Origin of the sequence: Enterococcus sp. JM9B, from assembly GCF_009933265.1 — a bacterium.
GTDB lineage: Bacteria > Bacillota > Bacilli > Lactobacillales > Enterococcaceae > Enterococcus_C > Enterococcus_C songbeiensis.
The window spans coordinates 57,672-108,114 of sequence record NZ_MAEK01000013.1 but is presented as its reverse complement, the minus strand read 5'-3'; the positions used below and the strand labels follow the sequence as shown (position 1 = coordinate 108,114).

Annotated in this window: 55 protein-coding genes, 1 pseudogene and 1 riboswitch (1 of these 57 running past the window's edge); of the genes and pseudogenes, 40 read left to right on the top strand and 16 right to left on the bottom strand. The window is 37.9% G+C overall.

Annotation, left to right across the window (positions count from 1 at the left end; all coding sequences use genetic code 11):
• Positions 1-717: 717 nt before the first annotated feature.
• The 12 genes from BAU16_RS04455 to ytpR all read left to right on the top strand — a co-directional run bounded on the left by BAU16_RS04455 (position 718) and on the right by ytpR (position 8,128).
• Positions 718-1,092 carry a YxeA family protein gene (locus BAU16_RS04455; RefSeq protein WP_161526563.1) on the top strand — a complete coding sequence of 125 codons (375 nt, stop codon included), beginning with the start codon at positions 718-720 and terminating at the stop codon, positions 1,090-1,092.
• 102 nt (positions 1,093-1,194) lie between these two features.
• Positions 1,195-1,560, top strand: coding sequence for a YccF domain-containing protein (locus BAU16_RS04450; protein ID WP_048604334.1), 366 nt, complete (start codon positions 1,195-1,197; stop codon positions 1,558-1,560).
• A 227-nt stretch (positions 1,561-1,787) separates the two neighbouring features.
• Positions 1,788-2,105 (top strand): Crp/Fnr family transcriptional regulator, encoded by a 318-nt coding sequence (locus BAU16_RS04445; protein ID WP_161526562.1) that lies wholly within the window; start codon positions 1,788-1,790, stop codon positions 2,103-2,105.
• 8 nt (positions 2,106-2,113) lie between these two features.
• The gene (locus BAU16_RS04440; RefSeq protein ID WP_161526561.1) at positions 2,114-2,467 is read left to right on the top strand and encodes a Crp/Fnr family transcriptional regulator; all 354 of its coding nucleotides are present in this window, start codon (positions 2,114-2,116) and stop codon (positions 2,465-2,467) included.
• A gap of 167 nt (positions 2,468-2,634) precedes the next feature.
• Positions 2,635-3,759 (top strand): helix-turn-helix domain-containing protein, encoded by a 1,125-nt coding sequence (locus BAU16_RS04435; RefSeq protein WP_161526560.1) that lies wholly within the window; start codon positions 2,635-2,637, stop codon positions 3,757-3,759.
• A complete protein-coding gene (locus tag BAU16_RS04430; protein WP_048604331.1) occupies positions 3,756-3,968 on the top strand; it encodes a PLD nuclease N-terminal domain-containing protein in 213 nt (70 codons plus the stop codon). Before BAU16_RS04435 ends, BAU16_RS04430 begins: the two co-directional genes overlap by 4 nt.
• On the top strand, positions 3,965-4,888 hold the full coding sequence (locus tag BAU16_RS04425) for an ABC transporter ATP-binding protein (protein WP_137604744.1): 924 nt from the start codon (positions 3,965-3,967) through the stop codon (positions 4,886-4,888). Before BAU16_RS04430 ends, BAU16_RS04425 begins: the two co-directional genes overlap by 4 nt.
• A complete protein-coding gene (locus BAU16_RS04420) occupies positions 4,885-5,643 on the top strand; it encodes an ABC transporter permease (protein WP_048604329.1) in 759 nt (252 codons plus the stop codon). The genes BAU16_RS04425 and BAU16_RS04420 overlap by 4 nt, the downstream gene beginning before the upstream one ends.
• A gap of 148 nt (positions 5,644-5,791) precedes the next feature.
• The gene (locus BAU16_RS04415; protein ID WP_069959639.1) at positions 5,792-6,511 is read left to right on the top strand and encodes a hypothetical protein; all 720 of its coding nucleotides are present in this window, start codon (positions 5,792-5,794) and stop codon (positions 6,509-6,511) included.
• 62 nt (positions 6,512-6,573) lie between these two features.
• Entirely contained in the window at positions 6,574-6,891 is a 318-nt protein-coding gene (locus BAU16_RS04410; protein WP_048604328.1) for a thioredoxin family protein, read from the top strand.
• A 45-nt stretch (positions 6,892-6,936) separates the two neighbouring features.
• Complete coding sequence (locus BAU16_RS04405) at positions 6,937-7,392, top strand: universal stress protein (RefSeq protein WP_048604327.1); 456 nt, start codon at positions 6,937-6,939, stop codon at positions 7,390-7,392.
• 124 nt (positions 7,393-7,516) lie between these two features.
• Positions 7,517-8,128: a YtpR family tRNA-binding protein gene (gene ytpR / locus BAU16_RS04400; RefSeq protein ID WP_048604326.1), complete on the top strand. Its 612-nt coding sequence runs from the start codon at positions 7,517-7,519 to the stop codon at positions 8,126-8,128.
• Between the two features lie 194 nt (positions 8,129-8,322).
• Here ytpR and BAU16_RS13585 read toward each other — a convergent pair whose 3' ends face one another.
• From BAU16_RS13585 to BAU16_RS04390, 5 genes are all read right to left on the bottom strand, one after another.
• Positions 8,323-8,532 (bottom strand): IS3 family transposase, encoded by a 210-nt coding sequence (locus BAU16_RS13585; protein ID WP_202621244.1) that lies wholly within the window; start codon positions 8,530-8,532, stop codon positions 8,323-8,325.
• Positions 8,456-8,740, bottom strand: a complete 285-nt coding sequence (locus BAU16_RS13795) for a DDE-type integrase/transposase/recombinase (RefSeq protein ID WP_442896818.1) — start codon at positions 8,738-8,740, stop codon at positions 8,456-8,458. Before BAU16_RS13795 ends, BAU16_RS13585 begins: the two co-directional genes overlap by 77 nt.
• A gap of 66 nt (positions 8,741-8,806) precedes the next feature.
• Complete coding sequence (locus tag BAU16_RS13575; protein WP_197076049.1) at positions 8,807-9,232, bottom strand: IS3 family transposase; 426 nt, start codon at positions 9,230-9,232, stop codon at positions 8,807-8,809.
• Positions 9,223-9,906 carry a helix-turn-helix domain-containing protein gene (locus BAU16_RS13570; protein ID WP_048604325.1) on the bottom strand — a complete coding sequence of 228 codons (684 nt, stop codon included), beginning with the start codon at positions 9,904-9,906 and terminating at the stop codon, positions 9,223-9,225. The genes BAU16_RS13575 and BAU16_RS13570 overlap by 10 nt, the downstream gene beginning before the upstream one ends.
• Positions 9,907-9,993: 87 nt before the next feature.
• Positions 9,994-11,301 (bottom strand): S1C family serine protease, encoded by a 1,308-nt coding sequence (locus BAU16_RS04390; protein ID WP_048604324.1) that lies wholly within the window; start codon positions 11,299-11,301, stop codon positions 9,994-9,996.
• Positions 11,302-11,663: 362 nt separating this feature from the next.
• Here BAU16_RS04390 and rlmH point away from each other — a divergent pair, with 362 nt between their 5' ends.
• The gene (gene rlmH, locus BAU16_RS04385; protein ID WP_048604323.1) at positions 11,664-12,143 is read left to right on the top strand and encodes a 23S rRNA (pseudouridine(1915)-N(3))-methyltransferase RlmH; all 480 of its coding nucleotides are present in this window, start codon (positions 11,664-11,666) and stop codon (positions 12,141-12,143) included.
• A gap of 308 nt (positions 12,144-12,451) precedes the next feature.
• Here the strand turns inward: rlmH and BAU16_RS04380 are convergent.
• The 3 genes from BAU16_RS04380 to BAU16_RS04370 all read right to left on the bottom strand — a co-directional run bounded on the left by BAU16_RS04380 (position 12,452) and on the right by BAU16_RS04370 (position 16,237).
• A protein-coding gene (locus BAU16_RS04380; protein WP_161526559.1) for an IS3 family transposase occupies positions 12,452-13,614 on the bottom strand; the annotation gives its coding sequence in 2 pieces (ribosomal slippage) (positions 12,452-13,338 and positions 13,338-13,614; 1,164 coding nt in all).
• Positions 13,615-13,703: 89 nt separating this feature from the next.
• Positions 13,704-15,194, bottom strand: a complete 1,491-nt coding sequence (locus BAU16_RS04375; protein ID WP_161526558.1) for a hypothetical protein — start codon at positions 15,192-15,194, stop codon at positions 13,704-13,706.
• Positions 15,191-16,237: a hypothetical protein gene (locus BAU16_RS04370; RefSeq protein WP_161526557.1), complete on the bottom strand. Its 1,047-nt coding sequence runs from the start codon at positions 16,235-16,237 to the stop codon at positions 15,191-15,193. The genes BAU16_RS04375 and BAU16_RS04370 overlap by 4 nt, the downstream gene beginning before the upstream one ends.
• 428 nt (positions 16,238-16,665) lie before the next feature.
• On the opposite strand from BAU16_RS04370, the gene BAU16_RS04365 reads away from it, so the two are divergent.
• From BAU16_RS04365 to BAU16_RS04340, 6 genes are all read left to right on the top strand, one after another.
• The gene (locus BAU16_RS04365) at positions 16,666-18,000 is read left to right on the top strand and encodes a reverse transcriptase domain-containing protein (protein ID WP_161526556.1); all 1,335 of its coding nucleotides are present in this window, start codon (positions 16,666-16,668) and stop codon (positions 17,998-18,000) included.
• A gap of 143 nt (positions 18,001-18,143) precedes the next feature.
• Positions 18,144-18,548 (top strand): NUDIX domain-containing protein, encoded by a 405-nt coding sequence (locus tag BAU16_RS04360; RefSeq protein WP_161526555.1) that lies wholly within the window; start codon positions 18,144-18,146, stop codon positions 18,546-18,548.
• A 177-nt stretch (positions 18,549-18,725) separates the two neighbouring features.
• Positions 18,726-18,920 carry a hypothetical protein gene (locus BAU16_RS04355; RefSeq protein WP_082147264.1) on the top strand — a complete coding sequence of 65 codons (195 nt, stop codon included), beginning with the start codon at positions 18,726-18,728 and terminating at the stop codon, positions 18,918-18,920.
• A gap of 138 nt (positions 18,921-19,058) precedes the next feature.
• Entirely contained in the window at positions 19,059-19,883 is an 825-nt protein-coding gene (gene lgt, locus BAU16_RS04350; RefSeq protein WP_161526554.1) for a prolipoprotein diacylglyceryl transferase, read from the top strand.
• A gap of 369 nt (positions 19,884-20,252) precedes the next feature.
• Entirely contained in the window at positions 20,253-20,654 is a 402-nt protein-coding gene (locus BAU16_RS04345) for a hypothetical protein (RefSeq protein WP_137604729.1), read from the top strand.
• A gap of 68 nt (positions 20,655-20,722) precedes the next feature.
• Positions 20,723-21,232, top strand: coding sequence for a DinB family protein (locus BAU16_RS04340; protein ID WP_161526553.1), 510 nt, complete (start codon positions 20,723-20,725; stop codon positions 21,230-21,232).
• Between the two features lie 116 nt (positions 21,233-21,348).
• On the opposite strand, the gene BAU16_RS04335 is transcribed toward BAU16_RS04340, so the two are convergent.
• On the bottom strand, positions 21,349-22,020 hold the full coding sequence (locus tag BAU16_RS04335) for a hypothetical protein (RefSeq protein ID WP_161526552.1): 672 nt from the start codon (positions 22,018-22,020) through the stop codon (positions 21,349-21,351).
• A gap of 352 nt (positions 22,021-22,372) precedes the next feature.
• Between BAU16_RS04335 and msrA the strand changes: the two genes are divergently transcribed.
• Positions 22,373-23,206 (top strand): peptide-methionine (S)-S-oxide reductase MsrA, encoded by an 834-nt coding sequence (gene msrA, locus BAU16_RS04330; RefSeq protein ID WP_161526551.1) that lies wholly within the window; start codon positions 22,373-22,375, stop codon positions 23,204-23,206.
• Positions 23,207-23,236: 30 nt separating this feature from the next.
• Here the strand turns inward: msrA and BAU16_RS04325 are convergent, their stop codons facing one another.
• Positions 23,237-23,863 (bottom strand): HAD family hydrolase, encoded by a 627-nt coding sequence (locus BAU16_RS04325; protein ID WP_161526550.1) that lies wholly within the window; start codon positions 23,861-23,863, stop codon positions 23,237-23,239.
• Positions 23,864-24,130: 267 nt separating this feature from the next.
• On the opposite strand from BAU16_RS04325, the gene BAU16_RS04320 reads away from it, so the two are divergent.
• The 6 genes from BAU16_RS04320 to BAU16_RS04295 all read left to right on the top strand — a co-directional run bounded on the left by BAU16_RS04320 (position 24,131) and on the right by BAU16_RS04295 (position 30,031).
• Positions 24,131-24,499, top strand: a complete 369-nt coding sequence (locus tag BAU16_RS04320; RefSeq protein WP_048604314.1) for a pyridoxamine 5'-phosphate oxidase family protein — start codon at positions 24,131-24,133, stop codon at positions 24,497-24,499.
• Between the two features lie 329 nt (positions 24,500-24,828).
• Entirely contained in the window at positions 24,829-25,731 is a 903-nt protein-coding gene (locus tag BAU16_RS04315; RefSeq protein WP_137604728.1) for an FAD:protein FMN transferase, read from the top strand.
• Positions 25,732-25,793: 62 nt separating this feature from the next.
• A complete protein-coding gene (locus BAU16_RS04310; protein WP_048604312.1) occupies positions 25,794-26,402 on the top strand; it encodes an NADPH-dependent FMN reductase in 609 nt (202 codons plus the stop codon).
• A 14-nt stretch (positions 26,403-26,416) separates the two neighbouring features.
• Positions 26,417-27,688, top strand: a complete 1,272-nt coding sequence (locus tag BAU16_RS04305; RefSeq protein WP_048604311.1) for an NAD(P)H-dependent oxidoreductase — start codon at positions 26,417-26,419, stop codon at positions 27,686-27,688.
• 143 nt (positions 27,689-27,831) lie between these two features.
• Positions 27,832-28,542, top strand: a complete 711-nt coding sequence (locus tag BAU16_RS04300) for a serine hydrolase (RefSeq protein ID WP_161526549.1) — start codon at positions 27,832-27,834, stop codon at positions 28,540-28,542.
• Between the two features lie 178 nt (positions 28,543-28,720).
• Positions 28,721-30,031, top strand: a complete 1,311-nt coding sequence (locus tag BAU16_RS04295; protein ID WP_048604310.1) for an NCS2 family permease — start codon at positions 28,721-28,723, stop codon at positions 30,029-30,031.
• 325 nt (positions 30,032-30,356) lie between these two features.
• Here the strand turns inward: BAU16_RS04295 and BAU16_RS04290 are convergent, their stop codons facing one another.
• Positions 30,357-31,139, bottom strand: a complete 783-nt coding sequence (locus tag BAU16_RS04290) for a helix-turn-helix domain-containing protein (RefSeq protein WP_161526548.1) — start codon at positions 31,137-31,139, stop codon at positions 30,357-30,359.
• Between the two features lie 124 nt (positions 31,140-31,263).
• On the opposite strand from BAU16_RS04290, the gene BAU16_RS04285 reads away from it, so the two are divergent.
• The 4 genes from BAU16_RS04285 to BAU16_RS04270 are packed head-to-tail and all read left to right on the top strand — an operon-like array spanning position 31,264 to position 36,525.
• Positions 31,264-33,510 (top strand): FAD-dependent oxidoreductase, encoded by a 2,247-nt coding sequence (locus tag BAU16_RS04285; protein ID WP_161526547.1) that lies wholly within the window; start codon positions 31,264-31,266, stop codon positions 33,508-33,510.
• A gap of 2 nt (positions 33,511-33,512) precedes the next feature.
• Positions 33,513-34,391 (top strand): carbohydrate ABC transporter permease, encoded by an 879-nt coding sequence (locus BAU16_RS04280; RefSeq protein WP_161526546.1) that lies wholly within the window; start codon positions 33,513-33,515, stop codon positions 34,389-34,391.
• Positions 34,392-34,404: 13 nt separating this feature from the next.
• Entirely contained in the window at positions 34,405-35,235 is an 831-nt protein-coding gene (locus tag BAU16_RS04275) for a carbohydrate ABC transporter permease (RefSeq protein ID WP_161526545.1), read from the top strand.
• Between the two features lie 12 nt (positions 35,236-35,247).
• Positions 35,248-36,525: an ABC transporter substrate-binding protein gene (locus tag BAU16_RS04270; protein WP_161526544.1), complete on the top strand. Its 1,278-nt coding sequence runs from the start codon at positions 35,248-35,250 to the stop codon at positions 36,523-36,525.
• 123 nt (positions 36,526-36,648) lie between these two features.
• On the opposite strand, the gene BAU16_RS04265 is transcribed toward BAU16_RS04270, so the two are convergent.
• The 5 genes and pseudogenes from BAU16_RS04265 to BAU16_RS04245 form a co-directional block, all read right to left on the bottom strand.
• Complete coding sequence (locus tag BAU16_RS04265) at positions 36,649-36,861, bottom strand: hypothetical protein (RefSeq protein WP_161526543.1); 213 nt, start codon at positions 36,859-36,861, stop codon at positions 36,649-36,651.
• 28 nt (positions 36,862-36,889) lie between these two features.
• Entirely contained in the window at positions 36,890-37,456 is a 567-nt protein-coding gene (locus BAU16_RS04260; RefSeq protein WP_048604299.1) for a hypothetical protein, read from the bottom strand.
• A 14-nt stretch (positions 37,457-37,470) separates the two neighbouring features.
• Positions 37,471-37,887 (bottom strand): MarR family winged helix-turn-helix transcriptional regulator, encoded by a 417-nt coding sequence (locus BAU16_RS04255; RefSeq protein ID WP_161526542.1) that lies wholly within the window; start codon positions 37,885-37,887, stop codon positions 37,471-37,473.
• Positions 37,888-38,251: 364 nt separating this feature from the next.
• Positions 38,252-39,085 (bottom strand): annotated as a pseudogene (locus tag BAU16_RS04250) (metallophosphoesterase); the annotation flags it as partial.
• A 196-nt stretch (positions 39,086-39,281) separates the two neighbouring features.
• On the bottom strand, positions 39,282-39,881 hold the full coding sequence (locus BAU16_RS04245) for a hypothetical protein (RefSeq protein WP_069959638.1): 600 nt from the start codon (positions 39,879-39,881) through the stop codon (positions 39,282-39,284).
• Positions 39,882-40,129: 248 nt separating this feature from the next.
• Here BAU16_RS04245 and BAU16_RS04240 point away from each other — a divergent pair, with 248 nt between their 5' ends.
• The 10 genes from BAU16_RS04240 to BAU16_RS04195 form a co-directional block, all read left to right on the top strand.
• Entirely contained in the window at positions 40,130-40,897 is a 768-nt protein-coding gene (locus BAU16_RS04240) for a TatD family hydrolase (protein ID WP_161526540.1), read from the top strand.
• Positions 40,897-41,475, top strand: a complete 579-nt coding sequence (gene rnmV / locus BAU16_RS04235; protein WP_161526539.1) for a ribonuclease M5 — start codon at positions 40,897-40,899, stop codon at positions 41,473-41,475. Before BAU16_RS04240 ends, rnmV begins: the two co-directional genes overlap by 1 nt.
• 25 nt (positions 41,476-41,500) lie before the next feature.
• A complete protein-coding gene (gene rsmA / locus BAU16_RS04230) occupies positions 41,501-42,385 on the top strand; it encodes a 16S rRNA (adenine(1518)-N(6)/adenine(1519)-N(6))-dimethyltransferase RsmA (protein WP_161526538.1) in 885 nt (294 codons plus the stop codon).
• A gap of 255 nt (positions 42,386-42,640) precedes the next feature.
• The gene (gene glpK / locus BAU16_RS04225) at positions 42,641-44,134 is read left to right on the top strand and encodes a glycerol kinase GlpK (RefSeq protein ID WP_048604286.1); all 1,494 of its coding nucleotides are present in this window, start codon (positions 42,641-42,643) and stop codon (positions 44,132-44,134) included.
• 172 nt (positions 44,135-44,306) lie between these two features.
• Positions 44,307-44,921: a hypothetical protein gene (locus BAU16_RS04220; RefSeq protein ID WP_048604285.1), complete on the top strand. Its 615-nt coding sequence runs from the start codon at positions 44,307-44,309 to the stop codon at positions 44,919-44,921.
• A gap of 122 nt (positions 44,922-45,043) precedes the next feature.
• Positions 45,044-45,778, top strand: a complete 735-nt coding sequence (locus BAU16_RS04215; RefSeq protein ID WP_161526537.1) for a C39 family peptidase — start codon at positions 45,044-45,046, stop codon at positions 45,776-45,778.
• A gap of 126 nt (positions 45,779-45,904) precedes the next feature.
• Positions 45,905-46,002, top strand: a riboswitch (THF riboswitch).
• 30 nt (positions 46,003-46,032) lie between these two features.
• Entirely contained in the window at positions 46,033-46,563 is a 531-nt protein-coding gene (locus BAU16_RS04210; RefSeq protein ID WP_171000760.1) for a folate family ECF transporter S component, read from the top strand.
• Between the two features lie 363 nt (positions 46,564-46,926).
• Positions 46,927-48,447 carry a helix-turn-helix domain-containing protein gene (locus BAU16_RS04205; RefSeq protein WP_161526536.1) on the top strand — a complete coding sequence of 507 codons (1,521 nt, stop codon included), beginning with the start codon at positions 46,927-46,929 and terminating at the stop codon, positions 48,445-48,447.
• On the top strand, positions 48,444-49,796 hold the full coding sequence (locus BAU16_RS04200) for an NAD(P)/FAD-dependent oxidoreductase (protein WP_161526535.1): 1,353 nt from the start codon (positions 48,444-48,446) through the stop codon (positions 49,794-49,796). The genes BAU16_RS04205 and BAU16_RS04200 overlap by 4 nt, the downstream gene beginning before the upstream one ends.
• 347 nt (positions 49,797-50,143) lie before the next feature.
• Positions 50,144-50,443 carry the beginning of a lectin-like domain-containing protein gene (locus tag BAU16_RS04195; protein WP_161526534.1) on the top strand. The gene runs 2,130 nt beyond the window's last position, so 300 of the gene's 2,430 nt are visible here — the first part of the coding sequence; it begins with the start codon at positions 50,144-50,146; the stop codon falls past the right edge of the window.

Below are 50,443 nucleotides of genomic sequence, written 5' to 3'. Positions count from 1 at the left end.
AAGATAGCTATAAACCAAACAGCGCTAACAAGGGTAGGAGAGGCTTTAGCAACAGGTAAAGAAATACAGAAAATAAAAAGTGTAAATTCTGAATCAGATATTGTACACGGGGTTAAAAAATCAGGGGAAAATTTGGAAGAATAGGGATATCAATATAATGTTTTGATTATTCTCATCAAAAGCACGCCACGCAACTTGAATACGTTTTTGAATACGATTAGAAAACCGATCAAGATGAATTATCATCAATAAAGCGATTAGCTCTATTCAAAAATCGTTGAAATATCAACTATCTTCAATTATCTTTAATGAACTTAACCTCATGACTGAAACAGAATAACTTGATTCCCCAAATAACTTCTCTACCTGCTATTTTGGCTACGGTATTGGCTAAGTTCCCGATGATAGTATCTACCGATATATACCGTCAGTCTATAGTAATTTGTTAAAACAAATATTTCTACAAAGCCTATTCCTTTCCTCTGATTCCCAAAAGAGTCATTGTAAGGGTCAGTAGGCTAACATAATATTATATCTAAGCTGGAAATACTGTTTCACAGGTATCTCCAGCTTTTTTACATAACTTAAAAAGCCCCGCAACAACTCACTTTCTCCTTACAAAAACCTTTCAATATTGTTACCGCAGTTTAGGTCTTAAGCCTGATTAGTTAAGAATCATATTTGTTAATATAGTTATATATTCGAAAGGAGAGAGAGATGAAAACAATCGTAAAAGTAATCGTATCAGTCGGGATTTTTCTTTTGCTTCTATGCGGAGGAAGTTTGTTCTACACCAAAAATTCATCAGGAGAGCTGGCTGCTTTTTTAGATCAATTAAATCCGCTTGTACCAGAGAGCGAAGTGTATGTTAAAACGCAGGATCCTGAATCGGTCAATGGATATGGGACCGCAGCTTATAAACAAACAGCTGCTGCTTCTGATGGCACAACGAGAACGTTGGAATTTAATGGGCTCCAAGTATTGAAGAAGGACCGGTATTTAAAATTGATCAATAAAGGTGCTCACGTGGAGACTTATGAAGAGATACCAGAAAAAGAGGTTCCGCAAAAAGCATTAGAAAAAATCAAGTAAAAAATGGTATTAGAGATTTCCTTTCACTCGGTCAAAAGAAGGATGTCTTTCATTTAAAGATATGGTATCTTTAGCATAATCAAAAGAAAAGAGGTTCACGAAATGAGTTGTTTGGGAAATATTATTTGGTTGATTTTTGGTGGCTTGGGAGGCGCAATCAGCTGGTTTTTGGCTGGATGTTTATGGTCAATCACGATTATTGGGATTCCCATAGGAAAGCAATGTTTTAAATTGGCTTCGATGTCCTTGGCGCCTTTTGGTAAAACAGTTGTTTATGAAGGAAATGGCGTTTCCTTTATTTTAAATATCATTTGGTTGTTGGTATCCGGCATTCCATTAGCTTTGGCTCATGTGGCGAGTGCGATTTTATTGGCAATCACAATTATCGGGATTCCCTTTGCAAGTCAGTCATTAAAAATGGCTCGCTTGGCGTTAATGCCATTTGGTGCACGGATCGTTTCTGAATAAGGGTGAAAATTTAGTCTGGACCATGAAAAGTATGTTGCAAAATAGTAGAAATGGGAAAAAATTTGTACACAGTCAAGCTAGCTTTGGCTGTGTTTTTTTGTAAAAAATGGTCTGGCAACAATTAAAATACAAATGTGATTTTATCACCGATAGTTTTTTTAAAATTAGCTATTCTTAAACTAAGAATAGTTTTTTTTTTGAAAAATTATAAAGACGGGGGAGGCATTATGGAAGACATGAAAGTGCGTCAAAAGGAAGTTAGTGAGAAACTGCCAGTATTAAAAGAAATCAATGAAGCGTTCTTGACACTTGTTTGGGAAAATGCTCTTTGCATCAATGTTCCTAAAGGCGGGAAAGTTATTTACCAAGAAGATTCCTGTCAAGTCGTTCCGTTTTTGATTCGAGGAAATATCCGGAAGTATAAGATTTCTAATGACGGCAAAGAGTTTACTTTGTTTCATATTGAACCGGGGGAATTTTGTTTTTTTAGTGCGGCCTGCAGTATGTATCAAAAGGATTTTCCGAGATTGAAGAAGGAAGTCTGATCTTTTCGTTGCCTCGAGAAATATTTAAGAAATTACTGGCAGACGAAGCATGGCAAAAGTATGTAAGTCAGATTTTTTCGAAAAAAATCTTTGAGCTCATGACAACTGTGAGTGAAGTAGTTTTTGATTCTATGCCGCAACGAATCGCCAAGTATTTGCTGCATAATAACAAAAAGAATTTCGTTCAGACAACTCACGAGCGGATTGCTCTTGAACTTGGTTCTGCACGGGAGGTAGTAACTCGTATTTTACGGGATTTTCAGAAAATAGGTGTTTTAGCATTATCTAGAGGTAAAATTCAGGTTATTGAAGTTACTGGTCTGGAAAGAATTGCCCAAGGGGAAAAGCTTTCTTTGCACTAATTAAAAAATTCATCTCACGCATGGAAACCCTTCAAGAGAGTTTCTATGCGTTTTTTTGACTAAATAATTCCTTGTATCCCATTAGTTGATAAAAAATACTAAAAGTTAACAACTGCTCCATTGTACTACCGTAGAAAACAACGTAAAATTTACGTGAGGTGAGGGAAATGAAGATTAGTTTAGGTGCGGTGATTACAGAAAAGCGAAAAGAAAAAAAGGTAACACAACAGGAATTAGCAGATTTTGTCGGGGTATCTAAGGCGGCTGTTTCAAAATGGGAAACTGGGCAAACGTATCCGGACATCACGTTACTACCGCTGTTGGCTGCGTATTTTGATGTGTCCATCGATTCTTTATTGGATTATGAACCGGAATTGAATCAACTGGAGATTCAACGGATTTATCTTTCTTTACAGAAATCTTTTCAAACCAAATCAGCAGAAGAAGTATTGCAGTCAATCGAAAGCTTCATTCATCGGTATTATTCCTGTTACCCGTTTCTTTTGCAGATGGGCAATTTATTGTTGAATCACTATGATCTGCTTCCTGGAGAAAATCCATTAGAAAAACAGCAGCGCTATATTCCGAAAGCCTTAGATTTATTTATTCGGGTTCGCAGTAATAGTAAAGAGGTTGCGGTGATGGATGAAGCAATGAAAATGCAGGCCTATTGTCTGTTGATTTTGAATCGTTCAGACGATGTGCTGGCGATTTTGGGAGAGTATGTTCCGCCCTATTTGCCGTCAGACAGCTTGATTGCCGGTGCTTTTCAATTAAAAGGAGCGACAGATCAAGCGTTGGCGACAACCCAAAGCGGTATTTTTCAGAATCTTTTTGTTTTGTTGAGTGGCTTGACGAATTATCTGCCTTTATTAGTAAAGGAGCCAATTCGTTTCACCGAAACCTACCAGCGAGGAGCAGGACTGATTGCTCTTTTTCAAGCCGAAAAAATAAATCCGGCGGCGTTGCTGAATTTTTATTTGTCGGGGGCAGTAGGGTATGCGCAAATTGGGGACAAAGCGGCGTTGTTTGCGATTTTGGAAAAAGTCTGTCAGCTGCTAGAAATAAATCCAGTATTACAATTTATGCCGGATGATTATTTTGATCGCATTCAAGAGTGGCTAAACACGCAGGCATTGGCTGGACAAACGCCACGGGAAGCCAATACGGTCGTGGAGTCGGTGATTGCCTTTATTTTAACGAATCCATTATTGCTGCCTTATAGGGAAGAAGAAAAAATGCGTGAAATTTTTCAACGAATCGAAGAAATAAAGGAGGAAAGAAAAAAATGAACGGAAGTAAACTTTTTTTAGAAAATTTACCATTGTTGATTCCTGTCATCCTTTTAGAAGTAGGGTTGATGGTTACAGCTTTACTTCATGTGTTGAAGCATCCAACCTATCGTTTTGGGAACAAAACCATGTGGATTTTGATTGTGGTTTTTCTACAAATCATTGGACCAGTCGTCTATTTTGTTTTTGGAAAAGGAGAAAATGAATGAATCTGCTGGAAATCAAAAATGTCGGGAAAAAATTTGGCGGTAAAACGGTGTTAGATGGTTTGAATTTGTCCGTTCCAGAAGGCAGTATTTTCGGATTTGTCGGAGAAAATGGTGCGGGAAAAACAACGACCATGAAATTGATTTTAGGCTTAGAAGAAGTAACAACTGGTGAAATCACCATCAATAAGGAACCGGTGATTTTTGGGCATACAAAAACAAATCATTATACTGGTTATTTACCGGATGTTCCGGAATTTTATGGGTATATGCGAGGACGGGAATATTTGCAGTTATGTGGTGAAATCACAGGAATACCAAAACAAAAACTTGCTACTAAAATGGAAGAAATGCTGGAATTGGTCGGACTGGCTGCGGAAAAAAAGTTTATTCGCAGCTATTCCCGTGGTATGAAGCAGCGGCTGGGTATCGCGCAAGCCCTATTGAATGAGCCGCGGCTATTGATTTGCGATGAGCCGACTTCGGCACTAGATCCCAGTGGGCGCCAAGAATTTCTTGCGTTGTTGGCTTCCTTAAGAGGCAAAGTGACGATCCTTTTTTCTACCCATATTTTAAGTGATGTCGAACGAATCTGTGATTATGTCGGTATTTTGCATCAAGGGAAATTAGCGGTCAGTTCCCCTTTAGCTACACTCAAGGAACTTCATGCGCATCGGCAAATCGAAATTCTTGTAGAAAAACAGCAGGATAAACTGATTGAGCTTTTGCAAACTTTACAGCAGCAGCACCTGATTCAATCTTTTTCTCAAAAAGAGGAAGCAGTCGTTGTCCGTTACGAAGGCTCTTACGAGGAATTATTGCCTCATCTATTTCGTGGATTTATGGAAAAGAAAATTACTCCAGAAATGTTGCGAAAGGTTGAACCTTCATTGGAACAAATCTTTTTGGAGGTCATCAAATGAAAAAGTGTTATTTCTTTACGAAAAAAGAATTATTGGAAAGCTGGCGTACTAAACGAGTTCTGTTGCTTGTTATTATTTTTTTGATATTCGGCTTGATGAATCCTTTGCTGGCAAAGCTCACGCCTGAAATCATGAAATCCGCCTTTGGCTCAACGCTGGTTACGATCCCCGAGCCTACCTCGTTGGATTCATGGACACAATTTTATAAAAATATTACACAGATGGGTATTTATTTGGTGGCGGTTCTTTTCAGCGGCAGTGTCAGTCGAGAGGTTGCTAGTGGTAGTTTGGTGAATTTGGTGACGAAGGGGTTGGATCGCTGGCAAATCATTCTTAGCAAATATCTGGTGATGCTTGTGCAATGGATTGGTGCCCTTTTGTTATGTTTTAGCGTTACAGCCGGATATACCCACTATTATTTTCCAGATAATCAAAGCCCGCATATTTTCGCAGGTTTCTTCCCGTTGTTGCTTTTTGGTTGTTTTTTTGTCGCGGTGATTTTATTCGGTTCGACCCTTGCAAAATCCAGCTATGAAGGCTTGTTGTTTACGATTATCGTTACCGCTTTGCTGTATCTCTTACAGCTTTTTGACCGCTTCAAAGCCTACAATCCAATTTCTTTGATCAGTGAGAATATGGCGTGGCTCAAGGGGGACACACTTAGCGATTTTCGTGGTAGCATGATACTTAGTGTTTTGTTTGCCGGCGTGCTTTTAAGCCTGTCTATTCTAGTTTTTAATCGCAAAAAATTATGAAAAGAAACGCTGTTTGCTGCAAAGCAAGCCGCGTTTTTTTGTGGCGACTTTCTGCTCAATTCTTGCCAATATGGTACAATAAACTTTTAACATTGCTAATTTATGCGTAATCAGTTTAAAAAAATTTTAACACAAAAGGAGAAAACGGATGACTTTTCAAATTTCGGCAACGCTCCCTGTCTTTCCCGCAAAAGATTTTAAAGCTACAGTCCAATTTTTTAGAAATCTCGGCTTTAAGAATCAGTATGAAGAAAAACGATCTGGCGGGTATGCAGTCTTACGGTACCATGAATTGGTCTTTCATTTATTTGCTTATAAAAAATTACCCGTTCCTACACCAACGAATATATTATTAGTGATGGTGGAAAATGTGGATGCTTTGCACGATGCGCTGCAGGCGAATTTCAAAGAAAATACGGGGAAAAAGTTAAGCCGTTCGGGTCTTCCAAAAATGAGTTTACCACGAGATCTTAATTCGGATCGTCGTTTTACTCTGACAGATCCTAATGGCAATTATTTTATTTTTGCCCAGAGTTATGAGAAAAAGACAGCTGATGGAATGACGCGACTGGAAAAACTATACAGAGAAAGCAATACCTTGGCTTATTCTCACGAAAGTCCGCAAGAAGCAATCAAGATGATGACACGAGGATTAGAAAGAAGCAATCTGGCTGAAGAGAATGACTGGGTGATTTTTCAAGCCTACGTTTTGCTGGCGGACATGTACGCGTTAGAGGAAAATTTTCAAGAATCTCATGCTTACCTGCAAAAGGCGACAGAGCAGGCAGCAATACTTTCTACATTTGATGAAGCAAGTGACAGTTATCAGTACTACCAAAAATTGCTAAAAAATGCAGAAGAGCAATGAGTTTATCGGACCAAAGGAAAGGTGTATAATTTAACTAGAAAGTAAAGAAAGTAGGCAGATAAATGATTATTCCAAAAAATTTAGAAGAACTAGCAGGATATGTAGAAAAAGGGCAAAACGTCTTTTTCTTTACCGCCGGCTGGTGTGGAGATTGTAATTTTATTAAACCTTATATGCCGGAAATCGAACAAGATTTTCCGGAATGGCAATTTATTGAAGTCGATCGGGATCAATTCATCGATGTAGCGGCAGAATGGAATATCTTTGGCATTCCAAGTTTTGTCGTGATTAAAGATGGCAAAGAAGTTGGTCGTTTAGTAAATAAAGATCGTAAGACAAAAGCAGAAATCGAAACTTTTTTGAACAGTCTTCAAGCATAACCGTATTTCTTGAAAAATGTTTATCAGAATGAGGAGGGAATTGAAATGGAAACACAAGCGTATAAGAATATTTTAGTGGGGATCGACGGCTCGGAACAGGCAAAAGAGGCATTTCGGAAAGCGATCGAGGTGGCTCGCCGAAACGAGGGCAAGGTATATGTTGCAAACGTTATCGATCAACAGCTTTATACGATGATGGGTTATAGTTCTCTCAATCAAAATATTATCGATCAAGAAACAGAAGCAGCAAAAGAAATGATCGAAGAATACAAGGCATACGGTGCATCCGTTCATTTCAAAAATATCGAAGGTATTATTGCTTATGGATCCGCAAAAGAAGCAATGGCAAAGCAGCTGCCGGAAAAATATCAAATCGATTTAGTCATGGTGGGGCAATCTGGACTGAACGCAGTTGAACGATTTATGACAGGTAGTGTAGCAAGCCACGTCATTCGTGAAGCGCCCTGCGATGTGCTGGTGATAACAAACGAAAAAGAATAAAAAAGACTTCATTAATAAGAATTTGAATTTACTCATGCCTTTCTAAGAAGCTGCTGGAAATTTTCATGACGAGTAGTGAAAAGTTTGTTATGATAAGCAGAGAAAATTTTAGGAGGAACAACACGTGATTTTTGCATACAATAAAGAACATGTGGGAGATACTTTGTTGGTGATCACTGAAAACGATCATGGCTTGGAGCAAACAGTGACTCGTAAACTGAATGTTGCCCGCATCCAAACCACTGATGGGACAATCATCGGCTGGAATTTCTTTCATATTTCCAATCATTTAACAATCGACGGCAAGGGACAAGTCGAATTAACAGAAGAACAAGTGACCCGCTTGAATGAATTGATTAATGAAGCAGGTTTTGCTGAAACCTTAATTTATGATTCAGAACCAAAATTTGTTGTAGGTTATGTGAAAACCTGTGAAAAACATCCAGACAGTGACCATTTGTCAATTACAGAAACTCAAATTGATGGCGGAAAAACCTTACAAATTGTTTGCGGTGCGCCAAATATCAAAGCGGGGTTGAAAGTTGTAGTTGCCAAGCCAGGTGCAATGATGCCAGACGGGTTATTGATTTGGCCCGGTATGTTACGGGGAGTTGAAAGCTACGGAATGATCTGTTCCGCACGGGAATTGCACTTACCCAATGCGCCAGAAAAAAAAGGCATCTTAGAATTACCAGAAGATGCTGTTGTAGGTGAAGTTTTTCCAGTAAACAAATAAAAAAAGTTGCGGGCTATGGTTGGCTCCCCGTCAAGTGGACACGGAAATATAATAAAATTTTTAGAGAGCTGTTTGCTAATTTTGTGGCAAACAGTTCTTTTGTTTTTCTTTTTTTAAACCTCGGCTGCGCTCGGTTGCGTATCTCTTAGCTGTGCGAAACAAAGGACATTTCACACAGCTAAGAGATACGATTATTACGCTGCCATTAAAAGCTGTTGGTGAACTTGTAATGGAGTTTTGGATTTCAAGCATCGTTGGTAACGACCATTGTTATAGTAGTTGATGTAATCTTCGATCATCGATACGAGTTCTTCGCGTCTTGTAAATTTATGACGATAGTATTTTTCTCGTTTCAATGTTCCCCAGAACCCCTTCCATTGGCCCATTATCAATACAATGGGCAACACGAGACATGCTTTGTTTCATCCCTTGATTTTTGATTTTAGTTCTCATGTTTTTACTGGTGTACTGAAACCCTCGATCGCTATGAAATAGCGGATGAGCCTCAGGCTCAAGTCGAATCGCTTCGTCAAAGGTATCAAAAGCCAACTTATTATCATTTCTATCGCTAATGATGAATGAAACAATACGCCGATCTGCTAAGTCTAGAATGGCACTAAGGTAAATTTTCTTTACTTGGTTTTTTAGAGTGTACTTGAATTCACTGACATCAGTTAGCTATTTTTCATTTGGTTTATCTGCATGGAAATTTCTATTTAGATAGTTCTTGGCAATATGATAAGGATTATTGGAAGCTTTTGTAATTCCGTTTGGATGGTGTTTGACGGTAGATTTAATTTGAAGACTACGACAAATCCGCAATACTCTTTTGTCATTGACGTGCAAACCAAAGTCTTGGACCAAATCGTCGCGGATTCTCCGATACCCCTTGTCGTTATCTGCTTCATAGATATATCTTACTAGGTCTGCCAAGTGCTCGTTAAAGATAGTTTGAGCTGGTTTTGGTTGCTTTAACCAACGGTAATACGCTGATCTGGAGACGTGTAAAAAATCACACATTCGTTTTATCGAATAACTTTTGAGATCATGGAGTTCCTTAATTGCTTGGTATTCAAAGATATGACGGATGAGTTCTAGTCCCACTTCCTTTCTAACTCCCTGACTTTTTTTAAGAGATCATTTTCCATTTCTAACCGTTTGATTTTGCGTTCTTGTTCAGCCAGTCGATCACGCATTTCTTCTTCAGGTGTCCGACTGGGTTCTGTTCCAGCTCGATGTCCTCGGCGATCTTTTAGGCCGGCTTCGCCCATTTCCTCATATTTTAGTACCCAATTACGTACCTGTTGGTACGATACCTGATACTTGATAGCCGTTTTACCATAGTTATGATCATGCACAATACAATAGTGGACAATTTCCACTCGTTCTTTGAAGGTTGTTTTTCTTGATTGACTCATTTGACTTCCACCGCTTTCTGTTTTGAAGTTTCCATGAGTATTATATATCTTTATCCAATCTCGTAGTTGGTTAAGATGTCTTAGTCCATATTTCTTAGTAATTTCCGACAAACTCCCTAAACCATTTAGGTAATCATTTACAGCCTGAATCTTTGTTTCAATCGTATAGTGTGTATTCTTCCGTCTTGCTAATAAGCCAGTAGGTCCCCCATTCTCATAAAGCATAATCCAGTTACTTAAAGCAGCCCGACTAATGCCTGCAGTGCGAGCTAGGCTGGTCATACTGTCTTCACCATTCAAATAGCTCTCTACTAGTTCTACTCGTTTTTCTGGAGTGAGTTTCATCTTTCTTTGTGGCATACAAAATCCCCCCTATACAGGACTTTTATATTTCAGTGTCCTATATAGGGGGGAGCATATCACTAACCGCAACTTTTTTATTTGGTATCAATTGTTTCCTTCACTCTGAGAATTTTGTAACGTTGTTTGATCGATGGAAAGTTCGACATCTACGGTTTGTTTTTTGGATTCTCGATAGAAGGTAATTTTTACAGAATCTCCCACTTTTTTCTTGTACAGTGCAGATTGCAATTCTGTTGTTGAAGTCACTTCTTTACCATCAATTTCTGTGATTACATCGTATTGTTTCAAGCCGGCTTTTTCAGCAGGTGTTGCATTTACAACAGAGAGAACGACGACACCATTAGTCAATGAATTAGGAACTTTCAAGATTTGTTCTTGTTGTCCAGAAGAAATCGTTGAAAGGTCGCGCATCGTGATTCCTAGAGCGGGACGAGTTACTTTTCCGTCTTTTTCTAATTGATTGATGATTGTTACTACATCGTTACTTGGAATTGCAAAGCCCATTCCTTCCACACTGACATCAGAAGAAGAGCTGGCAGTGCTGGCGATTTTACTGGAGTTGATCCCGATAACTTGTCCTTCGACATTTACCAGAGGACCACCGGAATTTCCTGGGTTGATTGCCGCATCTGTTTGAATGGCATTGATATTGACTGTTTGTCCAGATTCGGTCGTGTTGGTTACTTGACGATTCATTGACGAAACAATACCGGAAGTCACAGAGTTTGCGTACTGGGAACCTAATGGTGAGCCAATTGCAATCGCAGGTTCGCCGACCTTCAGTTCGCTGGAATCACCAAATGTTGCGACTGTATCAACTTTGTCAGAAGCGATTTTTAAAACCGCCAAGTCTGTGTAAGCGTCGGTACCGACTAATTCAGCCGTTACTTTTGTGCCATCCTTTAAAACGACTTCTAATCCATCTTGTCCCTCTACTACGTGATTGTTCGTCACGACATAAGCATTTTTACCATCTTTTTTATAAATTACTCCACTGCCTTCACTGGTTTCTTCCAAATCTCCAGAAGAGTTGGAGTCAGAAGATTCTTCGGTCCCTTCTTCTTGTCCGAACATTCCGCCCCATGGACTCAATTCAGAGCTTTGGGATTGTTTTTGCAGATTAATTACGGAAACCACCGCATCTTGTACTTTATCCACGGCAGAAGTAATGTCGCTGTCCACATTGACCTTCACGTTGCTGACTACTGTTTCGCCGGCATTATTTGTTGTCCCAGAACTATTGGTGGGATTGCTTCCCGAACCGTTGAGTAGGTAAAAAGCACCAACGATGATCAAAGACCCGACGACACCACCTAACACACCAACGGCAAACCGTTTTAGAAAACCGCCGGAAGTTTTTTTGGATTCAGGATTTACTTCTTTTCTTTGCATCTGTATTCCTCCTAAGAAATTATTCTTATTAATAGTATAGTATCTATTGCTGATTTTAGTCTAATGAAAGAATTTGAAAAAATTATGAAAAAGGTTCGATGAAAAAAGTGTAAAAATGAGGAGATATTTTCCACAAATCATGTGGAAAAGGCTAAAATAAGTAAGAGGATAAGTTCACTAGTTTTATCCACAGGTCTGTGGATAAAGGGGATAAATCTAACCGAAACATACGTTTGCTTTAGAAATACTTAAATAATAGGCTTTTTTATGGTTATTTCTGTGGATAAACCTGTGACTAATGTGTATAACTTTGTGTGTATCTCAAAGAATAACAAGGCTCGATAAAAAATAAGGAGTAGATTATGAACATAAAAATTATTTCTGTTGGAAAATTGAAGGAAAAATATTTGGTACAAGGAATTGCCGAGTACGTCAAACGCTTGGGCGCCTATGCCAAAATCGAATTGGTAGAAGTCGCCGACGAAAAAGCTCCGGAAAATCTCAGTGAGGCAGAGATGCAGCAGGTCAAAGAAAAAGAAGGGGAACGAATTTTGGCAAAAATTAAAGACACTGAATATGTCTATGCCCTTGCTATTAATGGCAAGAACCCCTCCAGTGAAGCCTTTGCCAAACAAATCGATCAGCTGGGGATTCAGGGGAAAAGCCATTTAACTTTTGTCATCGGCGGCTCCCTTGGTCTGGCAGACAGTGTGTTGACCCGCTGTGATACTCAAATCTCTTTTGGAAAAATGACCTATCCCCATCAATTGATGCGTTTGATTTTGGTGGAACAAATTTATCGCGCATTTCGGATAAATCGGGGAGAACCGTATCATAAATAATGATATTTTTTGATGTTTAGCGTTGTGACAGTATTTTACAATGAGCATTGAATATTGATTTGAAGAGAAGTATAAGCATATATTATTACTATGAAGAGCTTGGGACATAAGTCCTAATGAAAAAAGCATCAATTCCATCAGCTGGAATTGATGCTTTTTCTTTGTATATAGAGTTATAAATGGAATGGCAACAGTTTTTTTGACAAATTTTATAAGGTGCAGAACTTCTTTCCGTATGCTATTCCGATTGTCCTTGACAATGAGCCTCCTCGGATGTGACGATCTTCGGCAGGAGCTAACAGTTAAAGTTAGACTGCCTCGCTAGCGTTAGCACATCCGAGCTCATTATCAAGGATTCGCTGCGCCAATCTCTGGTTACGGTAACCAACCGGTGTCTCGTAGCCAAGTGTACCGTGCAACCGAAGGTGGTTCCACCAATTGACATAGTCAAATAACTCCAAATCCAATTGTTGTAAGGTTTTAAATGTGTATTGATAGACAAATTCTACTTTCAACGACTTATAAGTTGATTCAGCTACGGCATTATCAAAAGGACAGCCTTTATGACTCAATGATCGATTGATGTCAAAAGTTGTTAATAATTCATCAATAGCTTGGTTATCAAACTCTTTTCCACGATCAGTATGAAAAATCTCAACCTCTGTCAGAGGTTGTTTGATACGGCTAAATGCTTTTTTTACTAGAACGGCATCTTTATGTTCTCCACAAGAATAGCCGAGAATTTCTCGATTGAACAGATCCAAAATGAAACAGACATAATTCCATTTTTTCCCGACTCGTACATAAGTCAAGTCTGTTACGATCGCTTCTAATGGGTTGTCTCTTAAGAATTTACGATTCAATACGTTTGTCGTTTTGGCTTCATTGCAAGTAGAATGATGTACTTTAAAATAAGCAACAGTATAGCTCGATTTTAATCCTCTATTTTTCATGATTGTACTAATTTTTCGTCGGCTGATCTGAATGCCTCGTTTTGATAAGGCTTTTTTTATTTTTCTTGAGCCGTAGGCCTTTCGGCTGCGGATAAATTCTTCAGCGACTACTTCTTCAAGTTCTGATTCGTCTTTCTTTGGTTTTGATTGATAATAATAGGACTGACGTGATAGACCTAATATTCTGCACATCGCTGATATAGGGTAAAGATGCTTATTCGCATCGATTACTTGTCTCTTCGTCCGAATATCAGCGCTGCTTGCTTTAAAATATCATTTTCCATTTCTAATTGCTGGTTTCTTTTACGTAGTTCTAACAATTCTTTTTGTTCAGGCGTAAGATTATCTTTTTCTTTGAATGAACCACTCGTTTTAGATTGCTTTACCCATTTGTCAAATGCTGAAGCCGTTAGTTCATATTCTCGAATGATTTCTACACGTGGCTTTCCAGCTAAGTAAAGATTGACGATTTGTTGCTTGAATTCTTGTGAAAAAGTTCTTCGTGTTCTCTTAGACATAAAAATTCCTCCTGGTATGTTTTCTTCTAGTCTACACACCTTAATTTTTCTGTCTAGTTAATTGTAGCCTATCCAAAAAACTAGAGGTGTCACGTTAGATGATCAGTCTTAATTTCTAGGTCATCTAACGTGATGGATTTTTCAGAAAATATTTTATCTGTAAGCTCAATAATTTCTGAAGGTTTGAAATTATTGTATTTGTAAATTGAAGCGACGATAATTTGATTGTCACTAAAATCTTCATTTAGTATATCAAATGTTTCTTCGACATTTTTTTGATCAACTTCCCTACCACTAGGAGAATCTAAAACAATAGGAAGTTTATAACCTAAATAATTTTGCAGTTCAATAATATAGGCCATCTTAAATGAGAATACAATCTTATGTAAGATAGCCCCACTTAAGGATTTCAAATCAGACGTAAAAATATAATTTTTTGATTGGTCAATATATTGATCAACGCCCAATTTAGTAGCATATTTCATAATATTAAAATGTAAATTATTTAGTGTTTCATTACTAATTGAAAGTATTTCCTTCATTTCATTTGTAAGGAAAGCTCGTTTTTTTCTTAAAGAGTCAAGGGTTTGAATCAATTGTTCATAAGGAATACTTACTCGAGAAATCAAATAATCAGCCTTGTCTATTTCACTTTGCAATGAAAAAAGATTATTGCTTTTTTTAATTTCTAACATGATTTCTCTAATATCTTTTTCAACGTAGGATTGTTCTCTTTTCAGCAAGGAAACTCTGGCATTAATATACTTTTGGTTATCATTAAAATGAATTATAGTATCTTCTTTTACAGGAATCTCAATACCAGAATCCTTATCCTTAACTACAAGATCCATCTTTTCAATGTAATTGATAAATTGCTTATTTTCCTTAAGACTATCCTCTAGATCACTAATTTTAGCTTTAAGTTCCTCACTCCGTATCTTTTTTAGTTGGAGTTTACTTTCTAATTCGGAAACATAGTCAGATAAAAAAATGGAAGTATCATTTAACTGTGATAGGTGATCCTTGTATTCAATTATATTTAATATCTGGGAATATTTTTTTATTTCAGCATTTATATTTTCTAGTTCAGTTTTTTGTTCGGATAAGTCTCTTTCCGACACTCCTTCAATTAAATCCTCTACTTTGAATTTGATACTACCGATTACTGTTCCCCTATTAAGTAAAGTCCAGCCTTTCTCCTGATCCATGTAAATAGAGCCAAGAATACTTTTCGATACATTCTCATTTTTAGTGTTCCAAATTGTAGAAATTACTAAACCTTCATCAGTAGGTAGATTATATTTAAGACTAGAACCATCCTCATAAATCAAAACAATTTTATCATTAGTCCTTTCTACATACTCTAAGCCCATCGGTGTTTTTAAAGAAAGGTATGTTTTTACTTTTTTAAATGGCAGCCTTTTAGTTTGTGGGATACTGTAACCCATTGAATAGAATAGCAATCTTAGTAAGGTGGATTTTCCAGCACTATTTTTAGCGCTATGAATTAATGTTTTCGAATCTAAGTTAAAAGTTTTTTTAATTCCGTTGTATTCTAAATTTAGCTGGTTCAATCTCATAATCCTACCTCCTTATCTAGTCTTTCAATCAATTTCATTTTTTTCAGTATTTTCCATAGTATAAACTTAGTAACTGCGTTAGATGTATCATTAGATTCTGAAAAGAATAATTTTTTTTCGTAGTAATTAGCATAATCTTCTATGAAGCTCTTTGGAGCAGTTCTTTTGCTAGTGTATTTTTTACTTTTAAGATAGTCACGGTACTGTTGAATTACTTGATTAATAAAAGAAAAATCAATCAATTTTCTTTCAATGAATTCAGAATAGGTATTTTCAATAGCATCTTCTTCGCCCAGATCTAAATCGAACTCTTCAAAAAATTCATCACTCACTGGGTCTAAAGAAAAAATGACGATTGGCCATGTCAAATCCCCTTTTTCCAAGGCAATAGATTTAGATGAATTTTTTGAAAAATCTAGTTGATAATTTTCAAATACTCGAGTTACTTGCGCATTACTTAATCCAATATTAGTTAAAAAAGCAGTAACGCTTTCTTTTATAAATCTGTACCTAGTTTGATCATCATCGCCGAAAAATGGAAGAGTCCTAATTAGGAGGCGGTTAATATCAAAATTTGATAAATCTAGTTTTTCTTGTTTAGCTACTTTAACAACGTAAGACTGTATTTTATCCTTTATTTTGTCAGGCAATTCTGAAAAAGAGTACTTTGTAGGGCTATTGGCAAACATAGTTGAAAATTTCTGAAAAACAAAAGGATTAGCAATATTCGTTCCATACACTAAGGAAGCATAACTATTGTTTTGGGAAGCATTAATTAGTGTCTTCAAAGCATCTTTTAAGTGTTTATTAGTATTGCTACTACTATAAGGATCAAGTTGGGATTTAGCTTGAATATAAATCATCTCTTGATTTTCATACGAGATTTCAATGTCTTCTGTTTTGCCTTCTACCTTGATGCTCTTCAAGTTTTTTAAGTCCTGGGACACAATAAAAAGAGCTAGGCTGCTTTGAAAATCCCAACCAAAAGCAGAAGCTTGAGCATTTGTATCAATGATATTAAGTTCTTCTTTTCTATTTTCCATATAGACACCTAAACACCTTACACTTAGAAGTGAATTTATGATTCTATTATAAACTATTTCCAATATATTAAAAGGTACGTACGTTATTTATCGAGCTGACATATTAATTGAGATATGATAAAATTAACTTGCTCTATATGTAGTTGTAGAGGGATAATGTTTGCTAAAGTCAAGCACCAGCAGTATTACAACAAGTAGTCGGTCTGTGTGACACAAAGTTGACATAGGTCTGAACAGGCTCATAGCCGCTTCAACTCCTTTCGTTAATTCAATGGCTTTACCAATATTATACAGGAACAGTTTGATGTTCTTTGGGCGCTGTGAGTATAGAACTATACCACTTGTAAGTTTTGCGTGCAGGAAGAGTAGTACCCCATTGGCCCTAAATGGTACTTTTCCTCATCCAAGAAATAAAAAGGAGAGTAGTTTTGGAAGACTTTATCACAAAATCTTATCTTCATTTTGACTATAGAACAAGATATAATTCCGTAAAAGACTATGTAGAAAATCCTCAAAGGATTATTAAACATGGTTTTTTTCCTTTTATACACAAAAAGAAAGTGTTAGTAAAGTATAAGGTTAACGGTACAAGGAAGAGACCTGTCAAGATTAAACTGCGTGAACTTTATAGAGCCTCACATTTAGATTCTTGCATTTATAGATACTACGCGGATCGTCTAAATAAGGATTATGAAAGAGTAGTAGAAATAAGAAATATTGATGATAACGTCGCTGCTTATAGGACCGAAAAAGGTAAATCGAACATAGATTATGCGGCAGAAACAATGGATTTCATCAAGAGAACCAACGATGGTTGTTTTATTTTTTTAGGGGATTTTGAAAAGTTTTTTGATACTCTGGATCATGAATATTTAAAGTGTAAGCTAAAAGAAGTCTTAAACACAAATAAATTGGCTGAAGATTGGTTTAAAATATTTAAGACAGTAACCAGTTTTTCTTGGGTTGAACAAAAAGATTTAAATGCCCTATTTGGTTCAGAAAAAGAACAATACAAGAACAGTTTGAAAACTTATTTTGAAACTTGGGAGGAATTTAGAAATTTTAAAGCTGATGGTCATGTACATAAAAATACTAAGCCTTTTGGAATCCCCCAAGGAACCCCAATAAGTGCTTTATTATCAAATATTTACATGATAGATTTTGATAATTGGTTAAATAAATTATCATCTAAATATGATGGGAAATATTTAAGATATGCAGATGATTTCATTTTGATATTGCCCTTCATCACAACCACTCAGGATGTTTATCTTGAAATTGTTAATGAAATCCTGCAATATGCATCCGATGTGACTAAGTTGAAAATTGAGAAGAATAAAACAGAGAAATATCTTTTTAAAAACAATACGATTTATTTATTTGGGTCTAATAAAAATGACACATCAAGTCTAGTACAATCAAAATTGGATTATTTAGGATTCGTATTTGATGGAAGCAATGTAAAGATGAGGCAAAAAAGTGTTTCAAAATTTTATAGAAAAGCTGACAAAGCGATAAGAGCGGCTAGAAAAAAAAGTCGAATTAAGAAATCGAGTTATCTAATTGGTAAAAGGCATATCTATAGATATTTTTTTGATGAAGGTGCAAGGGATAGTAGAGGAAGTAAATTTGGAAACTTTATTTCCTATGCTAGAAGATGTCAAAAGAAATTCGATCAAATATCTCCTTTAACGGAGAATTTAATGATGGAACAAATAAAAAACAGACGGAAAAAATTATTAAAAAAAATGCATAAAAGCTAACAATCAACCTATGTTTAATCGTTAGCTTTTTTAGCGCGAAATGGAGTGGTACGGAGAACCGTATCATAAGTGATGCGGTTTTTAGATAGCTAATATAATTTCACATTTTTCATAATAGAATTTTTTAGAAAGGGGGAATAATCTTGCGAGCACGGGTTATTTTATACAATCGAGAAAGCAATTCTATTTTACTTATTGAGCGCAAAAAAGATGGTGAAAATTATTGGGTAGTTCCTGGTGGAGGGGTAAAAATAGGCGAAAACTACTCAGAGGCCGCAATGAGAGAAATTAATGAAGAACTCGGAGTAAGAATTACTGCTCAACAATTAAGAAGCTTATTTTTAGCCGAAGAAGAATCTGAGCATCAACTATTTTTTTATTGTGAAGTGAATAGTTCAGTTACTCCAACGATCAAGGGTGAAGAAGCAAGTCGATCAAATATCAACAATCAATATATACCATGTTGGGTAAAAATTGACTGTTTGAATGCTATTAAACTTGAGCCGCAAGTTATCCGTAAGAAACTGATTAGTTATTTTGGCGTTTAATTCTTCCGACAACAAATTTCAATTATAAGTTAGCTGTTTTTCAAACCGACGATTCGTTCGGTCGGATATAAAAGTAGTGTTCTTCAGTGAACTTCCACATTATAAAATTACTTGATACAAATCAATTCACCATTGCTTGCAGTAGGTTATGATTTCACAAAGGAAAGGAGGATGGATATGAAACAAACGGTGAAAATCAAGCAGATGATTTGTACCTGTAAAGCAAAAGAGGTCTTTTTCAAATTGATCTCACTGGAGGATGTCGGAAAGGTAAGTTTGGATGTACCTTCTCAAAGTGTCATTATCGAGGTAAAAAAACCTATATCAACCGTTTCGTTGCGAGCGGCACTACAACCAATTCGACTAGACTGACAGTTGTATAGATAAAAGACGGTAAAAAATTCCGAAACTCTTAGAAAGTTGATACTTATCAATTTTGCTGAGAGTTTTTTTGTGTAAACTGACGCTAAGTTGTTTAACAAGCAACAAAATTTAAATGGGGTGGAAATTTTGCTACTTGCAATCGAATCAATTGCGTTGCAGCTAGGACCAATTCATATTCACTGGTATGGGATTATTATTGGTTTTGGCGTGATTATGGCGTATATTCTCAGTGAGAGAGAAGGAAAAAGACGAGGGATTCCAGCAGACTATTTTTCATCGATTGTCATTTGGTTATTGCCAATCGGTATTTTAGGTGCACGGCTGTACTATGTTCTGTTTCGATGGTCCTATTACAGTGCCCATCTAGGAGAAATCCTTCAAATTTGGAATGGTGGTCTAGCGATTTATGGTGGTTTAATTGCGGGCGGGTTAACACTTTTGATTTATAATCGTCTGCATTGGTATTCCTCTTGGACATTTTTAGATATTTTGGCTCCCGGTGTATTGCTGGCACAAGCAATTGGCCGTTGGGGAAATTTTATGAATCAGGAAGCTTACGGGCCTAAAACAACGTTGTCTTTTCTGCAATCGTTGCATTTACCTGACTTTATCATAAAAAATATGTTTATTGCTGGTGCTTATCACCAACCGACGTTTTTATATGAATCACTTTGGAGTCTTGCGGGCGTTATTTTGATTTTAGTACTACGTCATCGGAAAAATTTGTTTAAAAATGGAGAGATCTTTTTGACCTATATCATGTGGTACTCAATGGGTCGCTTTTTTATCGAAGGTTTGCGAATGGACAGTTTGTATTTGACCGGAAATCTGCGGGTTTCACAACTACTGTCGGTTCTACTATTTATCGTGGCTGCTCATCTTGTCTTTTTCCGCAGAACCAAGAAACAAGGAACGTGGTATTTGGAGCATCAAAGTGTAAATCTTCTCTAATAGTTTAAGGTCAATGGCGAACATCATTGACCTTGTTTTTAGAAGTAAAAGTAGTGAGATTATAGCAACGAAAGGCCCTAGAGTACAAGCAATGCCACCAGCTATCCGTCAGCTAAAAATTTCTTTTATTTTCCATCACTTGAATAAAAATCAGTTGTTTACTATAATCAAAGAAAACCACCCTATACTGAATATATAATTGGTAAGAAAAGTTATTCCAATGGTAATCGTAGGTAAATGAGTGGGAATAATAAAGAAACAAGAAAAGCACCTGATTTTTTATTGTTTTGAAAATTTTTTACGCATGAATGAGGCACTTTTATTAAAAAGGTATCTATATTCGACATTCAACTATTGGAGGAATCTGTAATGAAATGGGATTATTTATGGGAAGGCACATTGGATGAAAAAATCATTGATGCTGGAGAACGATGGTCAGGCGAGGAATTTTTAGCGGAAGATGAACGGGAGGAAATTCCGAAAGAATACTATGAATATTTCAGTTTTTTACAGGAAAGAATGCGTAAAATGTTAGACTTGGAAGCAGAGAATAAGTTGGAATATATTAAAGAAGTCATGTATTTAGATGCGCGGATGGCTTTTTTAGTACGTGAACTGGCGTCCGGGATCAAGGTACCTTTTAGTGATTACATGGAACACGAAAAGAAATTTTATTGGCGAGATTACATTATGAATACCAATTATGGCAAGCACACCATTATTCATCAGTTGTTGATTCTAAGTAAAAATGAACCTAGCGATTATTTTTAAGAACTATTCTTTTTAGGCGAATAAATACGTAAGGCAGTCATTTTTAAACAAAAAACGGGAGGTGCACAATGAAAATCACGCAATTAACAATCGATATGTTAAAACGAGGGCAAGAGCGGCTGGAGGAGACATTGGGACAGATGAGTGTGTCTGAGGCAAATACCATGCCGGCACCCTTGATTAAATCGGTCACGTGGCTTGTTTGGCATACTGCGCGGGAATTGGATTTTCAAATTTCAGAGCTGAATGGAAGTAGTCCGCTGTGGGTAAGTGCTGGTTGGAGTGAAAAATTTGCGTTGGATCTGCCTGATGATACAGAAGATTGGCGTCATACACCGGAGGAAGCAGCGAAAGTAGTGGTAACGGATAAAAAGTTATTGCTTGATTATTTGACTGCCAGTGTGGATTTTGTGACATCTTATTTGAAAACTGTCAAAGAAGATGAACTTGCAGAGGTGATAGATACGAATTGGACGCCAGTAGTTACTCGACAAATCCGATTGGTTTCTGCAATCGATGATGCCGTGATGCATTCTGGTCAGGCAGTTTATACAAGAAGATTGGTTATCGGAAAATAAATAGTCTTCGAAAAAGTAAAAATTAGTGGATTCTTTAAATAAAATTAGATAACATGCAAAAAAGTCGCGTTCCTGTAGAGGAAAGCGGCTTTTTTTACGACTGTATCTAGAAAAAATTATTCAACTACCTTTAATAGCTGGTGCGTGTACGTAGGTGTCTGACTGCCAGCCAACTTGTTTATCGAAGCCAAGGCCAAATTTTGTTGCAATTGACCACAGGTGCCTTCAAAAATTAATTCTAATTCCGGCAACTGTAAAAAGTCGGCAGGGTGCATGAGGGAAGGACGCTTTGGCAACGTGATTGCTTGGGAATTTTCTAAAATTTCACTCACGAACTGTGAGCAGAAGAAATGCCAAGGTCGTTTGTTTTCAATATTCAACTTGCATAAAAAAAGACCAAGTAGATTGTAGCGATATTTGTTGCGCATCGTAAGCATGGCGAAAATTTGTTGACGTGCCAATTGCAGAGAGCGTTGATTTACCGGCAATCGAAGCAATAGACAAGGGGTATCAGGATGATTTTTATAAAAACCAACGGCAATATTTTCATCAATAAAGCCAGCGGGTAAAGGGAAAAGGGGTTGCGTACGGGCAAAGCTGTACATTTTTGATAGGCTAGGATCAAAGGATAAAGCAACGTGGGTAAATGTTTCAGCCGTGGTGAAACGGATCGCTTTTGAAGTATAGGTTTCTGTTGCACTTAAAAAAAGATAAATATAAGGCATAGTGTGCTCCTTGTTCGTAATGATGTAATAAATTTTCTTAACAGAAAATTTAATCTGATTCACACGCCCTATCCTCATTCCACTAGATAACCTGGAAAAAGAGGAAGTGACATCCTTGTTCGTAATGATGTACTAAATTTTCATATTCGAGACAATCGTTTGTTAGTATTCGTCCATTTCACAGGTTAAGCAGATGCAGGAATTAAAACGATTGTTTTATAAAAAGTAGCTCAAGCATAGCAAATTAAAGGGAAAAAGCATAGACTTTTCGGAAAATTTAATCTTCTCATGGAGTTCTACGTTCTACGACAAAAAACAATCGTTTAATTGGTCACCTTTTAGCCTGATAACGTATAGTAATAGTAAAAGAAAGTAACTATTCAGCAAAATCGGATTTTTACGAGGAGGTGTAGAAATGAAAGACGAGCAAAAAGTAACAAATACACTTTATAATCTGATCCTCAATCCCAATACCCGCGAGTGGGAGCGCAAGGTATTAGTGGAAACGAAAAATGACTTGGAGGACAAAGAGAATTTTTGGGATAAAATCGCAGCTCTCGAAGCAGTTTTGCGACCCCTTGCCCTTAGAAATAATTTGACGCCGGATGTCGCTGATTTTTATTTACAAATCACCAACGACCCTGTTGGTGAAAAAAACTTTGACTGGTCAAAGCATACATTGTCAAACCTTGATTATCAGGAACGGGCAATTTTTGCCGGTGGCTGTTTTTGGTGCATGGTGGAACCTTTTGAAACCCAAAGTGGCATTGTCTCTGTTTTATCCGGCTATACCGGAGGGGACACGACTTCTCCCAACTATGATCAGGTCAGTAGTGGGCTGACAGGACATGTTGAGGCTGTGGAAATTATTTTTGACAGACGGATTATCAGCTATGAAGAGTTGGTGGAACTGTATTGGCAGCTGACGGACCCAACGGATGCTTTTGGACAATTTCAAGATCGTGGAGAGCAATACCAACCGATTATTTTTGTTCAAAATGAGAAACAAAGACAAGTGGCGGAAAAATCAAAAAACAAGTTGATCGAATCAGAAAAATACAAGCAGCCCATCGTGACCCAAATCAAAAAAGCCGACACATTTTGGCCGGCAGAAAACTATCATCAACAATTCTATAAAAAGCAACCTAAAAGATACAAACAAATCAAACGAGTCCGACACCAGCTTTTGCTTTACCAGCAGCTAAAAAGCAAACTACGGCAAATTTTCAAGGGGCGCGCAAAAAAGTAAGGTAGTGACAACCAAGATTGTTTTTTCTGATTAAAGAACAGCCAGTAAGTCATTTGGTTGAGAAAGAATCCTCTCAAGAGTCGAAAATTCTTCTGCCGGTTGGGCACCCCAGCCAGCCAAGGCAAACACCACCTGACTATTTTGCGCACAACGCAGGTCATAAACCGAATCGCCGATATAAATCGTTTCTTCTGGACGAGCGTGTAATTCTTCCAGCGCTTTTAAAATTGATTCCGGGTTTGGTTTGTGTTTTTTTGTATCCGAAGCAGTAACAACAACTTCAAAAAAATCCGTCAATTCAAAAGAAGCGAATTCCTTTATCAACTCGTTGCGTAATTTGGAGGTCACAACCCCCAATTGGTACCCGGTATTTTTTAATTTTGTCAAAAGAGGAACAATACCGTCAAAAAGCCGAACATCCGTTGAATGAGCCGCCAGTTTTTCGACCCAAATCGTTAACAAACGTGCCCGTTCCGCTGGAGAATCACTATATCTTTCCAAGGCTTTTTCGCCGGGAATTCCTAAAACAAAAGTCAGTTCTGCTTCTGGAACAATTAAGTGCAATTCTTCGTTCAATAGCTCTTTAAGAGAACGCAAAATCGCCTGCTCGGTGTCGATAAGAGTGCCATCAACATCAAATAAAATCGTCTTGATCATTTTATCTCTCCTCGTCAAGTGGTCGTTAACATTCAACTAGTTTTCATTCCTGTAAGTTGTAAAAAGTATAGCAGATTTAGCAGAAATAACAAAACAGCTCTTTGTTTACAGCAAAGAACTGTGCAGAAATAAAATCGGAAATAGGTATATAAAAGAAGTATGTCAGGAAAAACATTCTATTTTTGGTGGCTTTCAAGGGGAGATATTTTACATTTTATATAAAATATGATATCAGTAAGATACATTAATTAGATGGGAGATTTTAGGATGTTTACTGAAACATTTCTAGCAGTTTTAGAGCATGAAGGCGTGGTTACGATTATTTCAAATAACGCAAGTGATTATCATGCAGTCAATACTTGGAATTCGTATGTCAAAGTAGAAGGAAACAAATTATTGATTCCTGCCGCAGGAATGCATAGTGTTGAAGAAGATTTAGCGGTGAACGATCAGGTTTTAGTAACTCTTGGTAGTCGAGAAGTGGAAGGACTGGTTGGACCCGGCACAGGATTTCATGTATCAGGAAAAGCCAGCTTTTTAACTTCCGGAGAAATCGTGGAGCGTATGAAGGAAGAGTTTCCTTTTTTGTCCCGCGTACTTGTGATTGAGGCAACCGGAGTAGAGCAAAAAATTTAGCACTAAAGACAGAAACAGTCGTTGAAACCAACGGCTGTTTTTTTATAATATATATTTTTTTACATATTCCATTGACATAAATATTGGTGAATAGTATTATCGTGTTGTAGAAAATGTGAAAGATAACACAATTATCATCTCTGTCTTCGTTTGTTTTTTACGAGGAGAGTGCTTTTTTTGCAACTAGAAGTGCTATCCTTTCACAAAAAATAAAATCGATTTCGATTGTTGTGAAAAGGGAACGTTTGTGTAGTTAGAAATGAGTGAAGGCGGTAAAATGCTGAAGGAAAGAAGGGAAAAAGGTGAAGCAAAATCGAAGAGTTCGGCTGATGGGAACGGTAATTGACATCGAGATCGAACATGAGGCTCCGGAAGCTATTTTGGATGAAGTTGTTGCTCGTTTAAAAAAATATGAACAGCGCTTCAGTGCAAATGATTCGGATTCAGAGCTGATGGTGGTTAATAAAAATGCCGGTATTCAAGCGGTGAAGGTGCATCCCGACTTGTATGAGCTGATCAAAATCGGAAAATACCACAGTTGTGCGCCGGCTAGTAATTTAAATATCGCCATCGGTCCCTTAGTCCAAACTTGGCGAATCGGCTTTGATGATGCGAAGGTGCCTTCTCCGAAAACGATTCAGCGCTTATTGGAGGAAACAGATCCGCATAATATTTTGCTAAATGATGACGAGCAATCGGTTTTTTTGACCCATCCAGGAATGCTGATTGATTTAGGGGCGCTGGCGAAGGGCTTTATTGCCGATTTGATTATTGCGTATTTAAAAAAGCAGGAGGTTTTCTCTGCATTGATTAATTTAGGGGGTAATATTGTCGTCTTGGGACCCTCAATTCATGGCGATCATTATTGGCGAATTGGTATTCAAAATCCAAAATTGTCCCGTAATCATTCGCTGCTTGCGATAAAAGCATTGAATCAATCAATCGTAACCTCAGGGATTTATGAACGAAGCTTGGAAAGCAACGGACACACGTACCACCATATTTTAGATCCTCATACTGGTTATCCGGCAACGACAGATGTCGCCAGTTTGACGATTTTATCGGAGAAATCCATCGATGGAGAAATTTGGACGACACGTTTGTTTGGCAAGTCCTCTAAAGAAATTCTCACCACGTTAAATCAGTTGGAAAAAATTGACGGGTTACTGATTACCAAGGATGAGCAATTTGCTTATTCAAATGGATTAAAGGAACGGATTGTAAGCGTCTGAGGGTCGGGAAAATCCGGAGGTAGGATGTTTTTGCAAGAAAACAATTGAAAGGAAGTAATAAAATGAAAAAATTTATCGGATTAGTAGGAACCAACTCAGACAATTCGACAAATCGAACGTTGTTGAAATTTATTAAAAAGCATTTTTCAGATAAAGCACAGGTTGAATTAATTGAAATCAAGGATATTCCAATGTTCAATAAACCAGCGGATAAACAATTACCGGATGTCGTCAAAGAAATCGCTGAAAAAATTGATGCCGCAGATGGCGTAATCATCAGCACGCCAGAATACGATCATGCGGTGACCGCTTCGCTAATCAATGCACTAAACTGGTTGTCTTATGGCATTTTTCCTTTTGTTGACAAACCCGTTATGATTACCGGAGCATCTTACGGTACCTTAGGTTCTTCCCGGGCACAGGCCCATTTACGTCAAATTCTTGATGCTCCTGAATTAAAAGCGCGAATCATGCCAAGCTCAGAATATCTTTTGGGACACTCACTGCAAGCTTTTGATAGTGAAGACAAGTTATTGGATCAAGAACAAGTGGAAAAACTAGAAGAACTGTTTGAAGACTTCTTAACTTTTGTGGCGATTACGGCGCAGCTTAATCATGCGCATGAAAGCAACAAAAAAGAAGCGGAAAACTTTAACTGGGAAAAAATTTAAAGGAGTGAAGTAAGATGAAATTTATCGGTATCGTAGGATCAGCAGCAGAAGTGTCTTACAATCGGCTGTTGTTAAAATATATCAAAAAGCAATTTAGCGGACTCTTTGATTTAGAAATCGTTGAAATCAAAGATATTCCGATGTTCAATCAAAGTGACGATCAAACCAATACGCAAGTAATCCAACGATTGAACAATAAAATCAAAGCAGCAGACGGCGTGATTATTGCCACACCAGAACATAACCACACCATTCCTGCGGCCTTGAAGAGTGTCCTAGAATGGCTTTCTTTCAAAGTTCATCCATTAGAAAACAAACCCGTTATGATCGTGGGGGCTTCTTACTATGATCAAGGTTCTTCGCGGGCACAGTTGCACTTGCGCCAAATTTTGGATGCTCCCGGTGTGAATGCCATGGTTTTTCCAGGAAATGAATTTTTGCTGGGTAAGGTCAAAGAAGCCTTTGATGAAAACGAAGAATTAAAAGATCCAGGAACAGTGAAATTCCTTGGCAGTACCTTAGGGAAATTTGTGCAGTTCGTAAAAGTTGTTGCCGTTTTGGAAGGACCAAAACCAAAAGCTGCACCAGAAGACCTTTATGCGACTGGAAAAATCGACACCACAATCGAAGGCGTTGACATGACTGCAGACGATTGGGTGGAACAAGCAGCCAAAGCAGTTAATGCGGTAGAAGGAAAGACCTATGTGAAATTGGATCGCGGAATTTTGACGGTGGATCAATTGAATTATTTCCTGAAATCCATGCCGATGGAATTGACCTATGCCGACAGCAACAACCAATTCTTATATTACAATAAAACCAAACCGGCAGAAGAAATGTTAGCACCACGGGTACCTGCGCAACCAGGGAACCCTCTTGCGAAATGCCATCCGGAAAAATCATACAAAAATGTTAGCTGGGTTATCTCCCAACTACGCTCCGGTGCACAAGATGTCGTGCGGGTACACGTACCAAAACATGTTCCTGAAAAATATATCGTTCACAATTACCAAGCAATGCACGACGAAGAAGGTAACTATGCGGGAATCAACGAATACATTTTAGATTTCAAACCAATTATTGAATGGTACTTGAAACAAACCGGACAAAAATTGGTGGGAGACGTGGACGCTGTTTCTGGTGCTTCCAAACAAGAAAAGAAAACCGATGCCGTATCTGGCGCTAGTGAAAAACAAGAAGTAGATGCCGTATCCAGTGCCTCTACAAAGGAAGAAACACCACAACCAGCAGTAGACAGCGTGTCTAGTGCTTCGGTGAAAGAATAAGATTGAAAGACGAAAAACGGACTCTCCTTGAGGGTTCGTTTTTTTCTCTTCACCATAGATTATGTTAAAATAAAGAGGATTTTTTCAATTAGTCTTAATTACTAATCCAAATGACTGAAAAATTGGAAGAAAAGAGGCAGACGATGGCTACTCATGACTCAATTTCACAACCAGCAAGACCCTTGCTTGATGGATCGGTGATCGAATCAAAGGCAAAACAAGTTGCTTATGGCATTTATTATTTTGCAAGAAAAGAATATCTCTCCAATGCGTATTCGGCACCAATGATTTCAGCAAGTATAATCAAAGTTTTCATTATGGAATATATTTTTGCAAACCAGTTGGATTTGCAAAGAAGCATAAATGGGGAGCCGTTGAACAGCTTGTTACAGCGGATGATTCAAATCAGTGACAACGAGGCGACCAATGCGATTATTGATCAAGTCGGGATGGATGCCCTTAATCAGTATTTTTTACAGGCGGGATACACCGATACAAAAATACAGCGAAAGATGCTGGATACTCAAGCACAGAGCCAAGGAATTGAAAATTACACCTCTTTACCTGATACGATGGAATTTTTGAAAAGAATATATAGTCAGCAAGCAAAATTCCCTTATGGAGAAATGCTGAAGATTTTATTGGGACAGCAAATCGGAACAAAACTGCGAAGTAAATTGCCTGAGAAGATTCCCGTTGCCAATAAAACTGGTGAATTATCTGGTGTTGAAAATGATATTGGTTTGGTTTTTGCACCGAATAATCCCTTTGCCATCGTAGTACTGTCAAACGGTGTTTATGACCGGAGTAAGATGAGAGAAGCAATCGGCAAGCTTGCTCTGGCAGCAATGTAAAGAAGTACAAATTATTGAGGCATTTTAATAGCCAATTTTTTGAAACGTTCGGATTCTTCGCTAATTCTCAATTCAATATTTACTTATCATTCCGAATAATATATGATTAAATACGTTCTTTAAGAGAAATATGCACTTATTACGAACAATATTAATTAGTTGATTAGGGGGAAATCAAATGAAGGAAAAAATTCTTTCCTACTTTGAGATCGAGAAATTACATACAACGGTAAAACGAGAAATTTTGGCGGGTTTTACGACATTTATTTCGATGGCGTATATTTTATTTGTCAATCCTACGGTGTTGGGTGCTTCGGGGATGGATGAAGGGGCGGTTTTTACTGCTACCGCCTTAGCTAGTGCGATCGGCTGTATTTTAATGGGGGTACTTGCTCGGTATCCCATCGCCACCGCACCCGCTTTGGGCATCAATGCATTCTTTGCCTATTCTGTCTGTGTCGGAATGGGTATTCCATGGGAAACGGCATTGGCCGGAGTTTTTGTCGCTTCACTGATTTTTATTTTGATTACGATTTTTAAATTGCGGGAGCTGATTATTGATGCGATTCCCACCGATTTAAAATACGCCATTTCTGGCGGTATTGGTTTGTTTATCGCCTTCTTAGGATTAAGCGAAGGTGGGATCATCGTTGCGAATGAATCAACACTGGTTGGTTTAGGCTCCTTTTCTGTTGGAACGACTTGGCTGACTATTTTTGGATTGGTTATTACGGCGATTTTGATGGTTCGTCGGGTACCAGGTGGGATATTTATCGGAATGGTAGCAACTACTGTCCTAGGCTTGATTACAGGCTTGATTTCGATGCCTGAAAAAATTATTTCCGGTGCCCCCAGCTTAGCACCTACCTTTTTAGTTGCAGTCAAACACATTGGCGACATCAATTCCCTGCAACTATGGGTCGTTGTTTTGACCTTTTTATTGGTGACTTTTTTTGATACTGCTGGAACATTGGTGGGATTAGCCAATCAAGCAGGTTTTATGAAAGACAATAAAATGCCTCGTGTCGGAAAAGCATTGGCTTCTGATTCAACTGCGATGCTGGCGGGTTCGCTTTTAGGAACCTCTCCGGTGGGTGCTTATGTGGAATCTTCAGCAGGAATTGCTGTAGGAGGACGTTCAGGATTGACAGCAATCACGACAGGGCTGTTCTTTATCCTAGGCTTGTTCTTCTCGCCACTATTATCGGTCGTTACATCACAAGTCACGGCACCAGCGTTAATCGTTGTGGGTGTTTTGATGGCACAATCTTTACGAGAAATTAAATGGCACGAGATGGAAATTGCCATTCCTTCGTTTCTGATTCTTTTGGGCATGCCGCTAACTTACAGCATTTCAGACGGAATTGCCTTGGGCTTCATTTTCTACCCAATCACCATGATCGCTGCAAAACGAGGCAAAGAAGTTTCGCCAATCATGTATGTATTGTTTTTTGTATTTATCGGATTTATGTGGATTTTGAATGTGTAAATGATGGAAAAAATCAGTCTTTGGCTGATTTTTTTTGCGAAAAATTTTGTTTGGTTTCTTGAGCTTTTGCTGAAATGGAAGAAACAGCGTCAGGGGATACAATGATTTCTTTTTTACGAAATGTTTTTTGTTTACAGATATTCAAATGGCGGATATTAATTTAAGAAAGACATTAATTACTACTCAATAAGTATCTCTAACCGTATTATTTATGCTTTAGAAGTATAAAGAAAGAACATACTAAGAAAACGCAAGTTGTAATAATACGTATAGGCATCATATATTGTAAGGATTATTCGATGAAGAAGCGAATAATCCTTATTTTTTATATTTTATGTTGAGCACGATATTGACTTGGACAAATCCCAAGATATTTTGTAAAAACTCTGGATAAATAAAATCCGTTTGCGAAGCCACATTTTTCTGCAATTGTTTCTAGAGTATCATCTGTTTCAATTAGCAGTTTTTGTGCTCTTCGAACTCGAAGCTTACTTCGGTATTCTATTGGGGTATACTTTGTTACTTTTTTGAATTTTCTTGATAGGTAACTAGCATTTACAGAAAATGTGTGTGCGATTTCATTGATTGATACTTCTTCGGAAGTTCCAAAATCAGAAAGAGCTATTATTGTTTTTTTAATTAAAGGATCTTTATAGTCAATGCTTAATCGGTCAATTGACAAATCGTATTTATTCAGATGATTTAACATAAGGATATCTTTTAAAAGTAATTCTCTATAATCATTACAGAAGATAGAATTATCATAAGCTCCACGTTTTAATAATGTCGCATTGATAAGAACTCTATCGATATTTGCGGGTTCGAGCGGATAATTTAACTGTTCAGAAAAAGATGTATGTTCATTCTTAAATGAAAAACGAAAGAAATGGAAAGTTAAATCTTCACGTATTTCCCGATCAAATTTTGTATATGGGGGACAAACTAGAACATCGCCACTTCTTGCAATACCAGAGTGTTTATCTATCATGAATTTACAGCTTCCATCTTCAATTATATAGACAATCCATTGTGAGTCAGTATCTGTGTTCAATAAAAAGCTTTTTTTATTTTCCCAATAAACATATTGATCAATTATTAAATCGAACAAACCAAAACATCTCCAGTACAAAAAAGTATATGTTTTAAAATAATTAGTACATTTGAAAGCGAATTCATTTAAGCTAAAATAAGTATATCATTAAGTCAGCAATTAAAAAATAGGAGGAAAAAAATTGTTAAAGGAAGAGATAAAAAAAGACATAGTTGTTATCGGAGGGGGTCTTGCAGGAATATGCGCAGCGATTAGTGCAGCAAGAAACGGAAAAAAAGTAGCTCTTATTCAAAATCGCTCCGTTCTAGGGGGAAATTCAAGTAGTGAAATTCGAGTGTGGGTCTCTAGTGCTACAAAACATGGAGTGAATCGATATGCCAGAGAAACAGGAATTATGGGAGAATTATTTGTTGAAAATCAGTATAGAAATAGAGACGGAAATCCATATATTTGGGATGCGCTACTCTTAGAAAAAGTAATGAAGGAGGCAAATATAGAGTTATTTCTAGATACGGATATTAACGATATTGTATGTGACGAGAACAATTATATCAGATCTGTCAGCGGCTGGATGCAAGGATCTGAACGTTTGATCAAATTTGTAGGAACCTTTTTTATTGACTGCACAGGTGATGGAATAATCGGATATTTAGCTGGTGCAGAGTACTTACTTGGGAGAGAAGGAAAGGATCGATTTGATGAAAGCTTGGCACCTGATGTCGCGGATAAAGAATTGATGGGAAGTACCCTTCTATTCTATACAAAAGAAGAGAAAAAACCTGTGAATTTTATTGCACCAGCATTTTCTAAAGATATATCTAAAACAGAAATATTAAAGAATCGTATTATTCGTTCTGGGGATAAAGGAGCAAATTATTGGTGGATTGAATGGGGCGGGGAGAAAGATATTGTTACTGATAATGCAGAAATAAGAAGTGAATTACTGTCAATTATATTTGGAATTTGGGATTATATTAAGAATTCCGGGAAATTTGATGCAGACTATTTAACATTGGAGTGGGTAGGTACAATTCCAGGAAAACGGGAATATCGACGTTTAATTGGTGATTACATTCTAACTCAACAAGATATTGAGAATCAGACAGACTTTAAGGATAAGATTGGATTTGGAGGATGGTCGATGGATCTTCACCCCTCCAAGGGAATCTATAATAAAAATGGAGGGGCACATCATGCAGTGGCTGATGGAATATATTCTATTCCATATAGAATGCTTTATTCAAAAAATATTCTCAATCTTTTTATGGCTGGACGGGATGTCAGTGCGAGTCATGTGGCGTTTGGTGGAGTTAGAATCATGGGAACCTGTGCTTTAATGGGGGAAGCTGTTGGAACAGCCGCTACAATAGCTATAGAAAAAAATTGCTCGCCACGTGGAATCTATGAAGAATACCTAGAAGAATTACTACAGACTTTGCTAAAAAATGATGCGTCTATTATCGGAGAAAAAAATAAAGATACAAATGATTTAATGCAAGAGGCTGTTGTGTCAACATCCAGTTTTTTAAATGAAATCAATACTTATACAAATAAATTTCAAAAGTACCCGCTAGAAAATGACATTGCGTTCAGCTTTCCTGTTAATCCACAAGTTTCTGAAATTAGTTTATATTTGGCATCAAATGATGAAACAGAGTTAGTGGTTGAACTATGGGATACGGGGAAAGGTCAAAATTATATTCCAAACAAAAAAATAATGGAAGAGAAAATTTCAATACATCATGGATCAACTCAATGGATTGATTTGTCGTTAAAATGGTTCCCTAATGTTCCTCAAAATGCATTTTTAATTGTGAAACAGAATCCTAAAATTTCTTTATATCTATCTGAAGGAAAACATCCAGGTATTTTAAGCTATGAAAACAAACCGATTGAGGAAATGAACCATCCCGATTTACATGTATTTACTCGAGATTCTCCTGTTTTACATTGGACGACTCAGGGGATACACAATGAGAACTTCATTTTCAGAATTAAGGATGAAACAAGAGCATTCTATCCTAATAATATTTTAAATGGATATGTTAGACCATATTTTGGTCCAAATATTTGGGCTTCCAGATTCAAGGGGAAATCTGAGTGGATTCAACTGGATTTTAATAAAAATCAAAAAATTGGTCAAATTCGTATTACATTTGATGATGACGTAAATGAAGACTTGATAAATTTACATCACCATTATACAGAAAGTCCTGTTATGCCCGAACTAGTAAAAGATTTCAAAATTTTAATTTTATCAGATGGAATATGGAAAGAAGCGACTGCTATTTTTGATAATAGAAAACGGCATATCATTATCAATTTTGATAAACCAATACAAACTGAGGCTATCAAACTAGAATTATTAAATACGAATGGCAGTTCATACATTTCAGTTTATGAAATTCGGGCTTACGAGGGGGAATAAAAATGAAAAAAGGGAAAAAATTAACTGATTCAAACGTGGGCATTATATTAATATTACCCGCGTTAGCAATTTTTGGAGCGATTATTTTATATCCATTTATTAACTCAATCATTATGAGTTTTTCAAATCGCTCACTTGTTTCACCAGAATCTAATTTTATTGGTTTTGAAAACTATATCAATATATTTAAGAATCCACAATTTTTTCAAGCTCTAAAAAATACAGGTATCTTTGTATTCTTTGCAACTATGCTTCCATTTTGTTTAGGATTAATTTGGGCAATGATTCTGGATCTGAAATTTAGAGGAGCTGGGATACTCCGTGGTGCAACATTGGTTAACTGGATAATTCCTGGGGCATCAATTAGTTTTTTGTGGGCGTTTATTTTTGATACAAATCGTGGAATAATGAATGAATTTCTAAAAGGTTTGGGTATAATTTCTGAAAATCAAAATTGGCTAGGGTCAACTTCAACGGCAATGTTTGTGGTTATTATTGCACGTACATGGCAAATGTTGCCATGGTATATGGCCTTTCTGACAGGGGGACTTCAATCAATTTCTTATGATCAAATTGAAGCAGCTCGAATGGATGGTGCAAGTAATTTTTCCGTATTGAAAAATGTTGTGATACCAGGAATGAAACCAATTATGATTATTACTCTTGTTTTAGGAATAATTGGAAATTTACAACATTTTGATATTCCACAAGTTTTGACTTCAGGTGGACCAGCCGGATCTACAACTACATTGTCTATCATGGTTTATCGTGAAGCTTTTAGCAGCTATCGAATGGGGACAGCGGCTACAATAGGAACAATTTGGGCAATTTTACTTGGATTATTTAGTTTCTTGTACTCAAGAAGTGCAGCAAAAGATTGATGGGGGAAAGATAATGTTTGAAAAGACACGGGGATTTAGAATTTTTGTTATAGTATTTGCGGTTATCATCGGGATTTTTATTTTCTTTCCATTATTTTGGATGTTAAATACAGCTTTAAAAAATCCTAGCCAGACATACTCTGTATCACTTTTTTTCTCAAGTTTTACGATTGAAAATTTTAAGAAAGTAATTTTCGATCAACAAATTTTAACTTACTTAAAAAATAGTTTGCTAGTTTCATTTTCGAGTTCTTTTCTGTCGACTATTGTTGCTATGTTTGCAGGGTTTAGTTTCTCCAAATTTCGATATAGAGGGAGAACCTCCTTTATGTCAATTATTATGATGGCACAAGCTTTTCCTCAAGCTATTTTATTACTTACATTATATATAATGATGCAGAAACTAGGAATGGATGGTAGTTATTTTTCACTAATTTTGTCATATATTGCTTTCGTATTACCCGTAGGAACCTGGACATTAAAAGCCTACTTTGATCAATTACCGGACTCACTTATCGAATCAGCAAAAGTAGATGGGGCGAGTTGGCCAGTTATTATATTTAAAATTATGTTTCCACTGGCTATTCCGGGTGTTATCTCTACGGCTATTTATTCCTTTGTTTGGAGTTGGAATGATTTGCTTTATTCACTGACATTAATAACTGAAGATAGTAGGAGAACATTGGCTCCAGGATTGGTAATGAAATATATGGGTGAGTTTAGTAATAACTGGGCAGAAATGATGGCGGCGTCGATTATTGTTTCAGTACCGGTAACATTGATATTTATTTTTCTACAAAAATATTTTATTTCTGGTTTAACTGCTGGTGCAGTAAAAGAATAGGAGGAATTATTGATGAAAAAAATTTTTGGTAGTTTGCTGTTGTTAGGTCTATCTTTAAGTCTTTATGCATGTGGTTCAAATAACAACAATAGTGATTCAAAAGATAGTTCAAAAAAAATTGTTTGGGCAGGCTGGTCTGGGGAGGAAGATAGCACCAAAGCAACAATTAAGGAAATGATTAATAGCTACAATGAGGATTCCGATTCAAAAGTTAGTTGGGTTGGATGGCCATGGAAGGACACCCAGCAACAATTAATTATTAGAAATCAAGGATCTGAGCAATTGGATATGGCGCAAGTAGATATAGGTATTTTTGGAGCTCTTGCAGATATGGGCGTATTAGAGGATATAAACTCAATTGCTGACAAAAAAGAGCTTTCGGAAAAATATGAAGAATCAGCTCTAAAGGTTGGGCAAGTTGATGGTAAGCAATTGGGAATGCCATGGTCAGTAGCTTCGATTGGGATGGTATATAATCCTGAATTATTAAAGGCAGTCGGATATAATGAACCGCCAAAGACAGTTGCTGAGTTTGAAGACTGTATGAAGAAATTAAAAGAGAAAAATCCAGATATAATTCCCTATGGCTTAGCAACAAAAGAAGAAACAATGTCAACTGATTTTCAACCATGGCTTTGGACCTTTGGTGGAAAGATAGTCAAAGATGGCAAGGTTACGATAGATAATGATAAGGCGGTTGAGGCAACAGAATGGTATAAAGATCTGCTTGAAAAGGACTATATCCAGATGAATATGACTCGTTTTGATGCAAGACAACTTTTTGCTGAAGGTAAACTAGCATTTTATGATGATGCGATATCTGCAAAAGGAATCGCTCTTCAAAATGGTATGGCAGAGGAATCTTTAGATGAATCTATTCGACCAATGGCAAGACCAGTATTAAACGAAGGGGACGAGCCACAGTCTGCAATGTGGGGACATCTCTTAGTTGTTTTCAAAAAATCAGAGAATAAAGAAGCCGCTATGGATTTCATAGAACATATTGTGAGTGAAGAACAAGCATTGAACTACTTAGAGAGCAACGGAATGCCACCAGTTATCAAATCAGCTCTAGAGAGTGAAAATGTGAAAAAAGATACATGGACAAGTGAATGGCTTAATTATTCACAAACTGGACAACGATTGGAATTTGCTATTGAAAGTAATGGATCTGAACTTAATAATGTTCTTGTTGAAGAGCTTCAAGGCATTCTTTTAGAGCAAAAAGATATTGATTCTGGACTGAATGATGCAAAGTCTAGACTTGAGAGCGCTCTGTCAAATGAATAAATAAGAATTTAAACAATAATAAAAATTAATCAAATTAGCCATGAAATTTTGCAATCTTCATGGCTTTTTAATGACTATTAGTAAATAGTTATATGGTGTTTATAATTCAAGGACGTCATTAAATTAATTAGCAAAATCATCCTCCAAATACCGTTCAATCTCCAAAATCTGTTCTGTCAGTTCCACAGTTGCTTCTTGAATTTCAGCCAAGGTCATGCCGCTGGCGCTGTAACCTTTGTAATAGGCAGTGATATAATCGGTTTCTTCCAATCGTCGTAATTTTTCCCGCAATTGTCCCAATAACGTCAAGGTCGTATCGTAGTCTATTTCATTCATTGACAAACTTCCTCTCGTGGCTTTTTCATTAAGCTAGTGCTTGCGGTGCTGGTAATTGTGGACCGTTTCCTTCATGGGCAAGGACCCAATCATCATTATCCCACATCTCTGTTTTTCGCCGTCCACGAAAATAATCCCATCGTGAATCGATTTCCATTTCAATCAGCGTACCATCGCCTCCTAGAGTGACCCAGTTGTAGCTGCCATTACTGTGGGCAAATTTGACCCATTCCACCGGAAAAGTGACAGCCGTTCCCTCGCTGAGATAACTCCGTTGTTGTTTTTCTATGCGAAGAAAAGAAAGATGCTTGGCATATGTTGGGTTGATTTTTTCAAAGAGTTCTTCACCAAACGTTTTTGCACGGGGAAAATCGAACAGTGTGCCTGTTGGAAGCGAAGAGAAATTTTTTAAACTTACTAAGGTGTCTTTCTGGAAAATTGCGATGATTCGAGGACCATTCAACATAAATTCGCCATTCTTTTGATAGCGGAAAATATCTACCTTTCGATTGTTTCTTTTTTCATTTGTTTGTTCCGTCAACTGATAGTCTGATGGAAATGTGATAAATTGTTGGATGAGTGTAAGTTTATCCATAATTACGTTACCTCCTAATGGGATCGTAATAAGCTAAGGGACTGGACAAAAATGTCTTTTTGTTGTGGGGAAAGTGGTGCCAAGAAATCTGCCGTAACTTTTTCCAAAGAATCTAGAATCTGCGGGTAAAGGGTTCTTCCGTCTGTTGTTAGTGAAAGTAAAAAGCCGCGGCGATCGTCAGGGTTTTCTTTTTTTGTCACTAAGCCAGAGTGAATCAACTTTTGAACCGCACGGGTAACGTTGCTGGCATTGACTCCTGTAAGTCGGACCAATTTTTCTTGAGGCAAATCGCCAAACTCATATAATTTGATCACGTAGTAATATAGGCTGGAGTTCAAGCCGATTTTTAGCAATTGCTGATCAAGGGTCATCGTGTAATTGCGAGAAATAATTGGGAGCCACTCTAATAAATCAATTTCAGTTTCTTTCATAGACTTCTCCTTACTTGAAAATAATTTACTTGCGCAAGCAAATAATAACCGATTTTTACGATGCTGTCAAGTGACTGAATTGATGAATGAGAAAAATAGAAAAGCCATGAAAAAAAGCCGTATTGCTTTTTACGACAATACCGCTCTTTCACAAAACCTCTCCTTCCAACTGCTCTTTCTTTATTCGTCGATACGGAGCGAGGGAAACGATCTTACTAGACTGTTTTGCTACGGCTTCAGGAGGATTCTCCTTTTTCTCGGTATCTTGTGGAGGCGTTGGATTTATTGGCGAAAGGTTTGTTTTTTGTTTGATTTTATTTTTTATGTCGGTGAAATCGGTGCTGAAAGCTTCCGTTTTATTAGACAAATGATAGTAAAGAATTTCTGGTGGAACGCGAAAACGTGCAGGCAGCATTGTTGTACCGATTCCTGTACTCACGGATAGGATGGTTTGCTTCGTGGGTAAATACAAGCTATGGGTGTAACGGGTCGCACCCGCATTTTTGACCTGATAAAAAGGTAGGCGAATCTGTCCGCCGTGGCTGTGTCCAGCTAAAACTAAATCATAGATTGCCAGATTTTTGACGTGTTGAATACTGTCAGGTTGATGGACGAGTAAGATGTGCCATTCTGCCAATGTACTCTCATAGTTGTACCGAGCTTGCCCTGAAGAAGGATCTTCAATTCCAGCAATCGTCATAGATACCTGAGCATCTGACCCGAAAACCGATTCGTTGGTCAAAACGGTGAAACCAGCTTCGTGCAGGATTTCCAGTACAAAATGCTTTCCGTCACTTTTGTAGTCGTGATTTCCCAGAACGGCGATTTTTCCCATCGGTGCATGCAATTTTTTTAATTTTTCAATCAGTCGGTTTGTCTGCTTCACCGGCCAATGTTTGTAGTCGTCTAATAAATCGCCGGTAAAAACAATCAAATCCGGTTGGTTTTCCATGATTGAGCGAATGATTTTATTGATACGTTTTGGTTTGTACCAGTGAGAAAAATGAAAATCGCTGAGGTGGGCGATAACGACATCCGAATCGGCGGTGAAAAGATCATAAGCATTGGAAATATCTAAAACCCGCGCTTTATTTTTGCGAATGAGATAATGTTTGGCTTTCAGCCTGCGGGGTTCAATGAAGACCGCGTAGAAAGCTATGCCTAAAAATACTGCTAGAATCCCTAAAAAGATCAGCATATGGAAGGTCTCCTTTGTTTGTCTGCTAAAGTATAGAATAGAGGATAAAAGCAAAAAAAGCAATCGAACATCCCGTGAAATTCTTGTGGAAAAAGGGAATAGAAAACAGATTATTTTTTATTGAAGTGAAGAAGAATCGTCATAAAACAGAGTGAAATAACAACAAAAAAATGAAACCTTTCTTAAAAGAAAAGTTTCATTTAAACGTTCGATTTCGAGGACCTTTGGAAACAGGAATTTTTTTTGCTTTTTTCGGAATGAAAAAGACGAGGCAATCGTAAGGGACTAAAAGTAACGACCAGGCGACACTGCGGCTGGCACCATAGCGATGATACAACTGTGTCAGCAGAAAATGACTAGTGAAGATTCCCACACCTGCCAATAATGTGACCACCCAAAAAGAGTCCCAATCAGTAAAAAACTTAAAAGCCGTCAAAGCAAAGGGATAAAGATAAAAGAAACTTGCCACCAAACCAAAACGCCAATTTCGAGTAATTTGGCGGATCGAAAGCAAAAAGAAAAGCAGAGACAGGACAATACCTAATGGTGGAAAAAGACCAATTAAAAAAGAATAGACAGCGCCATAAAGCAGCATAGCTGGTCCTTTGATCAACGCCGCCGCACCGATAAGAAGGAACAGACAGAAAAGTTGTGTGGAGAAACCAGAGACAGTCAGTAGGCTGAAGACACCTAAAAGCAGCCAATGCAATCGGGACAATCCCGATTCATGCTGAGACAGTTGTTGGTTGCGCAAATACGCAGCCACTCGTGGAAAAGATCGCTGAAAATGATCCACAGGAAAACCTCCTTTAATAGATAGCTTCAGTATACAAGCTGGTGAGAAGAAAAACATCCAACTCCAGACGGATGTTTTTTACTTCCAATTTTATAAAATTGCTTGTAAGAATCGGGGCGCGACAGGTTTCATTTTTTTGAAAATATGCTAAAGTTAGAGAGGAAAAGAAGACAGTACTTCCAACAAGTGTTTGGGAAAACGAAGATTTAGTATAGAAAGTTTATTACGAAAAAAAAGGAGGAGTAGAGATGATTTTTGATTCTCATACTCATTTAAATGCCGAACAATTCAATGAGGATATCCCAGAAACTATCCAGCGAGCAAAAGAACTGGGGGTTTCAGAAATGGCTGTTGTCGGCTTTGATACCCTGACGATTGAAAAAAGTCTAGTCCTCAGCAAAAAATATCCTTTCATTTACAGCATAATCGGTTGGCATCCAACTGAAGCAGGCAGTTACAGCAAAGAAATCGAAGAAGACCTGCAACAAAAACTAACCTTGCCAAAAGTAGTTGCTTTAGGGGAAATCGGCTTGGATTATCATTGGATGGAAGATCCGAAAGAAGTTCAAGACAAGGTTTTTCGCCGTCAAATCGCCATTGCTAAAGAAATGAATCTGCCAATCAGTATCCACATGCGGGAAGCTATTGAGGATACTTATCAAATTTTGAAGGAAGAAGATGTCCGAGATATCGGTGGAATCATGCACAGCTACAGTGGTGATGCTGAATGGGCGAAACGCTTTTTAGAACTGGGAATGCACCTTTCTTTCAGTGGCGTGGTTACCTTTAAAAAAGCAACGGATGTTCAGGAGGCAGCACAAATCGTGCCGTTGGATAAATTATTGGTTGAAACAGATGCACCTTATCTGGCGCCGGTTCCTTATCGCGGCAAGCGCAATGAGCCCGGCTATACTCGGTATGTTGTCGAAAAAATTGCTGAGCTTCGTGGGGTACCTTTTGAAGAACTTGCCAATCAGACGCGTGACAACGCCCATCGGTTGTTTAGGATTGATTAATGAGTAAATTAAAAATTGAAGAAATCATTGTCGTTGAAGGAAAAGACGATACCCGCAGAATTCAAGAAGTTGTTGATGCAGATACCATCGAAACAATTGGCTCTGCAATTAATGAAGAAATTTTGGCACAAATCGAACTGGCGCAAGAAACACGTGGTGTGATTGTATTCACCGATCCCGATTTTTCCGGTGAAAAAATTCGTAAAAAAATTATGGAAGTTGTGCCGGATGCTAAGCACGCATTCTTGCCCCGCAGTGAAGCAGCACCGCAAAAACGTGGCAATAGTCTCGGCGTTGAGCATGCCAGTGATGCTGCCATCTTGCAGGCATTGGATAAAATCGTGACACCGGCTAGCGATACCGTCTCTGAAATCAGTAGACAACGCCTGATGGAATATGGTTTAATAGCGGGTACGAATGCCAAACAGCGACGAGAAAAACTCGGAGACGAGCTGCGCATCGGTTATACCAACAGCAAACAACTGGAAAAACGACTGCAGATGTTTCGAATCACAGAAGAAGAATTTCTTGCGGCAATGGCAAAAGTTGAGGAGCAACTAGCTGAAGCAAGGAAATAGCGGGGAAAAAGGAAGGAGAATCTTTTTGAAAGATACTCGAGAAATTGCAGCACCATCAAAAACACGAGATATTTTAGCCAAGCATGGGTTCACATTTAAGAAAAGTCTCGGTCAAAATTTTCTGACGGAGCCGAATATTTTACGAAAAATCGTGGAAACAGCTGGAATTGATACTACGACCAATGTAATTGAGGTCGGACCGGGAATCGGTGCATTGACAGAACAGTTGGCAAAAAACGCGGCGGAAGTTTTGGCTTTTGAGATTGATGATCGGTTGATTCCGGTATTGGAAGATACATTGGCAGCCTACAACAATGTCACGATTCTCCATCAAGACGTACTGAAAGCTAATCTAGAAACGGTGGCGGATCATTTTCAGGAAGAATACCCCATCAAAGTTGTGGCAAATCTGCCTTATTACATCACCACCCCCATTATGATGCACTTTTTAGAATCAAAGTTGCCGGTTGCCGAAATGGTGGTTATGATGCAAAAAGAAGTAGCAGATCGAATTTCTGCAAAACCAGGAACTAAAGCATACGGCTCGTTATCCATCGCAGTGCAATATTTTATGGAAGCAAAATTGGCTTTTATTGTTCCTAAAACGGTTTTTGTACCACAGCCAAATGTGGATTCCGCTATTTTAAAATTGACCCGCCGAACAACACCGGCAGTGACCGTCACCAGTGAAAAAGAATTCTTCAAATTGACGAAGGCTTCGTTTCAATTACGGCGAAAAACGTTGTGGAACAACCTCTTGCATAGCTATGGCAAAGATGATGCCACCAAAGAATGGTTGACTAACAGTCTTGCCACGGCAGAAATTGATCCGAAACGACGGGGCGAAACTCTTTCCTTAGAAGAATTTGCCCGTTTGAGCAATGCACTGGAAAACAGCCGACCTTCATAACAAATAGATAGAAAACAAAAAAATGGTAGAGTAGCATAATCGCTCCTACCATTTTTTTAGTTATATTTTTTTAAGAGTGCTTCTGGGGAATAGATGATCAGCCCGTTTTTTTCGCCATTCATAGACGTTTGTTAACTAGTTATAAAAAGTATAACTATCTGCTGATAAACCAACCACAAATTCCCAAAAAAGTTGCCTCGCGCGAAATAAACGTAGTAAGATACAAACAGAGAAAATAGTTTTAGGAGAGAAAAAATGGCGAATAACTATATTATGGCAATCGATCAGGGAACGACCAGCTCCCGAGCAATTATTTTTGATAAAAAAGGACAACATGTCGGCAGCTCCCAAAAAGAATTCACCCAATATTTTCCACAGGATGGTTGGGTCGAACACGATGCCAATGAAATCTGGAATTCTGTTCAATCAGTGATTGCCGGAGCTTTCATTGAGTCCGGTGTAAAACCTGATCAAATCGAAGGTATTGGTATCACCAATCAACGCGAAACAACGGTAGTATGGGATAAAAAGACTGGACTGCCGATTTATCATGCAATTGTTTGGCAATCCCGACAATCGGCAGAGATAGCCGATAAGTTGAAAGCGGATGGGTACGAAGAATTCTTTCACGAAAAGACCGGATTAGTGATCGATGCCTATTTTTCAGCCACCAAGGTTCGTTGGATTTTGGATCATGTAGATGGTGCGCAAGAGCGGGCGGAAAAAGGAGAATTATTGTTTGGGACGATTGATTCTTGGTTGGTATGGAAATTAACCGACGGGCAAGCCCATGTAACCGATTATTCCAACGCTAGTCGAACGATGTTGTTCAATATCAAGTCATTGGATTGGGATCAAGAAATTTTAACACTGCTTAATATTCCTCGGGAGATGTTGCCCAAGGTTGCTTCAAATTCTGAAATTTATGGATACACCCAAGGTTACCATTTTTATGGGGGAGAAGCACCAATCTCTGGTATGGCAGGTGATCAGCAGGCAGCGCTGTTTGGACAAATGGCCTTTGAACCCGGCATGGTAAAAAATACTTACGGCACAGGTTCCTTCATCGTAATGAATACCGGAGAAAAACCACAGATTTCCAAAAATAATTTATTAACGACAATCGGTTATGGAATCAACGGTAAAATCTATTATGCATTGGAAGGATCGATTTTTGTTGCCGGTTCTTCTATCCAATGGTTAAGAGACGGATTGAAAATGTTGGAAAAAGCCAGCGATTCAGAGGAGGCTGCCCGTCGTTCCACGAGTGAGGACGAAGTGTACGTTGTTCCGGCTTTTGTTGGTTTGGGGGCACCTTATTGGGACCAGGATGCCAGAGGAGCAATGTTTGGCTTGACTAGAGGCACCACCAAAGAAGATATCATCAAGGCCACCTTACAATCCATTGCCTATCAAGTTCGCGACATCGTGGATACGATGCAGGCAGATACCGGCATCACGATTCCTGTTTTAAAAGTTGATGGGGGTGCGGCAAATAATGAATACTTGATGCAGTTTCAGTCAGATATTTTAAATGTACCAATTCAACGGGCAGAAAATTTAGAAACAACGGCATTAGGTGCTGCCTTTTTAGCCGGATTGGCTGTCGGCTACTGGAAGGATACGGACGAAATTAGTGAATTTTACGAAGCCGGCAAGCGTTTTGAACCCCAAATGAGCGCAGAGCAGCGGGAAAAATTGTATACCGGTTGGAAAAAAGCCGTCAAAGCAACGCAAGCATTTGAATAAAACCATTAATCCTCGAAGAATTTTCGGGGATTTTTTTTGAAAGAAAACCAGACAAGTGTCTTGACACATTTGAGATTTCCATCTAAAATAAATGACATTCAGGTGTCTTGACAGTTGAAAGAAAAAATAAAAAATGTTTGTCAGGAAATTCACTAGTAAAAAGGAGAAAAAAATGAAAAAAAATTCTGTACGCCACTTAACAATCAGTGCCTTGTTAATTGGATTGGGTATTATGATTCCGATGGTCATGCCAAAAATCGTCATCGGTCCGGCATCATTTACGTTAGCAAGTCATGTGCCTTTGTTTATCGCCATGTTCTTTTCACCAGGCATCGCAGTGGCAGTTGCTTTAGGCACGACATTTGGTTTTTTGATCTCAGGTTTGCCAATTATTATCACGCTGCGGGCGTTGAGCCATCTTGTTTTTGCTATTGCCGGAGCGATTTACTTACAAAAACATCCGGGCATCGTCATGCAAAACGGCAAGGTCAGTTTATTCAATTTGCGTTTTCAAACCTTCAATTTAGTTATTGGTGTACTGCATGCGTTTGTAGAGATGCTGGTTGTCATGGCCTTTAACTTTGTCGGTAATGTTCCCGCAAGCTCAATTGAGGGCGGTGCCTTTTATTTCTTCTTTGTCCTCATGGGAATCGGTGGTCTAATCCACAGTATGATCGACTATTCACTGGCCTATTTTGTGGCAGGAGTGCTAAGCAAACAATTTACGTTGCCGATTTTTTCCAAAGCAAAACAAACCCAGATACAATCGATGAAGCCAATCGCATAAATGAAAAATAATTTACCTCTGTTATTCTCAGAAATAGCGGAGGTTTTTTATCGCTGAAAAAATGCGCAATTTTACATTAGCTGTTAAAATAAAAAAGTGATATAAGAAAGAGGTGGGACAACATGAAGAAAAAATGGCTTGTGCTCGTTATCGGCGTAGCACTAATAATTACCGGTGGTTTCGTTTTTTCTCAGAAGTCTCAACCAAAAGAAACACCTGTCACTCGTTTAAGTTCTACAGCAACAAGCGAATCCTCACCCTCACCGGAAGCCAGCCTGATGTACGTTCCTTTGGAAAATCAATTTACGGAGCCGGCATTGGAAAATGGCTGTGAGGTGACGGCGTTGTCGATGCTTTTACAATTTTATGGGTATCAAGTTGATAAAAATCAATTAGCAGAACTTCTGGATTACGTGCCTCTTTATGAGGATGAGACACATCGTGGGGATCCTCGAGAAGGATTTGTGGGGAATATTTACGGTGGGGATGAAGCGATGGGCGTCTGGGTAGAACCAATTGCCAAGGTTGCAAAAAAAATCGTTAAAGAAGAAGTTAAAAGCGGATCAGAGGAATCTTTTCAGGAAATTACAGAACGGGTAAGAAAAGGAACACCCGTATGGATTCTTGCAACAGTGGAACTTGAAGTCCCAACCGAAGATGACTTTTGGTATTGGCAAACCACCTCTGGCAGAATTGAAGTAACCCCTTTGATTCATTCTGTAGTGATTACCGTAATCAATCAAGAAACAATGTACGTCAACGATCCCTATGGTCATAAAAATCGAAAAATAGCCAAAAGCGATTTAGAGAAAATTTATGAAAGCATGGGAAGGCAGTCGCTGTATTTGGTGAAGTGAGACAGTAGGCTTACGAATCATCTTCTTTTTTCAGAAAGTTTCAAAAAAAACAGCAAAAGTAGTCTCTTTAAATTGTGTCACGACATATTCCATGCTATAGTATCGGTAGGCAAATTGCCTAATAAAAACAGAGTAGGAAATAAAGCGTTAAGTGCTGAGAGGATGGGATGTTGCCTCTCGGACGAAGGACTATGGTCCGCGGTTTTGTTTTCGCATTCGCTGCATATTTTTTTGTGTAGCAGCTCGTTAAGGAGATGCTAGGTATGAAAAGAAAAATCGACGCACGGATGATCGTAATCATGGCATTATTGATTGCTATGATGGTCGTCTTGTCACAAGTTTTGGGGATTTCCACCCCACTGGTAAAAATCACCTTCACCTTTGTCCCGGAAATGATTATGGCGATTTTATTTGGCCCATTTTGGACGGCAATCGGTGCAGTGCTGGCGGATCTGATCGGCATGGCACTTTTTCCGACAGGGGTATTTTTCATTGGTTTTACCATCAATGCGCTGGTCGGAGGATTGGTTTACGGTTTTTACTTCTATAAAAAGGAGATTACGTGGGTACGGGCATTTTTATGTGTCCTGACAAACACGATTTTGATCAGTTTGATTCTAACCCCAATTTGGTTGGCAATCACAGCAAATCTGCCATTGACCAGTTGGGCAATTTGGTCGGTACGAATCCCGAAAGTTCTCGTGATGCTGCCTATCCAAACAATTCTGGTTTATCTTGTTGGTCGTGCCGTTCCGTTGAAACGGATCGCCAAACGATTTATTTAACAAAATAAGTATAAAATTTATCTACATCCCAAGATAAATTTCTATGAACAGGCAAAGAAATTTTTGCTTGTTCTTCTTTTTGGCTCAATAGTTGTCAGAAAAATGAGAAAATATTCTTCTTAGTCATAAATTCCTTTTTAGAGACTAAAAAATGACCAGTTGCAAACGAAGATTTCAGTTATAATGATTGCGGAATAAGACGTTTTGATTTCGAAATGACAAGGACACTTATAGGCAGATTTTTTTGCTCGTTGCTGGGTCGAATTAAATAAATTGTAGTTTTTTTATAAAAAATTTATTCAGAAGAGGGAGTGTGAGGTATAATCAGATAAACAAAGTAGCTAAGAGCAGGGGATGATTTTTTTGAGAACGACTGATTTTCTAGATGCCGGTGAACAGCGGCAAATACAAATCATACGGGTTCTAATGACGGATTCTGAAGGAATTATGGTGGCAAATTTAGCACGAAAACTTACTATCAATCGAAGCACATTGAAGGAAGATTTAGAAAAATTACAGGTAAATCTTCTTCGATTAGACAATGCAGTAGAAGTGGTAGATGAAGAAAACCTTATCCGATTGGTCATTAATGAACAAATCTCTTTTACAAAAATCATCTATAGTTTTTTGCAACGCTCGTTGAAATATCAGATCCTGCTTCATCTACTGACGTCAAAACAGGTAAGTTATGGAACGCTGGCTGAAACTATGAGTATCAGCTTGTCCACCCTAACGAGAAAGATTCGGGATTTAAATGCCATCTTGAATAAATACCATTTGAAGATTCATCAGGGGAAAATCGAAGGTTCGGAAATTGCGATACGTTACTTTTATTTTCAACTGTTCTGGTTTGGCAATCCTTACCAAGTAAATGTCGATGAATTCGTGAATCCTTCAGTAAAAGACCTGCTGTCCTTTTTAGAGAGTAATCTGGATTATCCTTTTACAGAAGAAGGACAAGTGAAACTTTGTATCTGGCTGTATATCACGAAATGTCGCTTCCGGAATACAAAAGTCAGCCACGAAATCCCTCTGCCGGAACAGCTGTTTACCGACCTTAATCGCTCCGCTTTTGTTGGTCTGCAAGATTTGTTTATTCGCTTTTTCAGTCGGTATGCCTTCCAGTGGAATCAAAGTGAAAGCGAATACCTCTATCTTTTTATGATCGCAAACTATACACTAGAGTTAGACAATCCTCACGTACAGGATTTAATTAAAATTGCAAAATCAAATCAAAAAATTGATCAGATGGACAAAACCTTTTTGGAGGAATTGTATACCCACTTTGACCCAAGCTTATTGAAAGATGAGCTCACAAAAAAAGTCTACTTTACGTTGCTGCAAGTTCATTACAAAGCACTATATTTTCCAAGCTTTTTCTCGATTTGGGGCAATACCAACTTGCAAGAACGGCTGGAACAAGTGCCAAATCTTTCTTTGCAGCAATTAACGGACCACATGACTGAAAAAATCTTCGCATTGGTCCAGTCAGATAAAATCGGGAATAAGAATTTTTATGCTGAAAGTGTCAAAAAAGAACTCCATAATCGCTATACGGTCTTACTTCATGCCATCTACAATGAGTTGGATATCGTGTTGCAGGTAGGCTGTGATTTTCCTTTTGAGGCATCCATGAACACAATCATTATCGAGAATATCGAAGAACGAATTAATCACCGAATCAAGGCAAATTTTGTCCGATTTCGTCGTGGCGGAACGTATGATGCGATTATCACCTACAAAGATTCTGATGCACTGATGACAGAAATAGTACCGGTTTACACCCTTTTAAGTATCGAACACAATATTGATTTTCCTATTTTAGAAAATTTTCTTTATCAAAACTATCAAAATAAAATAAATTTGAAGGTGAACCTGCAATGAAAACCATCATTATTGGCGCTTCCCACAGTGGGATAACCGCAGCGCTCACGATCAGGCAACTAGACCCGGAGCATGAAGTTGTTCTGATTGATCAGCGAACAGAAAAAGAATTAGGATTTATTTCCAATGGTATCAACCTTTTGTTTAACGGTATTATTGATGAGTTAGGACAAGCCACCACCAAAGCCAGTGAGATTACTGCCAGTGGCGTGGAATTACTTACGAGAATTGAAGTTACCAAGATAGATAACCAAAAAAAGAAAATCAGCATGCAGTACGTGGAGGATGAAGAAAATCCATTCACGATGACATATGACAAATTAATCGTTGCCACCGGAACCTCCCCTTGGATCGTTGCCCGGGATTTTCCCGGTGTGGATAATATTTATTCCTATAAGTCCATCGAAGAATCCTATCGTGTATTAGAAGCGATCGAAAATTCCCAGACAATTGCGATTATTGGTACCGGCTATATCGGCATGGAACTGGCAGACTCCTTGAAACATTCAGGAAAAAAAGTCTACTTATTAGATGGCATTCAAGAACTTCTTTTCCGCTACTTTGATCAGGAAATGGTCCAAAATCTGCGGGAACGGGTGAATGACTCCGAGATTGAACTGGTTCCCTTCGATCAGATGACAGACTATAAAATCGTGAAAAAACATATTGAGGCAGTCAAACTTTCTAATCGTGAACTGCCGGTGGATATGGTGATTTTCCCTGATTCCATTTATACAAATGTGGAGCTGTTGGAAAACATCGTAACCTTGAATATCGACAACACCGTCGCAGATGATGCTGCTTGCCGCACCAGTGATCCCGATATCTTTGCTATTGGCGATATCGTTCCCATCATTTATCCCCATCACGGAACACAAATTTTTATGCCTTTAGTTAATCGTGCCGTGAGAATGGGTCGGGCTGCTGCAATGAATATTTGCGGGGAGCCGGTAAATGGTGATTTAGTGCACAAAACTAGCGCAACTTTTGTCTTTGATCAGTTTTTAGGCAGTGCCGGATTGACGGAAGAAGAGTCGCCGCTGTTTGGTTTTCAAGCGGTAGGATTTCGAGAAACTTTTCCATTAAAAACCAAATTCAGCAAAAATCAAACCTATGTGGATGCAAAAATCGTTTACGAGAAAGCGACATTAAAGGTGTTAGGTTTCCAATTAGTCAGCGATGAATTTATGGCTGATGATTTGAATGTCGCTGCGACATTATTGTCCGAAAAAGTCGACCTCAGACAACTAGCCGTCCATAATTTTACCTTTATGCCGCAGTATACTGCCCCTTTTCATTACTTAAATGATCTGGCATTTAAAGCCTTGATCAAAGAAAGAAAAAAATGAAGAAGAATAAAATAAGCAATTAAATGAAAAAAGAACTAGTACGCTCTTGGGATTTAGAGGAATGTGCTAGTTTTTTTATTTTGACGATTTAAGTAAGTAATTAGTATTCAAATAAATGAGAAAAAATTAGTTAAAGTAGAAATAAATCAAAAGAATTTTCTCATAAAAAACAAAATCTCGTTTATTAATCAAAATTCTTCAATTATTTGAAATGTTGTCATAAATTGTCGCGGATGTGTCAAAAGATGACGACTCCAAGCTTAAAAAAATTGTTATAATCAGCCAATAAGAAAAAACGAATTCAGTAATACAATTTTTTATTAGCAACGAAAGGATGTGATAAGACAATGAAAAGAACTAGTAGTACATGCCGTCCAAAAAGGCAGAACACTCGGCAAGTAGACAGACAGCTTTCTCTGAAAACTTGGTGGAAAATTGGAAGCCTCTTTGGAGTAACCTTATTGCTTCTTAGCACATGTACGACGAAAAATGTAATCGCTACAACTCTCAGTGACACCACAACCAGTCAATTGACACAAGAAAACCTACAGAGCAGTTCATCGTCAAATGAAAGCGTTAAATCTGTCGAAACAACGGAAACCAGTACTTCAAATAGTGAAACAAAAAGTATGACTGAAACAAATTCC

Bases quoted from the DNA above. Each gene is read 5' to 3' on its own strand.
- BAU16_RS04455 (WP_161526563.1), top strand. From the start codon at position 718: ATGAAAACAATCGTAAAAGTAATCGTATCAGTCGGGATTTTTCTTTTG.
- BAU16_RS04450 (WP_048604334.1), top strand. From the start codon at position 1,195: ATGAGTTGTTTGGGAAATATTATTTGGTTGATTTTTGGTGGCTTGGGA.
- BAU16_RS04445 (WP_161526562.1), top strand. From the start codon at position 1,788: ATGGAAGACATGAAAGTGCGTCAAAAGGAAGTTAGTGAGAAACTGCCA.
- BAU16_RS04435 (WP_161526560.1), top strand. From the start codon at position 2,635: ATGAAGATTAGTTTAGGTGCGGTGATTACAGAAAAGCGAAAAGAAAAA.
- BAU16_RS04430 (WP_048604331.1), top strand. From the start codon at position 3,756: ATGAACGGAAGTAAACTTTTTTTAGAAAATTTACCATTGTTGATTCCT.
- BAU16_RS04425 (WP_137604744.1), top strand. From the start codon at position 3,965: ATGAATCTGCTGGAAATCAAAAATGTCGGGAAAAAATTTGGCGGTAAA.
- BAU16_RS04420 (WP_048604329.1), top strand. From the start codon at position 4,885: ATGAAAAAGTGTTATTTCTTTACGAAAAAAGAATTATTGGAAAGCTGG.
- BAU16_RS04415 (WP_069959639.1), top strand. From the start codon at position 5,792: ATGACTTTTCAAATTTCGGCAACGCTCCCTGTCTTTCCCGCAAAAGAT.
- BAU16_RS04410 (WP_048604328.1), top strand. From the start codon at position 6,574: ATGATTATTCCAAAAAATTTAGAAGAACTAGCAGGATATGTAGAAAAA.
- BAU16_RS04405 (WP_048604327.1), top strand. From the start codon at position 6,937: ATGGAAACACAAGCGTATAAGAATATTTTAGTGGGGATCGACGGCTCG.
- BAU16_RS13570 (WP_048604325.1), bottom strand. From the start codon at position 9,906: ATGCCACAAAGAAAGATGAAACTCACTCCAGAAAAACGAGTAGAACTA.
- BAU16_RS04390 (WP_048604324.1), bottom strand. From the start codon at position 11,301: ATGCAAAGAAAAGAAGTAAATCCTGAATCCAAAAAAACTTCCGGCGGT.
- rlmH (WP_048604323.1), top strand. From the start codon at position 11,664: ATGAACATAAAAATTATTTCTGTTGGAAAATTGAAGGAAAAATATTTG.
- BAU16_RS04375 (WP_161526558.1), bottom strand. From the start codon at position 15,194: ATGAGATTGAACCAGCTAAATTTAGAATACAACGGAATTAAAAAAACT.
- BAU16_RS04370 (WP_161526557.1), bottom strand. From the start codon at position 16,237: ATGGAAAATAGAAAAGAAGAACTTAATATCATTGATACAAATGCTCAA.
- BAU16_RS04355 (WP_082147264.1), top strand. From the start codon at position 18,726: ATGAAACAAACGGTGAAAATCAAGCAGATGATTTGTACCTGTAAAGCA.
- BAU16_RS04345 (WP_137604729.1), top strand. From the start codon at position 20,253: ATGAAATGGGATTATTTATGGGAAGGCACATTGGATGAAAAAATCATT.
- BAU16_RS04340 (WP_161526553.1), top strand. From the start codon at position 20,723: ATGAAAATCACGCAATTAACAATCGATATGTTAAAACGAGGGCAAGAG.
- msrA (WP_161526551.1), top strand. From the start codon at position 22,373: ATGAAAGACGAGCAAAAAGTAACAAATACACTTTATAATCTGATCCTC.
- BAU16_RS04325 (WP_161526550.1), bottom strand. From the start codon at position 23,863: ATGATCAAGACGATTTTATTTGATGTTGATGGCACTCTTATCGACACC.
- BAU16_RS04320 (WP_048604314.1), top strand. From the start codon at position 24,131: ATGTTTACTGAAACATTTCTAGCAGTTTTAGAGCATGAAGGCGTGGTT.
- BAU16_RS04315 (WP_137604728.1), top strand. From the start codon at position 24,829: ATGGGAACGGTAATTGACATCGAGATCGAACATGAGGCTCCGGAAGCT.
- BAU16_RS04310 (WP_048604312.1), top strand. From the start codon at position 25,794: ATGAAAAAATTTATCGGATTAGTAGGAACCAACTCAGACAATTCGACA.
- BAU16_RS04305 (WP_048604311.1), top strand. From the start codon at position 26,417: ATGAAATTTATCGGTATCGTAGGATCAGCAGCAGAAGTGTCTTACAAT.
- BAU16_RS04300 (WP_161526549.1), top strand. From the start codon at position 27,832: ATGGCTACTCATGACTCAATTTCACAACCAGCAAGACCCTTGCTTGAT.
- BAU16_RS04295 (WP_048604310.1), top strand. From the start codon at position 28,721: ATGAAGGAAAAAATTCTTTCCTACTTTGAGATCGAGAAATTACATACA.
- BAU16_RS04280 (WP_161526546.1), top strand. From the start codon at position 33,513: ATGAAAAAAGGGAAAAAATTAACTGATTCAAACGTGGGCATTATATTA.
- BAU16_RS04275 (WP_161526545.1), top strand. From the start codon at position 34,405: ATGTTTGAAAAGACACGGGGATTTAGAATTTTTGTTATAGTATTTGCG.
- BAU16_RS04270 (WP_161526544.1), top strand. From the start codon at position 35,248: ATGAAAAAAATTTTTGGTAGTTTGCTGTTGTTAGGTCTATCTTTAAGT.
- BAU16_RS04265 (WP_161526543.1), bottom strand. From the start codon at position 36,861: ATGAATGAAATAGACTACGATACGACCTTGACGTTATTGGGACAATTG.
- BAU16_RS04260 (WP_048604299.1), bottom strand. From the start codon at position 37,456: ATGGATAAACTTACACTCATCCAACAATTTATCACATTTCCATCAGAC.
- BAU16_RS04255 (WP_161526542.1), bottom strand. From the start codon at position 37,887: ATGAAAGAAACTGAAATTGATTTATTAGAGTGGCTCCCAATTATTTCT.
- BAU16_RS04240 (WP_161526540.1), top strand. From the start codon at position 40,130: ATGATTTTTGATTCTCATACTCATTTAAATGCCGAACAATTCAATGAG.
- rnmV (WP_161526539.1), top strand. From the start codon at position 40,897: ATGAGTAAATTAAAAATTGAAGAAATCATTGTCGTTGAAGGAAAAGAC.
- glpK (WP_048604286.1), top strand. From the start codon at position 42,641: ATGGCGAATAACTATATTATGGCAATCGATCAGGGAACGACCAGCTCC.
- BAU16_RS04220 (WP_048604285.1), top strand. From the start codon at position 44,307: ATGAAAAAAAATTCTGTACGCCACTTAACAATCAGTGCCTTGTTAATT.
- BAU16_RS04215 (WP_161526537.1), top strand. From the start codon at position 45,044: ATGAAGAAAAAATGGCTTGTGCTCGTTATCGGCGTAGCACTAATAATT.
- BAU16_RS04210 (WP_171000760.1), top strand. From the start codon at position 46,033: ATGCTAGGTATGAAAAGAAAAATCGACGCACGGATGATCGTAATCATG.
- BAU16_RS04200 (WP_161526535.1), top strand. From the start codon at position 48,444: ATGAAAACCATCATTATTGGCGCTTCCCACAGTGGGATAACCGCAGCG.